A 57,215-nucleotide genomic window follows, 5' to 3' on the forward strand; every position below is an offset into this window, starting at 1 on the left:
TGGCACTCCGCCGAGCCGTTCAAGGCGCTCGGCAAACCGCGCGTGTTCTTCGGCGTCACCGGCGGCAACATGGACTCCATGGTCAACCGCTACACCGCCGACCGCCGCATCCGCAGCGACGACGCCTATACGCCCAATGGCGAAGGCGGCAGGCGGCCGGATCGCTGCACGCTGGTCTATGCGCAGCGCTGCCGCGAGGCGTTCAAGGACGTGCCCGTCGTGCTCGGCGGCATCGAGGCGTCGTTGCGCCGCATCGCGCATTACGACTACTGGTCCGACAAGGTGCGCCGCTCGGTGCTGGCCGACGCAAAGGCCGACATCCTGATCTACGGCAATGCCGAACGCGCCGTGATCGAGGTCGCGCATCGGATCGCCGGCGGCGAAGCGCCGAAGGACATCCAGTCGGTGCGCGGCACCGCGCTGTTCCGCAAAGTGCCCGAGGGTTTTGTCGAGCTGCATGCCGACGATCTCGACTCCGCCGACGAAGGCGCTGCGCGCGAGAAGGGCGACGTCGTGATCCGGCTGCCGTCCTGCGAGCAGGTCGAGGCCGACAAGGAAGCCTATGCCCGCGCCTCGCGCGTGCTGCACCGGGAGAGCAATCCGGGCAATGCGCGTCCCCTGGTGCAGCGTCATGGCGACCGCGACCTCTGGCTCAACCCGCCGCCGATCCCGCTGACCATGGCGGAGATGGATAGCGTCTACGATCTGCCCTACGCCCGCGCGCCACACCCGTCCTATGGCGATGCCAAGATCCCGGCCTGGGATATGATCAAGTTCTCGGTGACGATCATGCGCGGCTGCTTCGGCGGCTGCACCTTCTGCTCGATCACCGAGCACGAGGGCCGCATCATCCAGAGTCGCTCGGAAGGCTCGATCCTGCAGGAGATCGAACGTATCAGGGACAAGACGCCGGGCTTCACCGGCGTGATCTCCGACATCGGCGGCCCGACCGCCAACATGTACCGGATGGCCTGCAAGGACCCCAAGGTCGAAGCCGCCTGCCGCCGGCCGAGCTGCGTGTTTCCGGAGATCTGTCCGAACCTCAACACCTCGCATGACGATCTCATCCGGCTCTATCGCAAGGTGCGCGAGGTCAAGGGCATCAAGCGCGTGATGGTCGCCTCCGGCGTGCGCTACGATCTCGCGGTCGAGAGCCCGGCCTACATCAAGGAGCTGGTCACGCATCACGTCGGCGGCTATCTGAAGATCGCGCCGGAGCATACCGAGCGCGGCCCGCTCGACAAGATGATGAAGCCGGGCATCGGCAGCTATGACCGCTTCAAGCAGATGTTCGACGCCGCCGCCAAGGAGGCCGGCAAAAAGTACTACCTGATCCCGTATTTCATCGCCGCCCATCCCGGCACGTCAGACGAGGACATGATGAACCTCGCGCTGTGGTTGAAGAAGAACCGCTACCGCGCCGATCAGGTCCAGACCTTCCTGCCGTCGCCGATGGCGACCGCAACGGCGATGTACCACACCGGCGTCAACCCGCTGCGCGGCGTCCGCCATGGTGGCAGCGACAAGGTCGAAGCCATCAAGGGCTTGCGCCAGCGCCGCCTGCACAAGGCGTTTTTGCGCTATCACGACCCCGACAATTGGCCGGTGCTGCGCGATGCGCTCAGGGCGATGGGCCGTGCCGATCTGATCGGCTCGCGTCCCGAGCAATTGGTGCCGGCGCATCAGCCGCCGGGCACCGGCAAGGCCGCAACGACACGGCGGCCGGTGCGCCCGGAGCAGCGACCGCAGCGTTTCACGACGAAGGGTGTGCGGATCAGGAAGTAGTCCGCGCTGGGCGACCTCCGATCTCGGCGTCAAGGGCAAGCCCGCGCCCCACACTCCCCCGTCGTCCCGGACGAGCGCGCATCGCGCGCGAAGATCCGGGATCCATAGCCACAGGGAGACGTGTTGGGCACATCCTGAGCCACCAGCGTGCCTCACACATCGGCCGGTGGTTGATGGGTCCCGGCTCAAGGCCGGGACGACACTGAGTGTGTCGCATGGCCGTTCCACCTCACAGGCGTGATGAGCATCGCGAGCGCGACGTATCCGCGCCCACGCACCACATCCACTGCACGATTTCTCCAAACAGCCCACCGCAGCCCCGCGGCGCATCCGCGCCCAGGTCATGCCGCCGACATCGCCCTCGACAAACGAGAGGGCGCGGGGAAGACCGGACCTCGACTGAGGTCCGTGGCCCGCCTGCAGAAAAAAAATGCAGGCGGCAGGTACCACGGTTCAGCCGGACGACCCGGCCTTCCCCGCGCGCTGGTTTTAACGGCTGCTTCGCGATCTCCCTGGGGACCGGGCTTGTCTTGCCCCCATCACCGGCGAGACGCGTCTCCGCATCATCAACCGGCTTGACCTCAGCATCGGGAGGCTAGGACCACGCGACTTGACCGTACGTCCCAGGCCTGCTCGCCGGCCCCGCAAATGCAGAGCCCCAAGCCCGACACGTCCACCGCTTCCCGCTTGCTACGCTCCGTGACGATCGGCCGAAACGCCCCTCTTCATCGCGAGCGGGATGCCCAGAAGCATCGTTCTGATTTGCCCGACGGTGCAAGCCGGGAAGCGTGCGACAAACTGGCGCGACGGGCAGTTTGCGCATGCGGGGATGCGGGAAATGCCTGTCGGGCAGCGACGGCGCCAAGGCTTTAAGTCCAACAAGACAGTTTTCGCATACTGTCCCTGTAACAAAGGCATCTAAAAAGGGGCAGACTGTTTTAGTGGACCGGTCAACGCTACAACACTCTTGATCTCACTCGATGGAATATATGCGACTCTGTCATTTACATAGATAAGAAAGCCGCTCGATGACGAGCGCAATATCTTGGCATCTGCAAATACACGCTCTTTTGTCGCAACTTCGAAGACCTCAGAACTCTTCATTTGAAGAGTGCAAACCCACGCACCTATCAAAACAAAAAACAGCATCGCTGCCCAAGATGAAAAGAAGATGCCACTTGAGTTTACCGACCCAGCACTGACCAAATCATCATAGCTAAATGCGGCCATGTAGATCGAAATAGCTGCCACCCACACGATGGCCGACGGCAAGGTGACGCCGTAGATATGACCGGCCATCATGCCCAATGGCGCACTCAAGATTAAAAGAGCCGCAAAAACCTTAGCACCGATCCCTCTTTTCCTTAGTTGCGCCATCACGCTGGGGCCGGACTCCTGAATAACTCCAAATATCGTTGGCCCAAGAAGAAGAATCAGAACAATCACCAAACCGAAAGAGTAGGCAATGTTGGTGATGTCCACAATTCCGATGAAATGAATGCCAATTGGCATAAAATAGCCGATGTTGAATAGCGATACGATTGCGATCGCAATCGCGGTGAAGATTGGCCAATGTTTCGAGATGCGTTCAAGCACCATTTTCCCCATTCGCCGGATTTGCGCTACGTCGAACCATAACACGGCGCGATGCCGGTCCCATCGACAATCACACAAGATTCCGTAACAGGCGAACCTTGTATTGCAGGCCGTCATGCCACGGTCCTCAGACCCTCGACGACAACTGCTCAAGCTTACCTCAGCTATCATGTACACACGCCGGACCCACAGTTGCCGGATTACCGCTCGCCGCCGTTCAGGCCGCGACGGCTAGTCTCAAGGAACTGCGATGACATCGTATATGGCAAAACGCCTTGCCGGCTCATGACCCGCTGGGCAGGAGCCGGCCAAGGCACCACCGTCGCCAACAGGCCTATGTCGTCTCCCGAGCTAGACCGCTTGCGGCTTATTCACCGTCTCGATGCGATCGAGAACCCTGCCAAGCTTTCGCTTGGCGATCTAGACATCATAACCCGTCTGCAGATTGAGCCAGAACTCCGGCGTCGTAGCGAGCGCCTTGCGAGCCGGAGCGCGGTGTCGGCCGTGATGCCGGTCTGCTCGCTAGCGATCCGCTCGATGCGGGTTCGCGGCAGGCCGCAGACCTTGGCGACGGCACCGGCCGACATTTCGATCGGAATAAGGAATTCCTCGCGCAGAACCTCGCCAGGATGCGAGGCTTGAGCTTCTTGGTCATCGCCGCGGCCGATCTCGGCGACTTGAGATCGCTCCCGGCAGTCCCTGCTCCGGCGGAGGCGCCCACTGACCGGCCTTCGCTCGACTATGCATTGAATGCACCGATCGTCGTTCGGAAAAAGCGGCTTGCGCCGCCCGATCTCGGCGTGTAGACGGCGCCTGTCGCGAAAAGCGGTCGTTGCCTACGGCCGAGTACAAGCCGTCCATCTGCCTTTTGGCATGGACCGGCCCAGCGTCTCCCACACATCGATCGCCTGACAGATCGTCAGGCTCCAGCGAGCGGTCGCGCGTGTTTGCGCCATCGGCTCGCGTGGACCGGAGCGCGCCATGACCAGGGCTGTTGCCGTCATCTATCTCACCATCGTGCTCGATGCCGCCGGCATCGGGCTGATCTTTCCGATCCTGCCGTCACTGCTGCACGACGTGACGCACACCGACAACGTGGCGTCCTCTCTCGGCGTCATGACGGCGCTCTACGCCGCGATCCAGTTCATCTGCGCGCCGATGCTGGGCTCGCTGAGCGATCGGCTCGGCCGGCGCCCGCTGCTGCTGGTCTCGCTGGCCGGAGCCACAGTCAACTACCTGTTCCTGGCCTTTGCACCCGATCTCTGGATGCTCCTGCTCGGCCGTGCCATCGCCGGCGCCACCAGCGCAAATGTCTCGGTGGCCGCGGCCTACATCACCGACATCTCGCGCGACGAGGAACGGGCCCACCGCTTCGGCCTCCTCAATGCGATGTTCGGCATGGGATTCATCATCGGGCCCGTGCTCGGCGGCGCGCTCGGCGACCATTGGCTGCGGCTGCCGTTCGTCGTGGCGGCGGCATTGAACGGATGCAACGTTCTGCTGGCGTTGCTGATGCTGCCGGAATCGCGACCACCGGACCGTAGCAAGATCGAGATCGCGGTTCTGAACCCGCTGCGGCCACTGCGCTGGGTGTTCGCCGTCAAGAGCCTGTTGCCGGTCGTTCTCCTGTTCTTCCTGTTCAGCGCGACCGGCGAGGCCTATGGCGTCTGCTGGGCGCTGTGGGGCGGCGACACCTTCCACTGGAGCGGTCTTTGGATCGGGCTGTCGCTCGGCGCCTTCGGGGTGTGCCAGACGCTGGCCCAGGCCTTCCTGCCCGGCCCGGCCGTGAGATTGCTGGCCGAGCGCGGCGCCATCCTGACCGGGGTCGCCTGTGTCTGCACGGCCCTCACCGCCATGGCGTTCGTCAACCGGAGCTGGATGGTGTTTGGCGCCATGCCGCTGTTCGCGCTCGGCGGCATGGGCATGCCGGCCCTGCAGTCGATCGCCACCCGGCAGGTGGACGAGGATTTGCAGGGGCAACTCCAGGGCGTGCTCGCCTCCACGGTCAGCCTCGCCTCGATCGTTGCGCCGCTCGGCTTCTCGAGTCTGTACTTCGTCGTCAGGGACGATTGGCCCGGGGCGATCTGGCTGTCGGTCGTCGCCATCTACGCGATCGCCGTTCCCATCGTTCTCACGCTGCGCCCAGCCAAGCCGGCGGCTGTGCCCTGATGTATCGGAACGATCGCCGTCGCCGTCCGTTGGACCCGATGCCTCAGATCGAACTTGTAAAGCCGCTCTCTCGCGCGATGCAGATCTATCGCCGCGTGGCCGGACACGATCTCGACCAGGGAACGCGACGCGCCCTCGCGCGGCATATCCGCGGGTTGGCCGAACAAGGCGTGCATGATCCCGGCCGGCTGACCGTCTGCGGCCTCAGCTATCTGCGCAAGCTCGACCGCCAACGCGGCCGCGAACGATCCTGATAACGATCCTGATCAAGGCACGCCGCCCGCGCTAGCAGCTCGAGTCCCCACCGGCCCAGCGATAGATGCGGCTGCTCAGGGGGCCTGCTCCCATCGGGTTGCTGACCTTGATGGTCACGCGGGATCCAGAGCCGGATTTTTCGATGCGCGCCGCGACGAAGTAGTTCATCCGGATCCCATAGCTGCCCGCGACCAGGCGAAACTCCGCGAAGCCGCGGTCGCGGTGCAGTTCGCCTTCGGCTTCGATCTGTCCCTGGGCCGGGTTGCCTGGACTGAAGACCGGGACGGGCGGATTGCAGCGCTTGCCGGTCTCGATCAAGCGGCGGTAGATTTCCTCGTAGCTTTCGGAAAAGCTTCTGCTATCGGCAACGTCGCGCGAATTCAGGCCCTCCGGCGACGTCGCACATCCACCGAGCAGCGCCATGGCAGCCGCCGTCAGCGCCGCACGCAAAGCGAACTTCATTCCCATGAACCGTCCCCCAGCGCCCAACGATCGCCTCGCCCCGAGTGATCACCGTCGTCTTCACGCTACCTGAAGGATACGCGAGTTCCCGTGAACCATGCAATATGCGACGCGTCCAGACTTGGTGCTTTTGCCCCGGAGATGTCTTGACATGGCGGTCGGAGACTGAGGTTGAGGTCAACCCGCCAGCAGCGATCGTCGTCTATCGGTAGGAGCCGAACGCGGGGACCATCCGCATCGTTTGCGCGTGAGCGAAATCAGCGGCGCACCAGTTGGCTCCGATGATGGGCCGGCATTCGGAACGATCGCCGCCGGCTTCCGTTGACTTCGATGCCTCGGATCGAACTTGCCAAGCCGCTCTCGCGAGCGATGCAGATCTATCGCCGCATGGCCAGACACGATCTGGACCAGGCGACGCGGCGCGCGCCGGCGCGGCACATGCGCGGGATGGCCGATCAGGGCGTGGATGATCCCGGCCGGCTGACCGTCTGCGGTTTGAGCTATTTGCGCCAACTCAACCGACAACGCGACCGCGAGCGATCCTGACCTGTCGCGTCGGACACATGGCGATTGATCGTGAGCGGACCGCACCTCCGATCCGCCCGATCGCTTGGCTACATCACGCCTTTCAGTTCAGGCGAGTGCGACGGAGATGGCCGGGGCAAGCCCGGCCATGACGACGATGAAATGGCGGGCATAACTTAGATCGACTACGCGATGACCGTCTCGCGCCCAATCAATCCTCTGCTGGTAGCGACCGCCTCAGTTCGCACTGATCGCGTGCAGATGCATCGCGAGCATCATCGGATCGTGGTGCGGCTCGGCGGAATAGGACGCATAGGCCGTTGCGTGGTCATGGTTCGCGCCGGCATCGGTGCCATTCAGCGCAGCAGCGTCGGCCTGGGCATTCGCCAGCACCTGCGCGGCGCCGGCGGCATCGCCCAGCTTGGTGAGGCTGGCGGCCGTCTCGGCGGCCACGGCGGAGGCGATCACCGCGGCCTGCTGCGGCGTCTGCACGGGCGCGGCGACGCCGGCGGCGTGCGGGATCTGGGCGAGCAGCGCCTGCGTGTCTGGGGTCGAGATATTGTAGCCGAGCGTCTCCAGCACCACGAGATCGATCGGCGACAGCGTCTGCGACGTGGTCGGATTGTAGAACTCGTTCAAGGGATCGCGGGCGCCCTGGATGCCGGTGTTGAGGAAGTCGGCCGGGTCCGACACCTGGCCGTAATCGGCGATCTTGGTGAGCCCGCCGTCGAGCGAGAAATAGGCCGGCGGCGCCGAGCTGATGCTGTTGTTGATCAGATGCTGTCCCGGCTTGGTGAAGTCGAACAGGTCGAAGATGTCGAGATTGCCCGGCGACGGCACGCGTCCCAGCGCATGCGACAGCTCGTGCAGTGCGACGCCGACCAGCGACTGCGTCGGGATGTCGGTGTTGAAGACGGCGAAGCCGTCCTCCGTCGTCGTGCTGTTTGGATCGATGAGCCCGAGCACCTTGGCCTGGGCGTTGGCGACGAACACCTGGGAATGGCCCTGCACTGCCCGCCCCGTCGGCAGGTTGTCGAACACCGTGTCGCCAGCCGCCGCGTGGTCCTGCAGATCGGTTCGGAGCTGCGCGTAGCTGGCGAGGACGCCATTGGAGACATTGGCGCCGGCGCCGCCGCCGGTGCCGGCGAAATCGATCGCGAGGTTGACCGTGGCCTGATCGGTGATCGCCGAGGACAGAATCGCCGCGGCCTGCTCGACGCCGGCGCGGAAGCTTTCGGGCGCGGCAGCAGCGGCGGCATCGAAGGTGAGGTTGAAGGTGAGACCGCCGGTGTGAACCGAGACGGTCTCGGAGCCGTCGGCATGCACCACCGGATCCGACACCGCGCCGGGCGGCAGCACGACCGGCGGGGCGGCCGCAGCCGTATTGGTCGTCGTGTTCTTCGCCGCCGCGGCCGGATCGGGCATCATGAGGCCATCTGAGCTCAGCCCGAGCTGGTCATAGGTCAGCGTGTTCATCAGACGGACTCCTCACTCATGGCCTCGCGTCTCCAGCTGCGAGGCGTTCGCAGGCCGCGACCATCGTCGGCAAGTGAGTGAAAAGTCTGACGCTGCCGGAACCTCTTCGGGGCAGCCGCGCCACGGTTTGGATGCGGCCGGGCGGGCCCGCCATGCTCCTGCCGCGCTGGTCTCGCGCGACGAATGACGGCAATCTGCGGCAGGCGTCCGCGACGGATGCAGCCAACATCATTCAGATCGAGAGCCTCCCATGAAGATGCGCCCGCTCGGCCGTTCCGGCCTCAACGTTCCGCCCCTCTGCTTCGGCTGCAACGTGTTCGGCTGGACGGTGGACGAGGCGGCCTCGTTCCGCCTGCTCGACAAGGTGCTGGAGTCCGGGATCAACTTCCTCGACACGGCGGACGTCTATTCGCGCTGGGTGCCCGGCCACAGCGGCGGCGAGTCCGAGACCATCATCGGCAAGTGGATGAAGCTGCGCGGCAACCGCGATCGCATCATCCTCGCCACCAAGGTCGGCATGGACATGGGCGACGGCAAGGTCGGGCTGAAGGCCGACTACATCGCGCGCGCGGTGGAGGACAGCCTGCGCCGGCTGCAGACCGACGTGATCGATCTCTATCAGTCGCACAAGGACGACGAGACGACGCCGCAGGAGGAGACGCTGGCGGCCTATGACAGGCTGATCAGGGCCGGCAAGGTGCGCGTGATCGGCGCCTCGAACTTTTCGGCGGAGCGGCTGCAGGCCGCGCTCGAGCTGTCGGCGAAGAGCGGCTTGCCGCGCTATGAGAGCCTGCAGCCGGAATACAGCCTCGCCGAGCGCGCATCCTACGAAGGCGCGCTGCAACGCGTCTGCGAGAACTACGGCGTCGGCGTCATCACCTTCTTCTCGCTGGCCGCCGGCTTCCTCACCGGCAAGTATCGCTCGGAGGCCGATTTCGGCAAGAGCCCGCGCGGACAGCGCGGCATCCCGAAATACATGAACGAGCGCGGCATGCGCATCCTCGCCGCGCTGGACGCGGTTGCAAGGGAGACCGGAGCGCAGCAGGCCTCGATCGCGCTGGCGTGGCTGCTGGCGAAGCCGTCGGTGACGGCGCCGATCGCCAGCGCCACCAGGCCCGCGCACGTCGACATCCTGGTGGCGGCGACGGAGCTCGCGCTGACCGCGGATCAGGTCGCGCGGCTCGACGCGGCCAGCGCGTGAGCGCCGGCGCGCGGCGCCATCATTCAGCGCCGAGCATGCGACGTTTCGACACGCACGCAGTACGATCGTTCTCCACCGAACACGGCCTGTGATCGAGTATTCGGCGCGCTCAGCGCCGGTCCTCGATCGCGGCACTTGATCACGCTGCTCCTGCACCGCATTTTCAGCACAGCCGTGAAGCGGGCCGGGCGACTTTGCAGCATCTCGCGGATCGCCACCTCACGGCCAAACTTCGGCCGGGATCGAACTGCTAAGTCCACTGTCAATTTAGAATGTATCGAGGAAGCGTTCGGTGAATCGTGTCGCGCGCGTAGCTGTTGGCGCATTCGTATTTGCATATGTTCTGTCATCCCTCGTGGCGCTGGCTGGCAGCGCCCGAGCGCAGCAATTGCCGCAGCGCCCGCCGACCGGCGGCGCCGTCGGTACGCTGCCGGACCGCGAGGCGCTGAACTCCGGCACCGTCACCGTGATCACCGCGCCGATCGGCGGGCCGATGTCGGTCATGGGCTCCGACATGGCCGCGGTGCTCGACGAGGGCGAGAGCCTGCGTGTGCTGCCGATCCTCGGCAGGGGCTCGGCGCAGAACCTCATCGACATCATCATGTTGAAGAACATCGACATGGGCTTCGTCACCACCGACGCGCTGGAATTCGTGAAGACGGAATACAACATTCCAGACATTGCGCAGCGCGTGCGCTACATCGCGCAGCTCTTCCACAACGACGTCCACATCGTCGCGCGGCGCGAGATCCGCTCGCTGGAGGATCTCAATGGACGGCGGGTGTTCGCCGAGCGCTCGATCGGCCTGCCGGCGGCGCGCACGATCTTCCGCCGGCTCGGCATCCGCGCCGACATCGACTCCCAGACTGATCCGACCGGCGGGCTGCAGAAGCTGATCGACGGCCAGGGCGATGCCTGGATCGCCTCGGTGTCGAAGGACGCGCCGATCATCAAGGGCATCAAGAACGAGGGCGGCCGGCTGCATCTCCTGACGATCCCCTATGACCACGCGCTGCAGGACATCTATCTGCCGTCGTCGTTCTCGTCCGAGGAATATCCGAACCTGGTGCCGCCCGGCACCAAGGTCGAGACCGTCGCCGCCTCGACCGTGCTGATGGTCTACAATTGGCCGGAGAACAGCGAGCGCTATCGCCGCACGGCGCGGTTCGTCGACGCGCTGTTCGGCAAGATCCAGGTGCTGCAATCGCCGCCGCGGCATCCGAAATGGCGCGACACCGTGCTGTCGGCGCCGGTGCAGGGCCTGGTCCGCTTCAAGGCGGCGCAGGAATGGCTCGACGGCGCCCGCACGATGCAGTCGCCGGGTCAGGATGCCAACCCGGCCGAATTCCGCAAGTTTCTCGACGAGCGCAAGGCGCAGGCGCGGATGTCGCCGGACGAGGCCGCGAGACTCTACAGCGACTTCCTGAAGTGGCAGCGGAGCAGGGAGCCGCGCTGAGCGCGGGCCGCGCGAGGTCCGGGCGCGGAATCGTTACACGGAGCGCGGCGGCGGCGCGGCCTTCTCGGCTGTGCGGCGGACCGCCGGGATTGCCGCCTCGGCCGCCGCCGGTGCACCGCCCGGCTGAGGCGCGGCAGGCGCGAAGCTGAGCTCGACCGTGGTGCCGCCACCTGGCGTCTCACGCAACGCCACGCGGCCGTGATGCGTCGCCATGACCTGCGACACGATCGAGAGCCCGAGCCCCATGCCATCGCCATGGGCGCGGCCGCGCTCGAACGGCTGCAGCAGGCGCTCGGGCTGATCGGCCTGCAGGCCGGGCCCCGAATCGATCACGCTCAGGCGCGCCGACGCATCGACCTCGACGAGAATCGGACCGCCGGCGCCGGCATGCATGACGGCGTTCCTGATCAGGTTGGAGAGCGCGACCGCCAACGCGGGCTCCGAGCCGAGGATCGAGACCGGCGCATCGCATCCGGCGAAGCCGATCTCGAGGCCGGCCTTCAGCGCCATCGGCACATGCTCGGCCGTGACGCGCCGGGCCAGCGCCACCAGATCGATCTCGGTCAGCTCGACCGGCTCCATCGAAATGCGCGCCAGTTGCAGCAGCATGGTGACGATCGACGACAGCTTCTGGTTCTCGCCGACGAGACGTGCCCGCAAGCCAGCATCCGGGATTGCCTCGAGCATGGTCCGCGCATTGGTCAGCGGCGTCCGCAGCTCATGCGCCGCGTTGGACAGGAAGTTGCGCTGCGCCTCCGCGGCATGATCGATGCGCGACAGGGCGCGATTGAACGCGGTGACCAGCGGCAGCAATTCCGCCGGCGCGTCCCGCTCGGGCAGCCGTCGGCCGTCCGGCACGCCGTCGATCATCTCGGCCGCGCGCGCCACCGCACGAACCGGGCGCGCGATCAGCGTCGGCACGAACACCAGGGCCGCGAATACCGTCACGACCAGCACCAGGATGATTGGAAGCGCAACGACCGTCGCGTCGGTCAGCGTGCCCAGCATCAGCTGCGTCGACGTATAGGCGACGCCGCCGGTCTCGATCCAGACCTCACCGACCGGCGTATTCCGAACGGCCGTCATGCGTTTGAAATTCCGCGTCTCGCCATCGATCGCATAGGCCAGAAAGCTGGTGCCGTCCTGCGACGACGGAGGCTTGTGCGGACGCCATTTCGGAATCGGCCCGTAGCTGACCTCGCCGCTCTTGTCGGAGACGACGTACCAGAATGTCGGGAAATCCTGGATGATCTTGTCGAGACGCGACGTCTGCTTGATGAGCAGGTGGCCGCCGGCATCGCGGGATACGGCCTCCTTCAGCGCATCGGCGACGTCGGCGGCGCCCCATGTGCCGTCATCGTCGCCGCCGAACCGGATCAGCAGGGCGGCCGCGCAGATCAGCATGATGGTGGTGACCACCCCGATCAACGTCGCCGAGAGCAACGTGATCGAGCGGCGGATACGGCTGAGCTTCTGCCACCTCACCTGCGTCACTCGCCGCTGAGGAGATAGCCGAGGCCGCGCACCGGCCTGATGGCGGCCTTGCAATTGGCCTCGCGCAGCCGGCGGCGCAGCCGCGAGACGTGGGCCTCGATGGCATTCGACTGGATCTCGTCCTCAAAGCCGTAGGCCGCGGCTTCGAGCGTCTCGCGCAGGACCACCCGCCCGCTGCGGCGGACCAGCGCCTCAAGGATTGCCAGCTCGCGCCGCGGCACCACGATGGGCACGTCCTCGACGCAGACGGCGCGATTGACGATGTCGTAGCTCAGATTGGCGATGGAGACCGTCGCGCCGCGGTCGAGAAACAGCCGGCGCAGCACCGCCCTCGCCCGTGCCACCAGCTCGATCGGCTCGAACGGCTTGGCGACGTAGTCGTCGGCGCCTTCGTCGAGCGCACGCGCGATGTCGGCGGGGTCATCGAGCGCGGTCAGCACGACCGTCGCCGGGCTCGGCTTCTGCTGCCGCAGGTCCGGCAACAGCGCCAGCCCGTCGCCGTCCGGGAGGCCGCGGTCGATCACCACGAGCTCAAAATTGCGCACGGCGATCGCCGCACGCCCTTCGTCGAGTGTCGTGACGATGTCCGACGAGCCGAACGCCGTCGCGAGCGCATCCCGCAGCCAGACCCCCAGCTGGGGGTCATCCTCAACGACCAGAACGCGCACGCGATTCTCCCGCATCATCGACAATCGGCTGTTCCTATCATTACGGAGGGATTACAATAGGATTACGTCGGCGGTGTTCTGATACTTTTGTTTGATCGCGCAAGCGAAGTTGACTCGTTCTGCCAGCGCCGATCGCGCGCAGCTCATATACTCCACGCTGCTGGCGGGCACTGGCCCTATCGCGACATCTCCGATTGCAAGCTGAACCGCTTCTCGGCTGGCGCGATTGCGGTCGTATGACGTGTCCCGCCGCGATGATCCGTTTTTCCATCGGCCGGCAAGCCGGCGGCGTCAGCCTTTCGTAATCGTCTTGGCCGAGACTGGCACACTCAAACAAACGCCGAGGATTCGCTCGCATGGAGCCTGCCGCATGATCGACCGGACACACCGGACGGTCCGCCCCCAATTATCGGCCGCGGCCGCTCACCGAACGTCCCGTTCGACGCACCATTTTTGATGCACACCGGCATGTTCCACGAGTTTGCGTTCTCGACCGTCGCTGAACGGTCGGACAGCCATCCGGCGGCCTGGCGCATTCCATTCCTGCGCTGGCTGGACGGCATCGAGGCCGGCTGGGCGGTGCCGCTGCTGCTGACGTGCTTCGTGGCCGTGTGGACGGCCTATCTCTCGATCGCCTATGCCGGCGCCGGCCTGCATCCCGACGTTCTCGAGACCTGGACATTCGGACGGCAGTTCGCCTGGGGCTACGACAAGCATCCGCCGCTGATGGGCTGGATCGCCGGCGCCTGGACCGCCGTCTTCCCTCTCTCCGACTGGTCATTCCACCTGATGGCGATGACCAATGCGGCGCTGGCGCTGTGGTGCGTCGATCTCGTCTCGCGCCGTTTCGTCACTGGGGACAAGCGGGTGATCGTGCTGCTGCTGCTGATGCTGACGCCGGCCTATCAGTTTCACGCACAGCGCTTCAACGCCAACTCGGTGCAGCTCGCGACGTGGCCGCTCGCCACCTACTGCTTCCTGCGCGCGTTCGAAACGCGAACACTGCCCTGGGCGGCGGCCGCCGGCCTGACGGCCGCGCTCGCGCTGCTCGGCAAGTACTACTCGATCTTTCTGGTGATGAGCTTCGCATTCGCCGCCATGGCGCATCCGCAGCGACGCGCCTACTTCACGTCGGCATCGCCGTGGATCTCCGGCGTCGTGGGCCTCGCCGCGCTGTCGATGCATCTCGACTGGCTCGTCGCCAACGATGCGGCCCCCATTCAGTACGCGCTGCTGCACGCCAGGTCCAACCTGTCCACGTCGTTACGGGATTCCCTGTTCTTCCTGCTGGGGCTCGCGGCCGCGATGGCCGTGCCGGCCGCGACCTGGCTGATCGTCGCCGGCGCCAGGATCAGGTCTTTCTCCACGGAGATGGCCACGCTGAACGACGGCCTCCGGCTGTTGTCATATATCGCCATCGGCACGCTCGGCCTGCCCGTCATCAACGCGCTGGTCATGGGCACCGACCTGCCGTCGCTATGGGCGCTGCAGGGACTGTTCCTGTTCGTCGTGGTCGTCGTCTGCGCCACCAGCTATCCGATCGCGCGCTTTCATACCGTCAACATCGCGGTGCTGACGGCCGGGATCGCCGTCCTGGCTGCGATCGTTGCGGCGCCGCTCCACGCCTTCTATCGCAACAAGCACGGCTATGAGGAAGGTCGTACCTTCTACCAGCAGACCGCGCGGGAAGCGACGCGACAATGGCGGGAGTTGACGGGGAAGCCGCTCAAGCATGTCGGCGGCACCGAGAGCCTTGCGCTCGCAACCACCTTCTACAGTGCCGATCATCCCGCTTACGGTCTGCCCACCACAGCCCACCAGACCGGTGCGGACTCTGGCAGCGGAGGCTGGATTTCGCTGTGCTTCCGCGACCAGGCGGATTGCATCGCCGCCGCGGAAGCGGCGGCCGCCGGATCCGGCAACTACGTCAAGCGCGAGTTCGCGGTGCAGGCCCGGCTGCTCGGCTGGACGGGATGCACACGGACTGTGGTCGCATTCCTGGTGACACGGCCGAAGGAACCATAGGGTTGAGGCAACGCTGGACGCGGCAGCCTCGTCAGCGGATCCGAACATTCGGATCAAGGACAAGGTCCCGCGTCGGCGGGACCTTGTCCTTGGGCGGCGGTCTCAGTCGTTGTCCCAGGATCCGTCGGAATAGCCGTCCCGGTAGCCGGACACATAGCCGTCGCCATAGTTGCCGTATTCCGCGTCGTACTCATAGACGCGGTGACGACGATAGACGACCCGCGGCGGCGGATAATCCTCGTAGCTGTAGACATAGGTGGGCGCGGAACGGGCGGTTGCCGCAGACCCGATCAGGGCTCCGATCGCCAGACCTCCGACGACGCCGGCCGCCACCGCCGCTCCGCGGTTGCCACCGGCATTGGCCGGCGTCGCGATCGTGCCTGCCATGGTCGAGGCCACGATCATAAGCGCGCAAATTCGTTTCATTGGGTTCTCCTTGCGATCAGCTCAGCCGTCGCTGCGGGAGACTCGCGGCTGCGGCTTACGGTATCATTACAGACGCAAGACGATGCGACCAACATGTGAGCGCGAGTGTCACCACGAGGTCCATCATTGCAGGCCGTTCGGACGTGTGGGGCTGGGACACAAACCGAACGGCCCGCTCACTGGACTCCGACGACGTTCGAAGCCATGCGGCGCCAGATCATGATGGAAGGTGCCGCAGGTGGGACGGAGCTGACCTGATCAGGCCGGGCTTTCGGGTCTGCGGCGGCGCTCCAATGTCCTTCCGATCGAACACCACATCGAGAGACGGCGAGCCATGGCTCATCGTGACACGCTGTCGATGGCGAAACCGATGTGATGTCGGTCGTAAGGACGCATTGAAGCTAGCGTCACGGCCTTACCGCAGCATTACAGTGGACGCAGATGACGCGGGCATCTCACCCGTGGACGCCGGGAAGAATTCAACGCGATCGTGCTGATTGCCCTCCGTGCTGACACACTGCGCGCGATCGAGCAGCCGGTTTCGAATGGATCGAAGACAACGCTCTCGGCAGGCGCGCTCGATGCACTTCACAGACGAACCGCTCCGACAGCGCAACGGCGACGCAGTTGCCTGCGGGCGATTTCGAAGGCGCCAAGCGGCGGGGTTGCGGTGGTCATGGTAGCACCGGCTGGGGCGGTTGCAGCTGACAATCAGAAGCTCTCCGCCATGTCAGTACCGACGGCTTCCCTTATACTGCGCGACCCGGCATCATGCCGATCATGAACGACGCAGCACAGCGCGCCCGCCGCGGCATCGGCCATTCCACCAACCTCGTGGGGCGTCCTTCCGAGTGGCTGGCGAGCGCTGCCTTCAACGAGGCGGCGGTGCCGCTGCACATCTGGGGCGTCACCGAGATGAACCCCAGCCTGTTCACGATGCTCGATCAGGCCGAACATCTCGCCGAAGCCGGCGAAGCCTTCACCACCTACATGATGGCGATGTTCGGCCTCGATCCCGAGCAACGCGCCGCGACGTCCGGCGGCCAGCGGCGTTTCCGCTCGTCCTTCCTGCGGCTGATCCAGGGCTGGGGCTTCGACAGCAACGGCCCGGAAGGCGCCGTGCTCAAGGGCTGGGTCGAGAGCCGGTTCGGCCTCGGCCCATCGTTCCACAAGGAGGCTATCGAAGCCGTGGCAAGCCGGGCCTGGACGACCTATGTCGAGGAGAAGATGTCGAGCCGCTTCCACAACAATACGATCTGGGTGCAGCTCGATCTGCTGTTCGAATTCTGCCAATGGGCCATGCGCCGCTTCACCTTTCCCGACCAGACGCATCTGACGCTGCATCGCGGCGTCAATTCGTTCGACGAGCATTGGATCGTGGAGCGAACGACGCGGCGCGAGGCGGTGGTCCGGCTCAATAATCTCGTCTCGTTCTCCTCCGACCGCGACACCGCCGGCTGCTTCGGCGACATGATCCTCACCGCGCACGTCCCCGTCAGCAAGATCGTGTTCTTCAACGGCCTGCTGTCATCACATGCGCTGAAGGGCGAAGGCGAATACCTCGTGATCGGCGGCGACTACCGCGTGAGCGTCGACTATGTGTGAGCGGATCGCAGCATGACCGCACTCGATGTCGAGGAACGCGCGCTCGCGGCCTATCTCGGCTTTGCCATCGGCGACGCGCTCGGCGCCACCGTCGAGTTCATGACCCGAGACGAGATCGCCGCGCAATATGGCGTGCATCGCGACATCATCGGCGGCGGCTGGCTGAAGCTGAAGCCGGGCGAGGTCACCGACGACACCGAGATGTCGCTGGCGCTGGGACGCTCGCTGATCCGCAATGGCGGCTTCGACGCACGCGACGTCTGCGAGGAGTTCGCGGCATGGCTTCGGACCGGGCCGGCCGATGTCGGCAACACCTGCCGCCGCGGCATCCGCCGTTACGTCATGCGCGGCACGGTCGAAGGTGTCTACGCCGAAGGCGACGCCGGCAATGGCGCGGCGATGCGCGTACTGCCAGTGGCGCTCGCGACGCTCGAGGCACCGGACAACGCCGAGACGTGGACGCTGGCGCAGGCGCGCGCCACGCACCATCATCCGTTGTCGGACGACGCCTGCGTTGCGCTGGTGCGCATGACTCATGCCTTGCTGCAGGGTGAGGGCCAGGACGCCGTCCGCCGCGAAGCCGAAGCTCTGATCGGCAAGCACCGCGCCTTCAGCTTCGTCCCCTACCCCGGGCAGAGCTCGGCCTTCATCGTCGACACCATGCAGACCGTGCTGCACTACTATCTCGCCATCGACTCGTTCACAGAATGCCTGGTGCAGACCGTCAACCAGGGCGGCGACGCCGACACGACGGGCGCTCTCGCGGGCATGCTGGCCGGCGCCACCTATGGGCTGGCGGCGATTCCTGCGCGCTGGCGCGACAGGCTCGACCGCGACGTGGCTGCAGCCATTCACGCGCAGGTGCCGCGGCTGCTGGAAATCGCGCGCGTGCTTCGGGTCTGATGTCTGGGACCAATGGCATCCAGACTTCGCAGAGTGTGCCGGTCGTGGCGGATCGGCTCCGACCGATCGTCATCTCAGCCACAACTCTCAACCATTCTGCGCCAGCACCTCGCGCAGCGCGTCCGTCAGCCGCGCGAGCTCCGTCTCCGAGCCGATGGTGATACGCAGATAGTCCGCGATCCGCGGGGCGGTGAAATGGCGGACGAGCACGGCGCGCTGACGCAAGGCCGTGGCCAGCGCCTGGCCGGAATGATCAGGATGACGGACGAAGACGAAATTGGCGCTGGACGGCAGGACCTCGAAGCCGAGACGGGCCAGCGCGGCGGTGAGGTCGGCGCGGTTCTTCATGATGACCGAGCGCGCCTGCTGGAAATGGGCGTCGTCCTCGATCGAGGCGATCGCGCCGGCCTGGGCGGGCCGACCGAGCGGGTAGGAGTTGAAGCTGTCCTTGACCCGCGTCAGGCCTTCGATCAGGCCGGCGGCGCCGATCGCGTAGCCGACCCGCAGCCCGGCCAGCGCGCGCGATTTCGACATCGTCTGCACCACCAGCAGGTTGGGATGCTCGGAGATCAAAGGGATCGCAGTCTCGGCGCCGAAATCGACATAGGCCTCGTCGATGACGACGGCCACATCGCTATGGGCAGCAGCCAACCGTGCGATCTCGGCACGCGACAGCGCAATTCCGGTCGGCGCATTCGGATTGGCCACGATCACGGGGCCGGGGCGGTCGACATAATCGTCGATACGCACGCGCATCTCGGCATCGAGCGGAACGGTCGCGTAATCGATTCCGAGCAGCCGGCAGTAGACCGGATAGAAGCTGTAGGTCACGTCAGGGAACAGCAGCGGCGCAGGTTGCTTCAGGAGCGCCGCAAAGGTATGCGCGAGCACCTCGTCCGAGCCGTTGCCGACGAACACCTGCTCGGGTGAGACCTTGTGATAGGCCGCGAGCACCTCGCGCAGCCGCGTTGCCTGGGGATCTGGATAGAGCCGCAAGGTGTCGGCAGCGGCGGCCCGTATGGCCTCGATCGCCTTCGGCGACGGCCCGAACGGGCTCTCATTGGTGTTGAGCTTGACCAGGCCCGGGATCTGCGGCTGCTCGCCAGGCACATAGGGCGACAGCCCATGAACGAGCTCTGACCAGAAGCGACTCACGATTGTTCTCCTGCGCACCCGAGATCCGCCAATCGACGCATCGACCGGAAGCGATGGACGTGCGAATTGAACGTGCTGTGGTTCATCGGCGAATGGCGCGCCCGGAACGTTTCGAACGTCCGACCCTCAGATTCGTAGTTCAAAAACATTGCTTCGCCACGCTATCCGACTGTACGCCACAGCGCAACGATAGACGCAAAAGTCCTTAATTTCGAGCCTTTTATCGCACATCCTCCTACAAGGTCGGGGTCGAACCGTCGAACTCCCCGATTTGCCAAAACCGTTTGAAAAACCGTTTTAGTTTCGGAGCGCTCCGATGGCCGATGTCCACCTCCTGCTGACCGACAAAGAAATCGCTCGCCCGCCGCCCCCGAGGAAGGGCTGGTATCTGGCGCGCGACACCGAACTGAAGGGCTTCTTCGTCGTCGTCGGAAAGCGGAAACGAACCTTTACCGTCCAAGGCGACCTTCGCGAGGACGGCAAGCGAGCGACGTCGATCCGGGTCGCAATCGGCGACGTCAAAGAACTCTCGACAAGGACGGCCCGAGCGACTGCCAAGGAATATCTTGCTCAGATAAGCCGGGGTCAGCATCCCAAGGCCGGGTCGAAACCGAGTCGCGACGCGGCCAGCGGGGATAGCCCGACCGCGCATCAATCCGGCGGCATCACGCTCAGGCAAGCGTGGGAGCGATATCGCGACGCCCACATGATTAGGAAAGGCCGTAGCGAGCGCACAATCGAGAGCTATCGGGATCACGTGGAACGACTCTTCATCAAATGGCTCGATACGCCATTGGAAGATTTGGGCCGCCACCCTGTAAAGGTGGTCGAGAGACATGACGAAATCACCAAGGAGAACGGGCCATATATTGCGAATGGAAGCATGCGCACTCTCCGGGCCATCTATTCCCACGCCCGAAAAGCCAACAAGACCTTGCCGCCCGATAATCCCGTCGGGGCTATCGACTGGGATGGAGAGAAGCGACGCGACACCGGAATGGGGCCCGGTGATCTGAGGGCCTGGTTTTCCGAATTGCCGGCTTTGGACAATCCGATCCGCCGTGAATTCCATCTCTTCACGCTGCTTTCGGGATGTCGGCCCACCGCGTTGCAGGAAACCACTCCGGGCAATATCGATTTCAAGAGACGGATCCTGCACATTCCCAAGCCCAAGGGCTGCGCGAAGCGGGCCTTCGACATCCTCTATCTCGGGAAATGATCCGCTGCCTGATCCGAGTCATGCGTTTCGGACATCAGATGCATCCGTCGCATGCCCGCCAATGGATATTCCCGGCCGACAGCGTGTCGGGGCACATCGTCGAGCAGAAAGAAGATCGGGCCACGCTGTCGAAATGGGGTAACGATCTACGGCAGAGCTTTCGCACCATCGCCGCCGCAGCCGGCGTGTCGGAGTTCGATGCGAAGCTGCTGATGAACCACGCAATTCCCGGCGTGAACGCAGGCTACATCACTCGCCCCAAGCTGCTGGAGGATCACCTACGACGCCAACAACAAGCGATCAGCAGTACGGTATTTGCGGCATTGAATGCGAATAGCCCAAGTATCCGTCGGTGGCCAAAATCCACCAACTCGCAACTTCTCAACCCACATGCCCATGTTATCGCTGACGACATTCGCGGGCAACAAGGGCTGAAGTCAGCGATCGCGGAATAGCAAGAGCGCGCTCCGTGGGAGAGAGGTGCTTAGTGTCGGCTCCTAGACGCGCGAAACGCGTGTAGCGATCCGCTCTTCTGCATAGATGACGGCACAAGCTCCCCTGTGGCGGAGAGAGTATCAGTCAATCTCCATTGAAAGAGAACGCATTTTCGTTCTTCCCCGACCCAAACCCACCGATTGAGCTACGGCCGGAGAATAGGGTTTCGCCCCCGACAACGACCTGTTCCGCCAATAATCCATCATCGCCGAAAGTCCATCAAGCGAGTCGATCAATGGCCGGCCTGCAATACGCACCCTCCAATGCGTTGATGCCTGGGACAAAGTCCTCGGCAAATGAGGTCTCGAACATCAATATAGCTATACAAAACAACTTCATTGGTATAATTGATCGAACAGCTAGCACTTTTACGTGCAGTATTGATGCACAAAATATCAGTACTGGCATCTCGACGATGATCACCGCAGCACAGCTCCGCGCGGCCAGGGCGCTTCTTGACATCGACCAGCGCCAGCTTGCCGAACTGTCTGGCCTTTCGGTCCCCACGATCCAGCGTATGGAAGCGAGCGAAGGCGTCGTGCGCGGCAACGTCGATTCCTTGATGAAATTGATCGAGGCGCTGAACCAGAGCGGTATCGAACTGATCGGCGACGGAGCAGCCAGTCAGACCGGAGGCCGCGGAGTCAGGCTCAAGGAGCCCGCACTCTCCGACTCGCGCCACGTGAAGGGTATGGCGAAGAGGGCATAGGATCCAATTCAGATGAGTGTCGTTGCATTCCTCATGCTCTGCGCAGCGGCGATGTTGGGGGTTGCGCTGTTGGCGGTAGCCATCGCGCGCGCGTATGCGGCGACTCGCATCATCTACGGCACCATGCTGGCGCTGTGCAGCGCGGCGACGGTTTTTTCGCTTCTCGCGCTTGCCGGCCATGCCGGCGCCCCGACTGACCTCGTTCTGCCGCTCGGCCTGCCCTGGATCGGCGCACACTTCGCGATCGATGCGCTCGCGGCCTTTTTTCTCGTTGTCGTGAATATCGGCGGCGCCGTGGCAAGTCTCTACGCGCTCGGCTACGGCGCGCACGCGGAGGAGCCGCATCGCGTGCTGCCGTTCTTTCCGGCCTTCCTCGCCGGAATGAATCTGGTCCTGCTGGCGGCTGATGCCTTCAGCTATCTGTTATCCTGGGAGTTCATGTCACTGGCCTCCTGGGCGCTCGTAATCGCGCATCATCGCGATCCCGAGAACATGCGCGCCGGCTACGTGTATCTGATCATGGCGAGCCTCGGCACGCTCGCGCTCCTGCTCGCCCTCGGCCTGCTCGCCGGGCCGGGCGGCAGTTACGACTTCGAGACGATCAGACATGGCGTGCGAACGCCGCTGACGGCTGCGATGGTCCTCGTGCTGGTCCTGATCGGTGCAGGATCCAAGGCCGGGCTGGTGCCGCTGCATGCCTGGCTGCCGCTTGCGCATCCGGCGGCGCCAAGTCACGTTTCGGCTCTGATGAGCGGCGTGATGACGAAGGTCGCAATCTACGCCTTCATCCGCATCGTGTTCGACCTTGCCGGCGACCTGCCCTGGTGGTCGGGCGCGCTGCTGCTCGCGATCGGCAGCCTGAGCGCAGTCCTCGGCGTGTTGCAGGCCCTGATGCAGGACGACGCCAAGCGGCTGCTCGCCTATTCGACCATAGAAAATATCGGCATCGTCTTCATCGGGCTCGGCCTCGCGCTGTCGTTCCGAGCCGACGGCATGAATGCGGCGGCCGCGCTGGCCATAACGGCGGCCTTGTTGCACGTGCTCAACCATTCCCTCTTCAAGAGCCTGCTGTTCTTCGGCGCCGGCGCGGTGCTGACCGCAACCGGCGAGCGCGACATGGATCGTCTCGGCGGATTGATCCACCGCATGCCGGTGACGAGCTTCCTGTTCCTGGTCGGCTGCATGGCGATCTCGGCGCTGCCGCCACTGAACGGTTTCGTATCGGAATGGCTAACCTTCCAGGCCGTGCTTCAGAGTCCCGACCTGGCGCGATGGTTGCTGAAGGTCATGGTCCCGGCGGCAGGCGGCCTGCTCGCGCTCGCAGCAGCGCTGGCGGGCGCGACCTTCGTCAAGGCCTTCGGTATCACCTTCCTCGGCCGTCCACGCAGCACGGAAGCGGGACAAGCAGCGGAGGTGGACCGCTTCTCGCTCTCGGCCATGGCGACACTTGCCTTGCTCTGCCTGATCACCGGCATCGTTCCGGGCTTCATCATCGATGCCATCGCCCCGATCACGCACCAGCTTGCCGGCACGGCGCTGACGCCGCAGGGGAGCCGGCCCTGGCTCACGATCGTGCCGGAGGCCGAAACCGGCAGCTCCTATAACGGCTTGCTCGTCTTTCTCTTCATCACCACGTCCGCGCTGCTGGCGGTGTGGGCCATCCACCGCTTCGCCTCGCACGCGATCCGCCGCGGCCCGGCATGGGATTGCGGCTTTCCCGATCCCAGTCCGCTGACGCAATATTCCGGCTCGAGCTTTGCCCAGCCTATCCGCCGCGTGTTCCTAGCGCGGACTCCTGTCACGAGTGAAGAGGTCACCATGCCCGCGCCCGGCGACACACGTGCCGCCCGCTTCACGCTGACGATCGCCGATCCGGTGTGGGACTGGCTCTACGAGCCGTTTGCCGGCGCCGTCGAACGCGCCGCGCTCCAGCTCAACAAACTGCAATTCCTCACCATCCGCCGCTACCTCAGCCTTGTCTTCCTCTCCCTCGTGCTGCTCTTGCTGGTGCTGGCGATATGGAGCTGATCTCCGCCCTTCTCGTTCAGGTCTCGCAGATGATGCTGGTGCTGCTGGCGGCGCCGCTGCTGACCGGCTTCATCCGCAAGGTGAAGGCGCGCCTCCAGCGCCGCCGCGGCCCGCCGATCGTGCAGCCCTATCGCGATATCCTACGGCTCCTGAAGAAGGAGGTCGTGGTCGCGGACAATGCCTCGTGGATATTCCGCGTCGCGCCCTATCTGATCTTCGCGGCGACCTGGGTCGCCGCCGCGCTGGTGCCGACCTTCGCCAAGGGTTTGCTGTTCAGCTGGTCCGCGGACCTCATCGCCATCATCGCGCTGCTCGCCAGCGCGCGGTTTTTCCTCGCGCTCGCCGGCATGGATATCGGCACCGCCTTCGGCGGCATCGGGGCGAGCCGGGAAATGATGATCGCCTCGCTCGCCGAGCCGGCCATGCTGCTGGTCGTCTTCACCATGGCGCTGGTTGCGCACTCGACGCAGCTCTCGGCCGTGGCCGATCTGTTCGCCTCGGGCGTCGGCCTGCGTGTCTCGCTGGGCCTTGCGATGGTCGGGCTGATCATCGTCGCCATCGCCGAAAACGGCCGCGTTCCGGTCGACAACCCGGCGACCCATCTCGAACTCACCATGGTGCATGAAGCCATGGTGCTGGAATATTCAGGTCGCCACCTCGCCATGATCGAACTCGCGGCCGCGGTCAAGCTGCTGCTCTACATCTCGCTGATCGGCTGCATCTTCGTGCCGTGGACGCTGGCTGCGCCCAGCGCGAGCACCGCAAGCCATCTGACCGGATTCACCGGCTATCTCGCCAAGCTCACTGTGTTCGGCTTTCTGCTCGGCGTGTTCGAGACCGCCATTGCGAAGATGAGGGTGTTCCGCCTACCGGATTTCGTCGGCGCTGCCTTGATGCTCGGCCTGCTCGGCACGCTGCTGTTGTTCGTATCGAGGAGCCTCTAGCAATGGCGCACGGACTGACATTCGACGTCGCGCACCTGTTGGCGGGCAGCCTGTTGCTGGTCAGCTTCCTGATGATCACACAGCACCGGCTCTATGCCCTGCTCAACGCCTTTGCGCTCCAGGCCGTGCTGCTCGCGATGTCGGTCGCCTGGCAGGCCCACGTCCAGAGCGCGCCGCATCTCTATGTCACCGCCATGATCGCGCTGGTCTTCAAGGCCGTGGTCGTGCCGGTCGGGCTGCATCGCATCATCCAGCGGCTCGGCATCCATCGCGAGATCGAAACCGTGATCGGTTCCGGAACGACCATGCTGACCGGCATGGGACTGGTCGCGCTCTCGATGACGGTCATGCTGAAGGTCACCCCCGCCGCCGATCCGCTCGCGCGCGAGGACCTCGCCTTCGCGCTGTCGGTCGTACTGCTCGGTCTGTTGATGATGGTGAGCCGGCGTAACGCCGTGAGCCAGGTGGTCGGCTTCATGTCGCTTGAAAACGGGTTGGTGCTCGCAGGCACCGGCGCGCGCGGCATGCCGCTGGTGGTCGAGATCAGCGTCGCCTTCTCGATCCTGATCGCCTTCTTCGTGATCGGCGTCTTCCTGTTCCGGATCCGCGAGCGCTTCGATACCGTCGATGTCCAGGCGCTGGATCGCTTTCGCGGAGAGCGCCGATGATGTTGTCCACCAACGAGGGCGTCGTCCTCGTCACCGTCATTCCGGTCGTCTCGGCCGCTGTGCTGGCCCTGCTTCCCGGCTATCGGCTGTCCGCGCGCCTCAACGTGCTGGCGTCGGGGTTGACCTTCGCGGCCTCGCTCTCGATGTTCTTCGCCGATCACATCCAGCCCGGCTCTTACCTGTTCGTCGATGAACTCAACATCGCGTTCATCGTGCTCAATACCTTCGTCGGCTTCACCACCAGCGTGTTTTCGGCAAGCTATATCGGCCACGAGCTGGCGACCGGGCGGCTGACGCCTGCATACTTGCGTTTCTACCACGCCATGTTCCAGGTCATGATGGGCGGGATGAATCTCGCGCTGACCGCCAACAATATCGGCTTGATGTGGGTCGGCATCGAACTGGCGACGCTGACGACCGTGCTGATGGTCGGCATCTACCGCACCCATGAAGCGCTCGAAGCCGCCTGGAAATATTTCATTCTCGGCAGCGTCGGCATCGGGCTCGCGCTGTTCGGTACCATCCTGGTCTACATGGCTGCGCTCCCCGTGGTGGGCGAAGGCATCAACGGCATGGTCTGGACGGTGCTGGTCGCGCATGCCTCACAGTTCGATCCGGCGCTGATCAACGTCGCCTTCATATTCCTGCTGCTCGGCTACGGCACCAAGGTGGGGTTGGCGCCGCTGCACGCCTGGCTGCCGGATGCGCATGCGGAAGGGCCGACGCCGATCTCCGCGGTGTTGTCCGGCCTCCTGCTCAACGTCGCACTCTACGCAGTGCTTCGTTTCAAGATCGTGCTGGCAGCCAATCCGAGCGCGGTGGCTCCTGGACCCCTGATGGTGACACTCGGTCTGGTGTCGCTGGTGTTCGCCGCCTTCATGCTCTACCGGCGGCGCGACATCAAACGCCTGTTCGCCTATTCCTCGATCGAGCACATGGGGATCATCACCTTTGCCTTCGGGATGGGCGGGCCGGTCGCCAATTTTGCCGGGCTGCTGCACATGGTGATGCACAGCCTTACCAAGTCGGGAATCTTCTTTGCCGTTGGCCATGTCGCGCAGATCAAGGACACGCAGAAGATCGCCGATATCCGCGGCCTGACCGCGACCCATCCGGCGCTCGGCTGGAGCCTCGTGATCGGTGTCGTGGCCATCGCCGGATTGCCGCCGTTCGGCGTCTTCATGAGCGAATTCCTGGTCGTGACCTCGACCTTCGCGCGCGAGCCGCTGCTTGCCATCCCGCTCGTGTTCGGCATCCTGCTCGCGCTCGGCGCGCTGTTCTATCATCTCAACGGTATCGCCTTTGGCGTTCCGACCGGGAGCACTGCACCATCGGATGCCTCCTACATGCCGATGATCGTGCATTTCGGTCTCGTGCTGATCGCCGGAATCTTCCTCCCGCCCACGCTGGTCACGTGGTTCCGGCACGTCGCCGATATTCTGGGGTGATCGCAATGGGCCTCGACGAACTCCTGCGCCAAGGCGAGCTTGCATCGAACCCCTGTCCCTGGCCGCGCGCCGTCGTCGGCGTTGCGACCTGGAACGAGGCGATCGCGGGACTTGCCGGCGCCGACTGGGAACTGCTCGGCCTTTGGGGCGAGGCGGATCGCGTTCACATGGCGCTGCTCGATGCGCCGAAGACTGTGGTCGGCATCATCACGCTCGATTGCCCGACCCGCCGCTATCCGTCGGTCGGTCTGCACCACCCACCGGCACTTCGCCTGGAGCGGACCATCAGCGATCTCCGCGGCCTGGAGCCGCAGGGCCTGCCGGACCCGCGCGCCTGGCTCGACCACGGCAATTGGGGCCTGCGGCATCCGCTCGCTGCGAAGCCCGAGCCGACGCCGATCGACAAGACCTATGCGTTCCTTCCCGTCGAAGGCGACGGCCTGCATCAGATTCCGGTCGGCCCGGTCCATGCCGGCATCATCGAGCCCGGCCACTTCCGCTTCACAGCCAACGGCGAGACCGTTGTGCGGTTAGAGCCTCGGCTCGGCTATGTGCACAAGGGTATCGAAGGCCTGATTGCGGGCGCGAACCTTGCGAAGGCGGGCAAGCTCGCAGCGCGCGCCTCCGGTGACAGCACGGTCGCCTACGGACTGGCCTTCGCGCGCGCGGTGGAGGCCGCGTTGGGGGTGGAAGTTCCGCTGCGTGCGCACCATCTGCGCGCGCTGATGGCGGAGCTGGAACGTCTCGCCAATCATCTCGGCGATTTCGGCGCAATCTGCAACGACGCTTCCTTCGCCCTGATGCTGGCCCATTGCGGCGTGTTGCGCGAGAAGGTGCTGCGCGGCGCGGGCAATGTTTTCGGGCACCGCCTGATGCGCGACTTGATCCTGCCCGGCGGCGTTGCGACCGATATCAACCAGGATGGCATCCAGGCGATCCGATCGCTGGTGAGCGATATCCAGGCACGCTTCCCAGCCCTGGTGGAACTCTACGACAACACGGCCTCGCTCCAGGATCGCACCGTCACCACGGGCACGGTGAAGGCCGATCTCGCCCGTCAATACGCGCCCGGCGGCTTCATCGGCCGCGCATCGGGCCGCACCTTCGACGCGCGCAAGCATCTTGCCTACGCGCCCTATGACAAGCTCGCCTTCGAGATTCCTGTGCTTGAGGCCGGCGACGTCAACGCGCGGGTGTGGATTCGCGTTCGCGAGATCGAGCAGAGTCTAGGGCTCGTCACCCAATTGCTGGAGCGGATGCCGCAGGGCGAGTTGCGGATCGATCTGCCCACGGCCGGCGAGGTTCGCGAGGGCATGGCGCTGGTGGAGGGTTTTCGCGGCGACATCCTGGTCTGGCTCAGGCTCAATGCCGACAACAGCATTGCGCACTGCCATCTGCGTGACCCTTCCTGGTTCCAATGGCCGCTGCTGGAGGCCGCGATCCAAGACAACATCGTTGCCGATTTCCCGCTCTGCAACAAATCGTTCAACTGCTCCTACTCGGGCCACGACCTCTAGGGACGTCCATCCAGATGAGAAAGCTGCTGTTCCAGAGTCTCGTGCAGATGCCGTTGACGGAGCCGGCGCCGTCGGCCGACGACCGGGCACTTGCAGAAGTGGGCGCTGCGCTGGAGCGGGCGGCCCGCCGGCGCCTTGGCCGGTCGCTGTCGATCCGCGAGGTCGACGCCGGCTCCTGCAACGGCTGCGAGCTGGAAATTCATGCGCTCAACAACGCCTATTACGATCTCGAACGCTTCGGCCTCCGCTTCGTCGCCTCACCGCGCCACGCGGACGTGCTGCTGGTGACTGGGCCGGTGACGAAGAACATGCGCATGGCGCTGGAGCGGACCTACAACGCAACACCAAATCCGAAGTGGGTCGTGGCCGTGGGCGACTGCGCCCGCGACGGCGGGTGCTTCGCCAGCAGCTATGCCGTGGTGGGGGGCGTGGGAGAGGTCGTGCCGGTCGATCTGCATGTCCCGGGGTGCCCGCCCGCTCCGCTCGAAATTCTCCGCGGGCTATTGGCTCTTCTCGAACGCGTGGCTTCGGCCACGCCATAGCCATCTCGACGGCTTCGATGATTTATAGGACCTCAGAGGCACTGGCGGAGAGAGTGGAATTCGAACTCCCGTTAATTCTCCGATCAGGATGCAATCCTTTGCCAGGAGCGGCACCGTCCACAAGCATGCATGTCGCACACCAAAACCATTTGAAAAACCGTTTCAGTTTTCAAATCTCAAACGGTGATTTTAGCTAAGTCATTGATCTAAATGGCGCGCCCGGAACGATTCGAACGTCCGACCCTCAGATTCGTAGTCTGATGCTCTATCCAGCTGAGCTACGGGCGCGTTTTTCGCGTTTGGCAGGCTCCGGGCCAGGGGCCGGATCCCGGAAGGCCGGGGCGGCAAATGCCGGCAGGCCTCGCGAAGGGCCTTTGACTAACGGCTCGGAGACCGCTTGGCAAGGCTGGAGCGGGACATTTTGCGACCATTTTTCCGCAGACGCGCTGGCGCGGTTCGGTAGGGCCGGAGCGGACGGGCTTCGTTCCGGCACGCCCGGAGTTCCAGGCTCGACGCCTGCGGCATCGCCCCGGAATGGCAGGTGAGGCCGGTCCGGTTCAGGCGCTGGCGCGCTCGGTCCAGAAGGTCTGCAGCTCGACAGGGCGGTCGGGAATCGTGATTCGGAAGGTGGCCCCCAGGGTCCCTTCGACCAGCTGGATGTCGCCATCGTGGGCCCGGACCAGCTCGGCCGCGATCGCAAGGCCCAGCCCCGAGCCGCCCGGACGACCGGCACCACGGAAGGCCTCGAACAGGTGCTCTCGCACCTTCGCCGGGACGCCGGGACCCGTGTCCGAGACCTCCAGGATCGCCACCCCGCCCTCGCGGCGGCCGGTGATGCGGATCTGGCGCACGCCGGCATCCGCCGCGAGGCTGTCCAAGGCCTGGGCGGCATTGCGCACCAGGTTGAGCAGCACGCGGAACAGCTGGTCCGGATCAGCATCGATCTTCAGCCCGCGCTCGATCGCCGCGATCCACGTGATCGAGGCATCCGGCGACAGGCCAGCGGTCTCCCGCACCTCCGCCACCACCTGCTCGACCGCCACCATGCGGCGGTCCGGCGCCGGCTCCTGCACCTTGCCGTAGGACAGCGTCGACTGGCAGAACGCGATGGCGCGCTCCAGCGAGCGCATCAGCTTCGGCGCGAAGCGCTGCACCCGCGGATCGGGAACGCTGGCGAGCTGGTCCGACAGCAGTTGCGACGAGGCCAGCAGGTTGCGAAGGTCATGGTTGATCTTGGACACGGCGAGGCCGAGGGCGGCGAGCCGGCTCTTCTGATGCAGCATCGAGACGAGGTCGCGCTGCATGTCGGCGAGCTCGCGCTCGGCGACGCCGATCTCGTCGGAACGCTGGCTCGGCACGATGATTCGCGCCACGCTCTCCGGATTTTCGTGGAAGCCGACGAGGCTCGCGGTGAGGCGCCGCATTGGCCGCACGAACAGGAAATGCAGAGCAAGATAGACCAGCGCCGCGGTCAGCACCGCCAGCAGCAGCGACACGCCGAGCAGATTGCGCGAGAAGCGATACATCGCCTTGCGCAACGGCTTCTCGTCGGTCACGACCTCGATGAACTGGGCGCGGCCCGGCGACGGCCCGATCACGCGCATGGTGTGATCGCCGGTCTCCGTCATCATCGTCAGCGAGTTCACGATCGACGACCACACCGTCATGTCGCGCATGTCGAAGTCGTGGTCGATCGAGGCGGGCAGGTCGGCGCTGGCGAGCAGGCGGCGCTGCTGGCCCATCTTGATGGCGACGCCGCGCGCGTTGATGGAGGTGAGGATCTGCCGCGCCAGCGAATCCGGCACCATGCCCGACGGCGCGGCATCGAGCACCAGCGCAGCGGTATTGGCGGCCGCCAGGCGATCGTTGAGCCGGTTGGTCCAGAAATTGGCGATCGCCGGCACGTAGATCAGCACCTCCGCGATCATCACCAGCGGAATGGTCAACAGCAGCAGCTTTCCAGACAAGCCGAGCCGGCGCGACCTTTTCGGTCGCAGGCGCTCCAGGATTGGCTGGTTGTCGCTCTCGGTCACGTATCGCCCTTGTAAGAGACACCCCCACCCTTACGGGACCGCAAGATGGGACTGCACCGGAGTCCGGTCAAATTACGGATCGCTCATGTTCCGGTTTCCAAATCGTTCATAATGGAACCCAAAACTGCACGACCTCTGACGTCTTCAACCCCGCCGTGTCGAGGCTATTCTTGCGTCTTGCGCCCAGGGTCTTGCGTTCTCGTCCTGCTTCGTCTCATTCGCCACGCCGACCCACGGCCGGTGACGAAGGCCTTTACGAGATCTCGGCGCCGTCGATCGCCTGCACGGCCTAGTAGGCCTTGCCGCGATTGACGAAGGCGGGACGCTCCCTTATAAGCCGCGCCAACCGTCCGCGATGACCCGGCCCGCCCGGGAGCGGCTCGATTTCAGGGCCGGCAGCGGTCCATTTCGGGCCCGGAAGCATCACCGGACATCAATCGACATTTCAAGCAGGCAAGTTGTCAACTGGCAAATTGCCCGGCAGCGGAGAACGACCCGTGAAGCGGACTTATCAACCCAGCAAACTGGTGCGCAAGCGCCGTCACGGCTTCCGCGCCCGTCTCGCCACCACCGGCGGCCGCAAGGTCCTTGCCGCGCGTCGCGCCCGGGGCCGCAAGCGTCTCAGCGCCTGAAGCCAGGGCGTCTGTCCCGGAGATTTCCATCATGGATCGGCTGCGGCAGCGGGCGGACTTCCTCGCCGTTGCCGATGGCGTGCGGGCGAACAGCCCTGCCTTCGGGGTCCAGCGCCGGGAACGGCCGGACCAGGGCCCGATCCGGATCGGCTTTACCGTCACCAAGAAGAATGGCACCGCCACGGAGCGTAATCGCATCCGTCGGCGGTTGCGCGAGCTTGTGAAACGGCTCGATCCCCTGTCGATGCGGCCGCACAGTGATTACGTGCTGGTCGGCCGGCGGGATGCCCTGTCACGCGACTTCTCGACCATGCTCGCCGACCTCCAGGCGACGCTCCGCCGCCTCGACCGGCCGCAGGCCAAGCCGCAGCCGCGCAAGCCGTCGGATGCGGACAAGCCAAACGCTCCCGCACCGGACGCGCATTCCCGCAAACCGGATTGAACGACGAGACGATAAGAAAACGATGACCGACAATCGCAACACCATCCTCGCCGTCATTCTGTCCGGCCTCGTGCTGATCCTGTGGCAGGTCTTCTACAACGGACCGCAGATGGAGAAGCAGCGCGCGCAGGCCCAACTGCAGGCCGAGCTCGCCAAGAAGCAGGCGCCGGCAACGCAGCCCGACAGCACCGCTCCGTCTGCCACCCCGCAGCCGGGCGCTTCCGCAACCGGCAGCCCGAGCGCACCGGGCGGGGCCGTGATCAGCACAGGCGTGATGCCGCGCGACACCGCCATCGCCGCCACCCCGCGCGTCAAGATCGACACGCCGCGGCTGACCGGCAGCATCTCGCTGAAGGGCGCGCGCATCGACGATCTGGCTTTCGTGAAGTACCGCGAGACGGTCGATCCGAAATCGCCGGCGATCGTGCTGTTCTCGCCGTCCAACACCGCCGAGCCCTATTACGCCGAGTTCGGCTGGGTCAACGCCGCCGGCGCCAAGGTGCAGGTGCCGGACCAGAGCACGATGTGGCAGCAGGACGGCTCCAACGCGCTGACGCCCTCGACCCCGGTGAAGCTGACCTTCACCAACGGCGACGGCCTGACCTTCCAGCGCACCATTTCCGTGGACGACCACTATCTCTTCACCATCAAGGACGACGTCACCAACGCCGGCAATGCGCCGGTGACGCTGTATCCCTACGGCCTGATCTCGCGTCATGGCACGCCGCAAGTCTCGGGCTATTACATCCTGCATGAAGGCCTGATCGGCTATCTCGGCGAAAAGGGCCTGCAGGAATTCACCTACAAGAAGATGGACGACGAGAAGGCGGCGAAGTTCGACGTCACCAATGGCTGGCTCGGCATCACCGACAAATATTGGGCGGCCGCGCTGCTGCCGATGACGGATGCCCGCCTGCAGGCGAACTATTCGTCGAAGCTGGTCGACAACCAGCATCGCTACCAGACGGACTATGTCGAGACCCCGCAGACGGTACCGGCCGGCGGCTCGGCCAGCGTCTCCACGCGGCTGTTCGCCGGCGCCAAGGAGGCCGGCGTCGTCGGCATCAACTTCCCGATCGGCGGCCTCGGCGGCTACAACCAGCAGCTCGGGCTGAACCATTTCGATCTCCTGATCGACTGGGGCTGGTTCTACTTCCTGACCAAGCCGATGTTCCTGGCGCTGGATTTCTTCTTCCGCTTCTTCGGCAATTTCGGCATCTCGATCCTGCTGGTGACGGTGCTGGTGAAGCTCCTGTTCTTCCCGCTCGCCAACAAGTCCTACGCCTCGATGGCGAAGATGAAGGCGATCCAGCCGCAGCTCCAGGCGCTCAAGGAGCGCTATCCGGACGACCGGATGAAGCAGCAGCAGGAGATGATGGAGATCTACAAGAAGGAGAAGATCAACCCGGTCGCCGGCTGTCTTCCGGTCGTGCTGCAGATCCCGGTGTTCTTCTCGCTCTACAAGGTGCTGTTCGTCACCATCGAGATGCGGCATGCGCCGTTCTATGGCTGGATCAAGGACCTGTCGGCGCCGGATCCGACCAATCTGTTCACGCTGTTCGGCTTGATCCCGTTCGACCCGACCCAGCTGCCGCTGTTCGGCCACTACCTGGCGCTCGGCATCTGGCCGATCATCATGGGCATCACGATGTGGTTCCAGATGAAGCTGAACCCGACGCCGCCGGACCCGACGCAGGCGATGATCTTCAACTGGATGCCGCTGATCTTCACCTTCATGCTCGCGGGCTTCCCGGCCGGCCTCGTGATCTACTGGGCCTGGAACAACACGCTGTCGGTGCTGCAGCAGGGCTTCATCATGCGCCGCAACGGCGTGAAGGTGGAGTTGTTCGACAACATCCGCGGCACGTTTAAAAAAAAAGTAGCGTGACGAGTAAGGCGGCGTGAGCCGGACGGCGGCTTCGGCCGCCGTTTCGTCATTGCGAGGAGCGCAGCGACGAAGCAATCCAGACTTCTTTTCGAGCCCTGGATTGCTTCGCTTCGCTCGCAATGACGAGGCGATGGCATTCATGACGACCAGCGACACCGACGAGCGCCTGATCGAAAAAGGCCGCAAGCTATTCGCCCAATCGTGGCGCTTCACCCATGCGTCGCCGTCCATCGAAAGTCTGCCGCCGATGGGGGCGATCGAGGTCGCCTTCGCCGGCCGCTCCAATGTCGGCAAGTCCAGCCTTATCAACGCACTGACCGGCCAGAACGCGCTGGCGCGCACCTCGCATACGCCGGGCCGCACCCAGGAGCTGATCTTCTTCGAGGGGCCCGAGCATGCGCCGCTGCGGCTGGTCGACATGCCCGGCTACGGCTATGCCGCCGCGGCGAAGACCAAGGTCGCGTCCTGGACCGAGCTGATCCACAAATTCCTGCTCGGCCGCGCCTCGCTCGCCCGCGTCTATGTGCTGATCGACGCCCGCCACGGGCTGAAGGAGGTCGATCAGGAGATTCTCAAAACGCTCGACAGGTCCGCCGTCAGCTATCAGCTCGTCCTGACCAAGGCCGACCAGATCAAGCCGGCTGAGCTCGCAAGCCGGATCGCCGAGACCGAGGCCGCGCTCGCCAAGCATCCGGCGGCGTTTCCTCAGGTGCTGGCGACGTCGTCACGATCCGGCACCGGCATGCCGGAGCTGCGTGCCGCCATGGTGCGGCTGCTGGAAGAGCGGAGCACATGATGACGCCGTGGCGAATCCTGGTCGCAATGGCCGGGCTGATGGGCGCCACGGGCGTCGCGCTGGCGGCCAAGGCCGCGCACGAGCCCGATGCATCGCGGCTCGCGACCGCCTCCACCATGCTGCTGTTCCACGCCTGCGCCCTGCTCGGCACCATCGCGCTGGCAGAGCGCGGCGTGGTTCATCGGCGCATCGGCCTGATCACGGCGATCGGCTTCGTGCTCGGCCCGGCCCTGTTCGCCGGCGACCTCTTGATGCGGCAGTTCACCGGCGACCGGCTGTTTCCGTTCGCGGCGCCGATCGGCGGTAGCTTGCAGATCGCGAGCTGGCTCGCACTCGCGGTCTGCGCGCTGTGGCCGCGGCGGGTGTGATCCGGCGCTTTGCGCCGCGGGCGGCAATCGGCTAGAACGCGGCGCGACGCCCCCGACAGCCGAGACCTCCCAGACATGACCGACGCGACCACCATCAGCCCGCTCGATCAGGCCCGCATCCTGTCCGAAGCGCTCCCGCACATGCAGGAGTATGACGACGAAACCATCGTCATCAAATATGGCGGTCACGCCATGGGTGACGAGGACACCGCGAAAGCGTTCGCGCGCGACATCGTGCTGCTCGAGCAGACCGCCATCAATCCGGTGGTGGTGCACGGCGGCGGACCGCAGATCGCGACCATGCTCAAGCGCCTCGGCATCGTCTCCGAATTCGCCGCCGGCCTGCGCATCACCGATGCCGCGACCATCGAGATCGTCGAGATGGTGCTGGCCGGCTCCATCAACAAGCAGCTGGTCGGCTACATCAACGAGGCCGGCGGCAAGGCCGTCGGGCTGTGCGGCAAGGACGGCAACATGGTGCGCGCGGTCAAGGCGACCCGCACCATGGTCGATCCCGACAGTCACATCGAGAAGGTGGTCGATCTCGGCTTCGTCGGCGAGCCGGACAAGGTCGATCTGACGCTGCTCAATCAGCTGATCGGCTACGAGCTGATCCCGATCCTCGCGCCGCTGGCAACCTCGAAGGAAGGCCAGACCTTCAACGTGAATGCCGATACGTTCGCCGGGGCTGTGGCCGGTGCGCTGAAGGCCAAGCGCCTCTTGCTGCTCACCGACGTGCCCGGCGTGCTCGACAAGTCGAAGAAGCTGATCCCGGAATTGTCGGTGAAGGACGCGCGCAAGCTGATCGCCGATGGCACCATCTCCGGCGGCATGATCCCGAAGGTCGAGACCTGCATCTACGCACTCGAGCAGGGCGTGCAGGGCGTCGTCATCCTGGACGGCAAGGTGCAGCACGCCGTGCTGCTCGAGCTGTTCACCAACCAGGGCACGGGCACGCTGATCCACAAGTGAGCAGGCGCGACCATCTCTCTCCGTCATGGCCGGGCGAAAGCGCGGAGCGCGTCTTCGCAATGCAGACAGCCCGGCCATCCACGTCGTTCGGCGAAGTCGGAGAGAGAGACGTGGATGCCCGGGCCTCCGCCGCGCCGAAGCGGCTTCGGCCGCGCAGGCGGGTCAAGCCCGGGCATGACGATGTGGGGATATGCGGGCCTGCAATGCCCCTCACGACTCGCCTCTTCCTCGCCCTGTCTACGATCCTCCTTACCCTTCTCGTCGCGGCCACCCCCGCTCGCGCCGACCTCAAGCTCTGCAACCGCATGAGCTACGTCGTCGAGGCCGCGATCGGCATCGACGAGAAGGCCGCGACAGCGACGCGCGGCTGGTTCCGGCTCGATCCGTCGACCTGCCGCGTGGTGCTGCAGGGGACGATGACCGCCGATCGCATCCTGCTGCATGCGCGCGCGCTCAGCCTGTACGGCGCGTCGCCGATCGCCGCGAACGGCAATGACCAGCTGTGCGTCGCGACCGACAATTTCGTCATCGCAGCCGCCCGGCAGTGCCGCACCGGGCAGACGCCGGCGCCGTTCACGCAGGTGACGCCGACCAAGGCCGACGACGGCACCCTGATCGCCTACCTCGCCGAGAGCGCCGAATATGACGACGAGCAGGCGCGGCTCGCCGGCATCCAGCGGCTGCTCGGCATCGCCGGCTACGACGCCTCGCCGATCGACGGCGTTGACGGGCCGAAGACCCAGGCCGCGCTCGCCGCGTTCCTGAAGAGCCGCGGGCTGTCATCCGACGTTGTGTCGCAGCCGAATTTCTTCGCGACCATGGTGGAGGCGGTGCAGACGCCGGCGCCGACCGGGCTGACCTGGTGCAACGACACGCCGCACAAGGTGATGGCGGCGGTGGCGACGGACGACGGCCGCACCGTGGTCAGCCGCGGCTGGTACCGGATCGATGCCGGCAAATGCCTGCATCCGGACATCACCGGACAGCCGAAGAAAGTCTACAGCTTCGCCGAAGCGGTCGACGATGAGAACCGCACCATCAAAGTGAAGAACAAGCCGCTGAACTGGGGCGGGCTGGTGCAGCTCTGCACCCGCGAGAACAAGTTCGAGACATCCGAGCAGGGCGACTGTCCGAGCCGCGGCTTCACCGCCACCGGCTTCACCGCCGTCGACATCACCCGCGGCGGCAAGACGCTGCGATTTGCACTGCCGTGATAGGCATATCGATGTTGCCCACGTTGCCACCACACCCACAGCTGTCATCCCGGCGAACGCCGGGATCCATAACCACCGGCCGAGGTTTGGGCCATCGGCATCAGCCATCATGCCGCAAGATAGCTTCCGCGGTATGGGTCCCGGCGTTCGCCGGGACGACAGCGGAATATGCCGCCCTAGCCGGGCATGATGACCGAAGGCAGGATGGACCGACGCCCACATGACAGAATCCCCCCGCAACTTCGACCACGTCGATACCTGGGTGTTCGATCTCGACAACACGCTGTATCCGCATCACGTCAATCTGTGGCAGCAGGTCGATGCTCGCATCGGCGAGTTCGTCTCCAACTGGCTCGAGGTCGACGCCCAGGAGGCGCGGCGCATCCAGAAGGACTACTACCGCCGCTATGGCACGACGATGCGCGGGATGATGACCGAGCACGGCGTGCACGCCGACGACTTCCTCGCCTACGTGCACAAGATCGACCACTCGCCGCTGGAGCCGAATCCGGCGATGGGCGCGGCGATCGAGAAGCTGCCCGGACGCAAGCTGATCCTGACCAACGGCTCGGTCGACCATGTCGATGCCGTGCTGGCGCGGCTCGACATTGCCGGCCATTTCCATGGCGTGTTCGACATCATCGCGGCCGAGCTGACGCCGAAGCCGGCGCGCGAGACCTACGACAAATTCCTCAAGCTGCATGCCGTCGATCCGACACGGGCGGCGATGTTCGAGGACCTTTCCCGCAACCTCGTGGTGCCGCACGACCTCGGCATGACCACGGTGCTCGTGGTGCCGGACGGCACCAAGGAGGTGGTGCGCGAGGACTGGGAGCTGGCGGGTCGCGACGACCCGCATGTCGATCATGTCACGGACAATCTGACCGGATTCTTGCAGCGGCTGGTGGGGTGAGACCCGCCACGCATTGAGCTGTCATTCCGGGGCGATGCGAAGCATCGAACCCGGAATCTCGAGATTCCGGGTCCGGTCCTTCGGACCATCCGGAATGACGGAGCATGATAAGCCGCACCTCCCGCGCGGACGGCCCCCGCCACCGATGCGTCCTTGACTCTCCGGGTCCAAATCCCGAAAAAGCCGCCCTGCCCACCATGCTCGTACACGGCCGTCCCCGGCTTTCTGCCCAGGGACCAAGCGAGGATCGACCGATGTCACTGTCCGCCCTGGAATCCACCATCAACAGCGCCTTCGATGCCCGTGACGGCGTCTCGACCACGACCAAGGGCGAGGTCCGCGACGCCGTGGAGAGCGCGCTGGAGCTGCTCGACAAGGGTGAGGCGCGGGTCGCCGAGCGCGGCACTGACGGCAAGTGGAGCGTCAACCAGTGGCTGAAGAAGGCCGTGCTGCTGTCGTTCCGCCTCAACGACATGAGCGTGATCCCGGGCGGCCCCGGCCAGGCGTCGTGGTGGGACAAGGTGCCGTCGAAGTTCGAAGGCTGGGGCGAGAACCGTTTTCGCGATGCCGGCTTCCGCGCCGTGCCCGGCGCGATCGTGCGCCGCTCGGCCTACATCGCCAAGAACGTCGTGCTGATGCCGTCCTTCGTCAATCTCGGCGCCTATGTCGACGAAGCCACCATGGTCGACACCTGGTCGACGGTCGGCTCCTGCGCCCAGATCGGCAAGCGCGTGCACATCTCCGGCGGCGTCGGCATCGGCGGCGTGCTGGAGCCGCTGCAGGCCGGTCCTGTGATCATCGAGGATGACTGCTTCATCGGCGCGCGATCGGAGGTTGCCGAGGGCGTGGTCGTGCGCAAGGGTGCGGTGCTGTCGATGGGCGTGTTCCTGGGCGCGTCGACCAAGATCGTCGACCGCGAGACCGGCGAGGTGTTCGTCGGCGAGGTGCCGGAATACGCCGTCGTTGTGCCGGGCGCACTGCCGGGCAAGCCGATGAAGAACGGCCAGATCGGCCCCTCCACCGCCTGCGCCGTCATCGTCAAGCGCGTCGACGAGCGCACCCGCTCCAAGACCTCGATCAACGAGCTCTTGCGCGACTGATCGTCCGCGCTCGGGCGGCCGCACTAGCCGCCGCCCGAGCGCCCATGTTAAGCGGGGGCATGACCGATGCCCTAGCCATCACCCGCGACCTGATCCGCTGTCCCTCAGTGACCCCCGCCGATGCCGGGGCGCTCGGCGTGCTCGAGGCCCTGCTGAAGCAGGCCGGCTTCACGACCCATCGCGTGACCTTCTCGGAAGCAGGCACGGCCGACATCGACAATCTCTACGCCCGTATCGGCACCGAGGGGCCGCACATCACCTTCGCCGGTCATACCGACGTTGTGCCGCCCGGCGACGAGGCGGCGTGGAGCCTGCCTGCGTTCTCCGGCGAGGTGAAGGGCGGCTACATCTATGGCCGCGGCGCCGTCGACATGAAGGGCGGCATCGCCTGCAGCGTTGCGGCCGTGCTCGACTATCTACGCGATCACGGCGGACAGCCAAAAGGCTCGATCTCGTTCCTGATCACTGGCGACGAAGAGGACGTCTCGGTCAACGGCACCATCAAGCTGTTGCAGTGGGCGGCCGAGCGCGGCGAGCGGTTCGACCATTGCGTGCTCGGCGAGCCGTCCAATCAAGAGGTCATGGGCGACTGCATCAAGATCGGCCGCCGCGGCTCGCAGTCCGGCACCCTGATCGTCGAGGGCAAGCAGGGCCACGTCGCCTATCCGCACCGTGCCTCCAACCCGGTGCCGGACATCTCGCGCCTGATCGTCGCACTGTCGGACGAGCCGCTCGATCATGGCAGCGCGCAGTTCCAGCCGTCGAATCTCGAATTCACCACCGTCGATGTCGGCAACACCGCAACCAACGTCATCCCGGGCCTGGCGCGGGCGAAGTTCAACATCCGCTACAATGACTGCCATACGCAGGAGACGCTGCGCGCGCTGGTGGAAGAGCGGCTCGCCAAGGCCTGTGGCAACCGCATCCGCGCCCACATCGACTGGCTGCCGTCGAACTCCAACGTGTTCCTGACCAAGCCCGGACCGTTCACCGACCTCGCCGTCGCCGCGATCGAGAGCGTGACGGGGCGCAAGCCGGAGCTCTCCACCACCGGTGGCACCTCGGACGCGCGTTTCATTTCGAGCTACTGCCCGGTGATCGAGTTCGGCCTGGTCGGCCAGACCATGCACCAGATCGACGAGCGCGCCTCGGTCGCCGACATCGCGACCCTGACGAAGATCTATCGCGGCATTCTCGAAAGATATTTCGCCTGAGCGGCGCGCCTGATCCTGATCAGGCGGCCTTCACCTCCGCCAGGAACTGATCGACCTCGCGACGCAGGTCGGTGGCCTGGCCGGCAAGGCTCGCCGCGGAGTCGAGCAGCGAGCGCGCCGATCCGCGGGTGTCCGCGGCGGCCGCGCTGACCAGCGCGATCGACGACGAGACGTCGTTGGTGCCGCTCGCGGTCTGCTGCACACTGCGGGCGATCTCGCGGGTCGTGGCGCTCTGCTCGGCCACCGCGCTCGCCACCGCACCGGTGACGCCGCTGATGGTGTTGACGACGGCGGCGATCTTCTCGATCGCGGCCACCGTGCTGCCGGTCTCGTTCTGGATCGCGGCGATCTGGCTTTCGATCTCCTCGGTGGCCTTGCTGGTCTGGGATGCGAGACTCTTCACCTCTGACGCGACCACGGCAAACCCCTTGCCCGCCTCACCCGCACGCGCGGATTCGATCGTGGCGTTGAGCGCGAGCAGATTGGTCTGCGAGGCGATGGCGCGGATCAGTTGCACGACGTCGCCGATGCGGGTGGCGCTGCCGGCGAGCGTGCGCACCTTGTCGGTGGTGTCGAGCGCCTGGCTGGTCGCGTTGGAGGATTCCGACGCGGCTTCCGCGATCTGCCGGGTGATCTCCTTCATCGACGCGTCCAGCTCCTCGGAGGCAGCCGCCACCGTATTGACGCCAGAGGTCGCCTGCGCCGCCGCTTCGGCCACGGCGGTGGCACGGGACGCGGTGGTGCTGGCCGAGCCGTCGAGCGTCTCGGCCGATTGCTTCAGGCCGCTCGCGGCATCGCTCAGCCGACCGCACAGCGTGTCGATGACCTCGCCGAACCGCCGGGTGAGCGCCTCGATCTTCTGCCGGCGGGCGTCGCGCCGGGCCTCGGCATCGGCGCCCTGCAGCGACAGCCGGTCGGCCTCCGCCGATTTCTCCTGCAGAACACCGATGGCGTTGGCGAGTGTGCCGATTTCGTCGGTCCGATCGCCATATCCGATCTCGACGCTGCGCTCGCCACCGGCGATCCGACGGATCATCTCGGTCAGATTCGACAGCGGCTTGATCACGCGGGCATTGAACCAGACCGTCCCCAGTGCGGCGGCCGCGACGTTGACCAGCAACAGGACCAGTGCCAGGGCAAAACGGGTCTGCGACTCGGCAATCGCGACCTCGCTCTGGCTCAGCGCCTCGGCAAGGGCTGCATCCCGCAGCGGCAGGATCGTATCGAGGATCGGGAATACGGACCGCAGGAACTGGTCGGGATCGAGCTCGAGCACCTTGCCCCGGTTCGGCACCACCTGCGACGAATAGAACTCGCCACCGCGGGCCCAATAGCCATTCTCGACCTCGGTCAGGGCCGCGAAGATCGGCTTCTGGTTGATCTCGGCGGCAGCGAGCTTGGCGGTCGTCCAGATGCGCTCGATGCGTCCCTTGAACGTCGCGAGCGCCTCGGCCGGTTCACCCGCCATCGGCTGCTTGGTCGCGATCATGCGAACGAACGTCGTCGTGGCGCGACCGGCCCAGTCGCGCAAATCCCAGCCGATCACTGCGAGACGCGCCGCCTGGCCTACTGCGGGATTGGCCGCATTGATCCGGCGCACGATCACGTCGACATGGCTGCCGGTCGTTTCCTGGATCGTGAACATCTGCGGCACGTAATCACGGACGATTGCTTCGGATCGCGCCGCCTTGGCCTGCGCGACGGCATCGAGAGCGGCCCCGCGCGTCGCACGCAATTTCTGCTGGATCGAGTCCAGCGCGGCGCTGTCTTCACTCAGCAGCGCCAGGCTGCGCGCCTTGGCAAAGGCGTCGTCAGAGCCTTGAAGTATCTTCTGCAGCGAGGCCAGCTCATCGGCCGTCGCCGGATTCGGCGATGCCAGCCGCGGATTGACCATGGCGCGCTCGAGGTTCAGCTTTTCCGGCAGCCGCAGCATGGCGGCCAGCAGCTGCGTATCACGGCCTGCCGTCCTCGCGGCCTGCAGCGAGGTCAGCTGCTGCCAGGCGAACAACATGGTTGCGAGCAGGCCGATGACGGCCCCGAGCAGCAAAGAGAGCAGGAAGACTTGACGAATGCGCACGATCGACCTCGCTGGACAGCAGCCTGAGGTCCGGATAGCAGCGAGGGCTTCAATTTGGAGTTAATGAATCCTGTCCCTTACTCCCGAAACGACTACTCATTAGGATAATCATTGGCAGCTAATAGCGATTCGCGGGTTCCACTGCAGAACAATCTCAATAGTCGACTTTCACGAGATAGAGGCCTTCCGGCGGCGCGACGACGCCACAGGCGGCGCGATTGCGCGCGGCGAGCGCGGCAGCGAGATCATCGGCGCTCCAGCGGCCCTGCCCGACCCACACCAGCGAGCCAACCATCGAGCGCACCTGGCTGTGCAGATAGGAGCGTGCGGAGGTGAGAATGGTGACCGCATCGCCGTCCCTGACGACGTCGAGCTGATCGAGCGTCTTCTCCGGCGATTTTGCCTGACATTCCGTGTCGCGGAAAGTCGTGAAATCATGTTTGCCGATCAGCCGCTGGGCCGCCGCGTGCATCGCGTCCGAGTCGAGCCGCTGCGGCACGCGCCAGACGCGGCCGACCTCGAGCGCGAGATTGGAGCGGCGGTTGACGATGCGATAGCGATAGTGCCGCCTGCGGGCGGAGAAGCGTGCTTCGAAGGTGTCGGGAACGATCTCGGCGTCGAGCACCGCGATCGGGTTGGGCCGCAGATGCGCGTTGAGCGCATCGCGCAATTTGTCGGGCCGGAATTCTTTCTCAACGTCGCAATGCGCGACCTGACCGGTGGCGTGGACGCCGGCATCGGTGCGCCCCGAGCCATGCACCCGGGTCGGAACGCCACAGGTTGCCTGCACCGCCGCTTCGAGCGCGCCCTGCACCGACGGCAAGGTCGCCTGCAGTTGCCAGCCGCAGTACGGCGCGCCGTCATATTCGATGGTGAGCTTGTAGCGGGGCATCTGACCCGATCGAGTTTTGCCGTCATTGCCGGGCTCGACCCGGCAATCCATCCCTGGGCGAAGCTTGTTCTTGAGATGGATGCGCGGGTCAAGCCCGCGCATGACGAGATGAGGTGGTCAGCCGAAGCGCAGGCCCGGCGCGATACGGGTGCCACGCAGGAAATCCGCGGCCTTCATGGGACCCTTGCCGGCGCGCTGTAGCTCGGTGACGCGGATGGCGCCGTCGGCGCAGGCGATGGTGAGCTGCTCGTCAAGAACGGCGCCCGGCTCGCCCCTGCCGTCGGCAAGCGCGCAGCGCAGGATCTTCAAGCGGACCGCTTCGCCATCAAGCGTGAACTCACTCCAGGCGCCAGGAAATGGCGACAGGCCGTGGATGTGCCGCAGCACCGCGTGGGCCGGCTTCGTCCAGTCGATCCGCGCCTCGGCCTTCTCGATCTTGGCGGCGTAGGTGACGCCTTCCTCTGCCTGCTTCGTCAGCGTCAGCCCGCCGCGCTCTAGCGCCGCCATCGCGCGCACCATGAGATCGGCGCCGATCCGCGACAGGCGGTCGTGCAGATCGGACGCCGTCATCGCGTCGGTGATCGCAAGGCGCTCGGCCATCGCGACATCGCCGGTGTCGAGCCCGACATCCATCTTCATCACCATGACACCGGACTCGGCATCACCCGCCATGATCGCGCGGTTGATCGGCGCGGCACCGCGCCAGCGCGGCAGCAGGGAAGCGTGGAGATTGTAGCAGCCGAGCTTGGGCGCATCGAGAATGGCTTGGGGAAGGATCATGCCGTAGGCGACGACCACGGCCGCATCGGCCTGATGAGCCTGAAACTCGGCCAAGGCCGCCTCGGTCTTCAGCGTCTTCGGCGTGAACACGGCAATGCCGAGCCGACGCGCCTCGGTCTCGACCGGCGTCGGCTGCAGCGCGAGGCCGCGGCGGCCGCCGGGTTTCGGCGCGCGCGTATAGACCGCCGCGATCTCGTGGCCGTGGCCGGCGAGTTCGAGCAGGGTCGGCACGGCGAAATCCGGCGTGCCCATGAAGATCAGGCGAAGCGGCATCTGGTGGAAGATCCTGCATTGCCGAATCCTCCGCGTCATGCCCGGGTCAAGCCCGGGCATGACGGAGGAGAGAGTTGACCGTTAGTCGCTGGCGCGCTTGGCGGCCTTGGTGAACTTCTTCATCACGCGGTCGCGCTTCAGCTTCGACAGATAGTCGATGAACAGCACGCCGTTGAGATGATCGATCTCATGCTGGATGCAGGTGGCGTAGAGCCCCTCGGCATCCTCCTCGCGGACCACCCCGTCCAGATCGGTGAAGCGCACGCGAACGCGTGCCGGCCGCTCGACCTCCTCGTAATATTCGGGGATCGACAGACAGCCTTCCTCGTAGACCGACAGCTCGTCCGACTTGGCGATGATCTCGGGATTGATGAAGACGCGCGGCTCGCGCTTGCCCTCCCCGTTGGCATCGGGCTTGGCCAGATCCATGGTGATGACGCGCAGCGGCTGCGCGACCTGGATCGCCGCAAGCCCGATGCCGGGCGCGTCGTACATGGTCTGGAACATGTCGTCGACCAGCTGCCGGATCTCCAGCGTGACCTTCTCGACCGGCTTGGACACCAGCCGCAACTGCCGGTCCGGCAGGATGATGATTTCTCTTAGGGACATGGCGCGCGATTTAAGCCGCGGAACCGGCGGGGTCAATGTGATGGCTCGCGGTTAAGACTTCACTAACCATGAATTTCAACGTTTCGTTAACCATGATTCTTAACGTGCCCTTAACCATAATTGTTCTCTCTTCGTTCGCGAGCTTGCGCGAATCGGATAGACGGGGGTGATGACCGTCAGCCAATCCCTCAATCCTGTCGTCGTCATCATCGGCGACCTGCCCATCAGGGCGAGCGATGCGCTGATCGGATTCGGCGTACTGGTGCTGCTACTGCTCGTGATCATCGTGGCCGCCGTGGCCCGCTCCGGACGGCGCGGCGCGGAGCTCGCCGCCCAGCAGGCGATGCGGGCTGACGAGCTCGAACAACGGTTCGGCGAGATGATCCGCGTCCAGAGCGAGGCCTCCGGCCGGGTCGACGCGATGGCCCAGCTGCTCGCCGGCCGTCAGGTGGACCTGGCCCGCAGCGTGAACGAACGGCTCGATGCGGTCACCCACCGCGTCGGACAGTCGATGGAGCAGAGCACGCGCCACACAATGGATAGTCTGCGCGTGCTGCACGAGCGCCTCGGCATCATCGACAACGCCCATCGTGATCTCAGCGAGCTGACGACGCAAGTGACGACCTTGCGCGACGTCCTCGCCAACAAACAGTCGCGCGGAGCCTTCGGCCAGGCGCGCATGGAGGCGATCGTCCAGGACGGGCTTCCGAAGGGCAGCTACGCGTTTCAGCACACGCTCGCCAGCGGCAAGCGGCCCGACTGCGTCGTGTTCCTGCCCGATTCGCGACCGCTGTGCATCGACGCCAAGTTTCCGCTGGAAGCCGTGACCGCACTGCACGACGCCGTGACCGAGGAGGAGAAGCGCGCCGCGGCGCAGCGGCTGCGCACCGACGTGCTCCGCCACGTCAATGACATTGCCGAGAAGTACCTCGTGGTCGGCGAGACGCAGGACACGGCGCTGATGTTCGTGCCGTCGGAATCGGTCTATGCCGAGATCCATGACGGCTTCGACGACGTGATCCAGAAAGCCTATCGAGCGCGCGTCGTGCTGGTGTCGCCGTCGCTGCTGATGCTCGCGATCCAGGTCATGCAGCAGATCATGAAGGATGCGCGCATCCGCGACGCCGCCGACCAGATCCGCAACGAGGTGATCCATCTCGGCGACGATCTCGGCCGCCTGCGCGAGCGCGTGCTCAAACTGCAGAAGCATTTCGGCGATGTCGGCGAGGACATCCGCCAGATCCTCATTTCCGCCGACAAGATCGAGAAGCGCGCCGCCCGCATCGAGGAGCTCGATTTCAGCAAGCAGGATGCGCCGGTGGACTCACCACGCATCGCGCCGGCTGCGGGCACGACGCCGGACCTGTTTCCTCTAGCGGGGCGCATGCAGGCCGGAGAGTGATCGTTGGCTGCGTCTGTTGCATGAGAGGGCAATCCAGACAAGATTGTCATCGCCCGGTCAAACCGGGCGATGACGGCTGTGTTTGTGGTGCTGTCGAAATCTGTTACCACCCGGTCATGACTGCACCCGACACCGCTTCCGAGATCACCGCGACCGCCGCAGAGTCCGCCGCCAAACCCGCCCCCACCTGGCGCGAGAGCATGGCCGTCTACCTGCAGCCGCGCGTGCTCGTGGTGCTGTTCCTCGGCTTCTCGTCGGGACTGCCGCTGGCGTTGTCCGGCTCGACGCTTCAGATATGGATGCGTGAGCTCGGCGTCGATCTCGGCACCATCGGGCTGTTCGCCCTCGTCGGGACGCCGTACACGCTGAAATTCCTCTGGGCGCCGCTGGTGGACGCGCTGCACGTGCCGCTGCTCACGCGCGCGTTCGGACGGCGGCGCGGCTGGCTGGTATTCGCACAGCTGCTCTTGATCGGCGCCATCCTGCTGCTGGCGCTCACCGATCCGGCACATGCGCCGTTCATGGTGGCGCTGGCCGCGCTGCTGGTCGCCGCGATGTCGGCGACCCAGGACATCGTGGTCGATGCCTTCCGCGTCGAGAGCCTGCCGGAGAGCGAGCAGGCCGCGGGCATGGCGGCGTATGTCGCCGCCTATCGCATCGGCATGCTGGTCTCGACTGCCGGCGCGCTGGTGGTGGTCAGTGCGTTCGAAACCAGCGGACTGTCGCGGCCATCGTCCTGGATGTGGGGCTATGTCGCGATGGCCGGACTGGTGCTGATCGGCACGATCACGGCCCTCGCGGCGACTGAGCCGGCTCAGTCGCAGCAGGCGGAGGCCGCGATGGGCGCCGACACCGCGCTCACCCGCGTGATGCATGCGGCTGCCGGGGCCTTCGTCGAGTTCCTCGGCCGGCGGGATGCGCTCACGGCGCTCGCCTTCGTCGTGCTGTTCAAGTTCACCGATGCCTTCTCCGGCACGATGACCGCGCCGTTCGTGATCGATCTCGGCTTCAGCAAGGTCGACTACGCCGCGATCGTGAAAGGCGTGGGTCTCGCCGCGACGCTCGCCGGCGGCTTTGCCGGCGGCTTCGTCGCGCGACGCTATTCGCTCGCGACGAGTCTCTGGATCGGCGGCGTGGCGCAGGCGATGGCGAACCTCTCGTTCTCCTGGCTTGCGATCGTCGGAGTCAATCAATGGGCACTGGCGCTGGCGATCTCGGCGGAAAACTTCACCAGCGCGGTCGGCACCGTGATCTTCGTCGCCTATCTCTCCGCGCTGTGTCAGAACCCGCTGCACACCGCCACCCAATATGCACTGCTGACCGCGCTCGCCGCGGTCGGGCGCACCTATTTGTCGTCAGGCGCCGGCTACGTGGCGAAGGCGACCGGCTGGCCGCTGTTCTTCGTGATCTGCGTGCTGGTCGCGATCCCGAGCCTTGTGCTGCTCGCCTGGCTGCAGCGGCGCGGACATTTCGACCAGTTGGGGCCAGTGAAGGTGTAGCTGCGCCTCACATTCGACCGTCGTCACCCACCACCGGGTGTCGTCTTCGACGAGCCCGATGACAGGCTCCGACGGGTGACCCAGTATTCCAGAGACGTCAGCCATCGACCGAGCAGCCGCGGGGTACTGGATCGCCCGGTCGAGCCGGGCGCTGACAGCGGAAAGTCAGGACGCCGCGCTCGCGTGGACGGCCCAATCAGGTCTCACCGCTTCACTAAGCTCCACTTGGTCACGACCGCCTCGCTCATCTGTCCCGCATCCTGGGCGCAGGCGATCTCGTCGACCTTGACCGCGATCTGCTTGCCGAGCAGACCCTTGAGCTGCGACGCCTGCGCCGTGTTCGCGGTAACGAGCTGGAATGTCTCCGGGCCGGTCTCCAGATTGCACAGCCCGCTCGGCGGCGGCAGGCGGCGCGGCTCGCTCGTGATCTGATAGGCGGCGGACGGCTGGCCCGGCTTGGCGCCTTTGAGCTTCAGCGCGTTCAGCTCGCCCGACAGCACGTCACCGGCATTGAGCGGCTTGCCCGCCTTCTGCGCCGCCTCGCTTTGCTGCGCCAGCACTGACGGCGCCGAGAGCGCCGCCAGAATCGCGCCCAAAGCCAGCCGTTTGCCGAATCCGCGTTTCGTCATCATTCCACTTCCGTCTGTGCTTAGAACAAGGTCCGCTGCCGCATCGCGGCCGAGAGCGTGCCTTCGTCGAGATAGTCGAGCTCGCCGCCGACCGGCACGCCATGTGCCAGCCGCGTGACCTTGACGTTCGCCTCCTGCAGGAGGTCGGTGATGTAGTGCGCGGTGGTCTGGCCGTCGACCGTCGCATTCAAAGCGAGGATGATCTCGGACACCTCGGGCGCATGCGCGCGCTGCACCAGCGCATCGATGGTGAGATCCTGCGGGCCCACGCCGTCGAGCGGCGACAGCGTGCCGCCGAGCACGTGATAGCGGCCGTTGGAGGCCTTGGCGCGCTCCAGCGCCCAGAGGTCGGCGACGTCGGCGACGACGACGATCATCGCCGGATCGCGACGCGGATCGGTGCACACGGTGCACGGGCTTTGCGTATCGATGTTGCCGCAGGTCTTGCAGACCTGGATGCGATCGATCGCGACCTGCAGCGCCGAGGCAAGCGGCACCATCAGCGCCTCGCGCTTCTTGATCAGATGCAGGGCGGCGCGCCGCGCCGAGCGCGGACCGAGGCCGGGCAGGCGCGCAAGCAGTTGGATAAGGCGTTCGATCTCGGGACCGGCGACGGCCATCAGTTCACGAATGTCATCAGGTCAACTAACCGAAACCGAAGCCCGGCGGCAGGCCGAGCTTGCCGGTGATGGCCTGCATCTTCTCCTGCATCGCGGCTTCCGCCTTGCGCCGCGCATCGCCATGCGCCGTGACCAGCAGGTCCTCCAGGATCTCGGCCTCCTCCGGCTTGAGCAGCGACGGATCGATCTTGACGCTCTTCACGTCCATCTTGGCGGTCATGCGCACGGCAACCAGACCGCCGCCCGAGATGCCCTCGACCTCGACGTTGCCGAGTTCCTCCTGCATCTCCTGCATCTTCGTCTGCAGCTGCGCCGCCTGTTTCATCATGCCGAGAAAGTCAGCCATCGGAGCACCTCATCATCAGCCATCTTGTTGAGCATGATCTTTCGGAAAACCGGTTTCCACTTTTCCGGATCATGCTCTAGAAATCATCATCGTCGGACTCGTCAGGCGGCTCGACAGCACTGGCGTCCGATTCGGGCGGCTCGGGGGCGAGCCGGCGCACTTCGACCACCTTGGTGCCCGGGAACCGCGCCAGGATCTCCTGCACGCGCGGATCGGCCTCCGCCGCCGCCTCGCGCTCGCTCTTGGCGCGCAGATTCTGCTCGCGCAAGGTCGCCTGGCCCGGCTCGTTGGAAACGATCACCGTCCAGCGCCGGCCGGTCCAGTCCTCCAGCTTGCGCCCGAGGTCCGAGACAAGCGAGCGCTGCGCCGTCCGTTCCAGCGCGATCTCCAGCCGTCCCTCCTCGAAGCGGACCAGCCGCACGTCCATCTCGAGCGCGCTCTTGGTGATCAGGTCACGGTTCTTGCCGGCCAGCGCGACGAGTTCCTGAAAGCTCCCTATGCGCAGTGCGGGCTGGTCCTGTGATGCCGGCGACGGCTGCGATGACATCGCCTGCGGGCGCATCGAACCGCCGACCGCGGCGAGCGTCGGGCCTTGCGCGCGCGGCGCCTGCATCGGCGCCGACGTCATCACAGGCGGCGCCCCCGCGCTCATGCCGGATGCCGGCGCAGGACGCGCCGCGCCGCCGTTCGTGACGATCGGCGAGCCACCACTGTTCTGCTCGATCATACGAATGGCTTCGTCGGGCGTCGGCAGATCGGCCGCGTAGGCGATGCGCACCAGCACCATTTCCGCCGCTGCAGCCGGGCGCGTCGCGCCTTGCGTCTCCGCAATGCCCTTCAGCAGCATCTGCCACATCCGCGACAGCACCCGCATCGACAGCTTGGTGGCGAAGTCGCGCGCGCGCAGCCGCTCGGTCTCGCTGAAGGCGACGTTGTCGGCCGTCGCCGGCACGACCTTCACCCGGGTGACGAAGTTCACGAACTCGGCCAGATCCGACAGCACGACCACGGGGTCGGCGCCGACGTCATATTGCTCGCGGAATTCCTTGAAGGCGGCGGCGATGTCGCCGCTGGCGAGATGGTGGAACAGGTCGATCACGCGGGTGCGGTCGGCGAGGCCCAGCATCTGCCGGACATCATCGGCGCGCACCTCGGCGGCGCTGTGCGCGATCGCCTGATCGAGCAGCGACAACGAATCGCGCACCGAGCCTTCGGCGGCGCGCGCGATGATGCCGAGCGCCTCGGGCTCGATCGTCACGCCTTCCTTGGTCGCGATGCCCTGGAGATGCTTCATCAGCACCTCGGCCTCGACCCGGCGCAGATCGAAGCGCTGACAGCGCGACAGCACCGTCACCGGCACCTTGCGGATCTCGGTGGTGGCGAACACGAACTTGGCGTGCTCCGGCGGCTCCTCCAGCGTCTTCAGGAAGGCGTTGAACGCCGCCGTCGACAGCATGTGGACTTCGTCGATGATGTAGACCTTGTAGCGCGCGCTGGCCGGCGCATAGCGGACGCTGTCATTGATCTGGCGGACGTCGTCGACGCCGGTATGGGACGCCGCGTCCATCTCCAGGATGTCCATGTGCCGGCTTTCCATGATTGCCTGGCAATGGGTGCCGAGCACCGGCATATGGATGGTCGGCCCCTTCACCGAGCCGTCCGGCAGCTCGTAATTCAGGGCGCGGGCGAGAATGCGGGCGGTGGTCGTCTTGCCGACGCCGCGGACGCCGGTCAGAATCCAGGCCTGCGGAATCCGGCCGGTCTCGAACGCGTTCGAGACGGTGCGCACCACGGCGTCCTGGCCGATCAGATCCGCGAAGCTGGAGGGGCGGTATTTGCGCGCCAGCACCCGGTAGGGCTTGGCGGGAGCGTCGGCGCTGTCAGGCGGAACAGGTGGGGCGCCAGCGTCGGTCATCGAGCGATCCGCAAGTGAGTATTCCAGGCCGGCATCGATCGCGATCGTCGACGCAATCAGCCGGAGCGCGGTCGAGCGCCCGCCCTGCGCGGGGTCCCCGCCATCTTTGCGCGATTCGCTCGAGAAAACAGGTAGGAGACTGACGAGCGACCCGATCCGGACCTCGTTAGGGCTGCTTCCTTCCGGACCTGACCCGGTTGGCGAGTGGCTCGTCCACCGCCAATCTCCCGCTGCCTATTTGGGGCCAAACGGTCCGGAAAGCAAGCGCGAGCTTCGCCGGGGCGGCCCACCGCCCCGCGGGCTTGTGCCGCAGCTCGGAAAGGCTTTAGGTGCCGTCGAATTCCCCGCCAGACCGTCCGCCAGGAACCGCCGCATGCCCGAATCAGCCTGGTCGCTGCATCCGCAACTTGCGAAGGATACGATCGACATTGGCGACCTGCCGCTGTCCCGCGTGCTGGTGATCAAGGACGCGAACTATCCTTGGCTGCTGGTGGTGCCGCGCCGCGAGGGCGCGGTCGAGATCATCGATCTCGACGAGGTCGCGCAGGCGCAGCTGATGACCGAGATCACGCGGGTGTCGCGCGCGCTCAAGGAGATCACCAAATGCGACAAGCTCAACGTCGCCGCGCTCGGCAACATGGTGCCGCAGTTGCACGTCCACATCATCGCGCGACGCACAAGTGACGTGGCCTGGCCGCGACCGGTGTGGGGCGCCGCGCCGCCTGTGCCGCACGATGCGCAGGAGGTGCAGCAGTTCATCAGCGCTGTCAGGCGCAAGATCTGGTTAGGGTAAGAGATGTCGCCATTCGACTTGTTTCCGCTCGGCAAGCCGGCCTTCGTCAGCCATCCAATCGATCGCGCCGCCCATCTGCGCTTCCATGATGACAAGCTGATCGCCTTCGAGAGCAATCCCTCGACGCGCGCCTATGTCGTGCACCGCGATTCGCTGGTGCTGAAGCGCGACGGCGACCAGCTGCGCGCGCTGCTGTCGATCGACGAGGCGCTGAAGTTCGGTGCCAATCCGGGAACGATCTTCCTCGGGCTGCAGGACGGCGCGGCCGTGTTCGGCATGGGCATCTCGCCGGCCGCCGTCGAAAAGCTCGCCGGGCGCGACGATGTGTCGGTCGCCGAGCTGCGCGGGATGGCGATGCAGGGTGCGACCCCGGTCGACCAGCTGGCGACGATCGCGATGGCGAAATCCCTGGTGTCCTGGCATCAGCGTCACGGCTTCTGCGCCAATTGCGGCGCCAAGACCGCGATGCGCGAGGGCGGCTGGAAGCGCGAATGCCCGAGCTGCAAGACCGAGCATTTCCCGCGCACCGATCCGGTCGTGATCTCGCTGGTCGCTTCCGGCGACAAGTGCCTGCTCGGGCGGCAGAAGCAGTTTCCGGCCGGCATGTATTCCTGCCTCGCCGGCTTCGTCGAGGCGGCCGAGACGATCGAGGACGCCGTCCGGCGCGAGGTGTTCGAAGAATCCGGCATTCGCTGCACCGACGTGACTTATTACATGACCCAGCCCTGGCCCTACCCGTCGTCGCTGATGATCGGCTGCAGCGCCCGGGCGCTCAACGAAGACATCGTCATCGACCGTAACGAGCTCGAGGACGTGCGCTGGTTCAGCCGCGACGAGGCCCGGCAGATGCTGGTGCGGCAGCATCCAGATGGCTTGGCGGGACCGCATCCGTTCGCCATTGCTCATCATCTGGTCGGCCGCTGGCTGAAGGAGAACGACGAGCGGTAGCAGGAAACCAGCCTACCCCTCCGCGGAAGCGGCCAGACCCGGCCGCAAAGGGCTGAACGGCCGATCCTTGCTTTGGAACGATTTTCTCTATATGAGGGTTTTATAGCCTTCATATGGAACAAGTTTCTCCATGACCGATGTCGCCGCCCAAAGCTCCGAGGCCAATCGCCGGCTCGATGCCATCGACCGCAAGATTCTGATGGTCCTGCAGGAGGACGCTTCGCTGTCCGTCGCCGAGATCGGCGACCGGGTCGGACTGTCGTCGACACCGTGCTGGAAGCGCATCCAGCGGCTGGAGGCCGATGGCGTGATCCTGCGCCGGGTGGCCCTGGTCGATCAGAACAAGATCGGGCTCGGCATCTCCGTGTTCGTGTCGGTGGAGAGCGCCGACCATTCCGAGGCCTGGCTGCGCAAATTCGCCGAGGCGGTCAGCTCGATGCCGGAGGTGATGGAGTTCTACCGGATGGCCGGCGACGTCGACTACATGCTGCGCGTCGTCGTTGCGGACATGCAGAGCTACGATGTCTTCTACAAGAAGCTGATCAGCGCGGTGCCCCTCAAGAACGTCACCTCGCGCTTCGCCATGGAGAAGATCAAGTCGGTGACGGCGCTGCCGGTGCCGCCGGTCTGAGCCGAGCATTCCGGGCAGCTTCGACGTTGCAGCGCTAGCGTCCCGAACCTCGGTCGTCATCCCTAACGAACGTTTACCTGAAGTTATTCCCATCCCTCTATTCTTGGATGCGATGACGTCCGGTGCAACCATACCTCAGCCTTCGCGCGCCTGGCTCAATGCCACGGCGCTCCTGATCGCGAGCTTTGTCGCGGTTGCTGCGCTGTCACTCCAGGTGCGCATGGGGAGCGAAATCGTGGCCGTCGCTTTCCCACCTTGGTGGAGCGCGCAACAGGCGATGCTCGCTGCGGCCTCGGCTGACGCCGCTCTCGTGCGCACGACGACCGTTTCATCGCTGCTGGTCGTCCGTCCCGGCGAACACGACGGCTTGGCGCGGCTGCGCGAGGCTGGCGCCTGGCTCATCATCGATCCGCAGGCGGTCTCCGCCTGCTTTGCAAAATGATCTCTTTGGGGGAATAGGAAATGACCGTCGAGACCAGCGATCTGGCAACCCTCCGGCACACGACCAGCAAGCTTCTGCTGGCGGTGCTCTGGGTTCACGTTCCGCTCTCCCTTATCATCGGGCTGTCGCGCGGCGACTGGTTGATGCCGACCATGCTCATGGTCGTCATGGCAGTGGTGGCAACCCTTTCCTGGCGCAGCGCTGGCGACACTTTGTCGACCCAGCTCACCGTCGCAGTCGCCGTCATGGGCGGCGTATCCGTGCTCGTCTACCAGATGTCCGGACATGCCTGGCAGATCGACATGCACATGTATTTCTTCGCGGCGCTGGCCTGTCTGGTCGCATATTGCGACTACCGGCCGATCCTGGCCGGCACCGTCGCCGTCGCGCTTCACCATCTGGTCCTGAACTTCGTCTTTCCTGCAGCGATCTACCCGGGCGGCGCTGATTTCGGCCGCGTTGTGCTGCATGCGGTCATCCTGCTGATCGAGGCCGGCGTTCTCATCGCCCTCGCGCTCAAGCTGACGCAGTTGTTCGAAACCAGCGCGCGCAAGACCGCGGAAGCCGAATCGGCGATCGCTGCCGAGGCGCGCGCCAACGCCGAGCGGTTCGAGGCCGAGCAACGCGTCAAGCAGCAGACCGATCTTGCCCGGCGCGAGCTGGCAGAGGGCTTCGAGCGCAAGATCGGCGGCATCGTCGAGGCGGTGGCCGTCGCCGCCAACGAGATGCAGAGCCTGTCCTCGTCGATGAGCCGGAGCAGCGCCGAGTCCTCGCGCCAGACGTCGGCCGCGGCCGGCGCCTCGCAGCAGGCGTCGACCAATGTCGAGACGGTCGCTGCAGCAACGGAAGAGCTGACTGCGTCGATCAACAACATCTCACAGCAGGTGACACGCTCGGCGGAGATCGCCGCGAAAGCGGCGGACGAAGCTCGCCGCACCAACACGGTGGTCGAGAGCCTGGCTGCCGGCACCCAGAAGATCGGCGAGGTGGTGACGCTGATCCAGACGATCGCAAGCCAGACCAACCTGCTGGCGCTGAATGCCACCATCGAGGCGGCGCGCGCTGGCGAGCACGGCAAGGGCTTCGCCGTCGTGGCAAGCGAGGTCAAGGCGCTCGCCAACCAGACCGCGAAGGCCACCGAGGAAATTTCCAGCCAGGTGCAGAGCATCCAGAGCGCCACGGGGGACGCCGTCAGCGCCATCCAGGCGATCGGGGGAACGATTGCCGAGATCGACGAAATCTCCAAGGAGATCGCCACCGCGGTCGAGCAGCAGGGCCTCGCCACCGGAGAAATTTCCGGCAACGTGCAGCAGGCGGCCGAAGGCACGCGGCTTGTCAGCCAAAGCATGGGCAGCGTGACCCGTGCCTCCGACGAGACCGGCAGCGCCGCGTCCCGGCTGCTGGAGTCGGCGAACGGACTATCCTCGCAATCCACCCGGCTCAAATCCGAGGTCGATCAGTTCCTGAGCTCCCTGAGGGCTGCTTGATCCCATCGAATAGGATGGGATCAGCGCGAGCATCGGCCCCAGCGCGACATCATCAACGCGGCCTCAGATCGTCTGGTTGTAGGCGCCGACTTCGGGATGCGTCCGCAGCACCTCGTTGACCGCCTCGAACATGTCGTGCATGCGCCGCTCGGACACCGGGCTTTCGACTACCACCACGAGCTCGGGCTTATTGGATGACGCTCGCACCAGACCCCAGCTGCCGTCCTCGACCGTGACGCGCACGCCATTGACGGTGACGAGATCGCGGATCGGCTGGCCCGCGACCTTGCCGCCCTGCTGCTGCAGCGCCTGGAAATGCTTCACTACGGCGTCGGCGACGCCGTATTTGACCTCGTCGCCACAATGCGGCGACATCGTCGGCGACGACCAGGTCTTCGGCAGCGCGTCCTTCAGGTCGGCCATCGATTTTCCGGGCGCGCGATCGAGCATCTCGCAGATCGCGATCGCCGAGACCAGACCATCGTCATAGCCGCGACCGAATGGCTTGTTGAAGAAGAAGTGGCCGGATTTCTCGAAACCGGCGAGCGCGCCGAGCTCGTTGGTGCGGCGCTTCATGTAGGAATGGCCGGTCTTCCAATAGACGGTCTTCGCGCCCTGGGCCTGCAGCACCGGATCGGTCATGAACAGCCCGGTTGATTTCACGTCGACGACGAACTGCGCGTCCTTGTGGATCGCGGACATGTCGCGCGCCAGCATCACGCCGACCTTGTCGGCGAAAATCTCCTCGCCGGTGTTGTCGACCACGCCACAGCGGTCGCCGTCGCCGTCGAAGCCGAGGCCGACATCGGCCTCGTGCGCGAGCACGGCGTCGCGGATGGCGTGCAGCATCTCCATGTCTTCGGGATTGGGATTGTATTTCGGGAAGGTGTGATCGAGCTCGGTGTCGAGCGGGATCACCTCGCAGCCGATCGCCTCCAGCACCTGCGGCGCGAAGGCGCCCGCGGTGCCGTTGCCGCAGGCCGCGACCACCTTGAGCCTGCGCTTGAGCTTGGGTCGGCTGGTGAGGTCGGCGATGTAGCGCGCCGGATAATTCTCGTGAAATTGGTAGGAGCCGCCACCGCCGTTCTTGAACTCGGCGTTGAGCACGATCTCCTTCAGCCGGGTCATCTCCTCGGGCCCGAAGGTGAGCGGACGGTTGGCGCCCATCTTCACGCCGGTCCAGCCGTTGTCATTGTGCGAGGCGGTCACCATGGCGACGCAGGGCACGTCGAGATCGAACTGCGCGAAATAGGCCATCGGCGTCACCGCGAGGCCGACGTCATGCACCTTGCAGCCGGCGGCCATCAGGCCCGAAATCAGGGCATATTTGATCGAGGCGGAATAGCCGCGGAAATCGTGCCCGGTCACGATCTCCTGCTTCACGCCGCGTTCGGCGATCAGCGCGCCCAGCCCCATGCCGAGCGCCTGCACCCCCATCAGATTGATCTCCTTGTTGAACAGCCAGCGCGCGTCATATTCGCGGAAGCCCGTCGGCTTCACCATCGGCTCGGATTCGAAGGCGTAGGTAT

At 65.3% G+C, this 57,215-nt stretch carries 50 protein-coding genes, 1 tRNA gene, 1 other RNA gene and 2 pseudogenes (2 of these 54 only partly in view); 34 read left to right on the top strand and 20 right to left on the bottom strand.

Features of this window, described 5'->3' with window-relative positions; translation table 11 throughout:
• Positions 1–1,785 carry the 3' portion of a YgiQ family radical SAM protein gene (locus QX051_RS07015; protein ID WP_315775581.1) on the top strand. 240 nt of this gene lie to the left of the window's left edge, so 1,785 of the gene's 2,025 nt are visible here — the last part of the coding sequence; its start codon lies off the left edge, out of view; its stop codon occupies positions 1,783–1,785.
• Positions 1,786–2,703: 918 nt separating this feature from the next.
• Here the strand turns inward: QX051_RS07015 and QX051_RS07020 are convergent.
• Positions 2,704–3,384 (bottom strand): hypothetical protein, encoded by a 681-nt coding sequence (locus QX051_RS07020; RefSeq protein ID WP_315775582.1) that lies wholly within the window; start codon positions 3,382–3,384, stop codon positions 2,704–2,706.
• 348 nt (positions 3,385–3,732) lie between these two features.
• Positions 3,733–4,036 (bottom strand): annotated as a pseudogene (locus tag QX051_RS07025) (HigA family addiction module antitoxin).
• 326 nt (positions 4,037–4,362) lie between these two features.
• On the opposite strand from QX051_RS07025, the gene QX051_RS07030 reads away from it, so the two are divergent.
• Positions 4,363–5,550 (top strand): TCR/Tet family MFS transporter, encoded by a 1,188-nt coding sequence (locus tag QX051_RS07030; RefSeq protein ID WP_315775583.1) that lies wholly within the window; start codon positions 4,363–4,365, stop codon positions 5,548–5,550.
• Positions 5,550–5,804: a hypothetical protein gene (locus QX051_RS07035; protein WP_315775584.1), complete on the top strand. Its 255-nt coding sequence runs from the start codon at positions 5,550–5,552 to the stop codon at positions 5,802–5,804. Before QX051_RS07030 ends, QX051_RS07035 begins: the two co-directional genes overlap by 1 nt.
• A gap of 31 nt (positions 5,805–5,835) precedes the next feature.
• On the opposite strand, the gene QX051_RS07040 is transcribed toward QX051_RS07035, so the two are convergent.
• A complete protein-coding gene (locus QX051_RS07040; RefSeq protein ID WP_315734901.1) occupies positions 5,836–6,228 on the bottom strand; it encodes a hypothetical protein in 393 nt (130 codons plus the stop codon).
• Between the two features lie 369 nt (positions 6,229–6,597).
• Here QX051_RS07040 and QX051_RS07045 point away from each other — a divergent pair, with 369 nt between their 5' ends.
• Positions 6,598–6,813 carry a hypothetical protein gene (locus QX051_RS07045; protein ID WP_315773672.1) on the top strand — a complete coding sequence of 72 codons (216 nt, stop codon included), beginning with the start codon at positions 6,598–6,600 and terminating at the stop codon, positions 6,811–6,813.
• Between the two features lie 216 nt (positions 6,814–7,029).
• On the opposite strand, the gene QX051_RS07050 is transcribed toward QX051_RS07045, so the two are convergent.
• Positions 7,030–8,268 (bottom strand): NF038122 family metalloprotease, encoded by a 1,239-nt coding sequence (locus QX051_RS07050; protein ID WP_315775585.1) that lies wholly within the window; start codon positions 8,266–8,268, stop codon positions 7,030–7,032.
• Between the two features lie 250 nt (positions 8,269–8,518).
• Between QX051_RS07050 and QX051_RS07055 the strand changes: the two genes are divergently transcribed.
• Both QX051_RS07055 and QX051_RS07060 read left to right on the top strand, forming a co-directional pair.
• Positions 8,519–9,469 (top strand): aldo/keto reductase, encoded by a 951-nt coding sequence (locus tag QX051_RS07055; protein WP_315775586.1) that lies wholly within the window; start codon positions 8,519–8,521, stop codon positions 9,467–9,469.
• Between the two features lie 292 nt (positions 9,470–9,761).
• On the top strand, positions 9,762–10,925 hold the full coding sequence (locus QX051_RS07060) for a hypothetical protein (RefSeq protein ID WP_315775587.1): 1,164 nt from the start codon (positions 9,762–9,764) through the stop codon (positions 10,923–10,925).
• Positions 10,926–10,958: 33 nt separating this feature from the next.
• Here QX051_RS07060 and QX051_RS07065 read toward each other — a convergent pair whose 3' ends face one another.
• Both QX051_RS07065 and QX051_RS07070 read right to left on the bottom strand, forming a co-directional pair.
• Positions 10,959–12,419, bottom strand: coding sequence for a HAMP domain-containing sensor histidine kinase (locus QX051_RS07065; protein ID WP_315775588.1), 1,461 nt, complete (start codon positions 12,417–12,419; stop codon positions 10,959–10,961).
• Positions 12,416–13,087 carry a response regulator transcription factor gene (locus QX051_RS07070; protein WP_315775589.1) on the bottom strand — a complete coding sequence of 224 codons (672 nt, stop codon included), beginning with the start codon at positions 13,085–13,087 and terminating at the stop codon, positions 12,416–12,418. Before QX051_RS07070 ends, QX051_RS07065 begins: the two co-directional genes overlap by 4 nt.
• Before the next feature lie 468 nt (positions 13,088–13,555).
• Here QX051_RS07070 and QX051_RS07075 point away from each other — a divergent pair, with 468 nt between their 5' ends.
• The gene (locus QX051_RS07075) at positions 13,556–15,112 is read left to right on the top strand and encodes a glycosyltransferase family 39 protein (protein ID WP_315775590.1); all 1,557 of its coding nucleotides are present in this window, start codon (positions 13,556–13,558) and stop codon (positions 15,110–15,112) included.
• A gap of 102 nt (positions 15,113–15,214) precedes the next feature.
• Here the strand turns inward: QX051_RS07075 and QX051_RS07080 are convergent, their stop codons facing one another.
• Positions 15,215–15,538 (bottom strand): hypothetical protein, encoded by a 324-nt coding sequence (locus QX051_RS07080; protein ID WP_315773662.1) that lies wholly within the window; start codon positions 15,536–15,538, stop codon positions 15,215–15,217.
• 780 nt (positions 15,539–16,318) lie between these two features.
• On the opposite strand from QX051_RS07080, the gene QX051_RS07085 reads away from it, so the two are divergent.
• Together QX051_RS07085 and draG are read left to right on the top strand one after the other, a co-directional pair.
• Entirely contained in the window at positions 16,319–17,143 is an 825-nt protein-coding gene (locus QX051_RS07085; protein ID WP_315773660.1) for an NAD(+)--dinitrogen-reductase ADP-D-ribosyltransferase, read from the top strand.
• A 12-nt stretch (positions 17,144–17,155) separates the two neighbouring features.
• Positions 17,156–18,046: an ADP-ribosyl-[dinitrogen reductase] hydrolase gene (gene draG / locus QX051_RS07090; RefSeq protein ID WP_315775591.1), complete on the top strand. Its 891-nt coding sequence runs from the start codon at positions 17,156–17,158 to the stop codon at positions 18,044–18,046.
• A gap of 87 nt (positions 18,047–18,133) precedes the next feature.
• On the opposite strand, the gene hisC is transcribed toward draG, so the two are convergent.
• Positions 18,134–19,201 (bottom strand): histidinol-phosphate transaminase, encoded by a 1,068-nt coding sequence (hisC, locus tag QX051_RS07095; protein ID WP_315775592.1) that lies wholly within the window; start codon positions 19,199–19,201, stop codon positions 18,134–18,136.
• A gap of 316 nt (positions 19,202–19,517) precedes the next feature.
• Between hisC and QX051_RS07100 the strand changes: the two are divergent.
• From QX051_RS07100 to QX051_RS07135, 8 genes and pseudogenes are all read left to right on the top strand, one after another.
• Positions 19,518–20,875: pseudogene (locus QX051_RS07100) on the top strand (tyrosine-type recombinase/integrase).
• A gap of 275 nt (positions 20,876–21,150) precedes the next feature.
• Positions 21,151–21,624 (top strand): helix-turn-helix transcriptional regulator, encoded by a 474-nt coding sequence (locus QX051_RS07105; RefSeq protein ID WP_315734914.1) that lies wholly within the window; start codon positions 21,151–21,153, stop codon positions 21,622–21,624.
• 12 nt (positions 21,625–21,636) lie between these two features.
• Entirely contained in the window at positions 21,637–23,652 is a 2,016-nt protein-coding gene (hyfB, locus tag QX051_RS07110) for a hydrogenase 4 subunit B (RefSeq protein WP_315775593.1), read from the top strand.
• Positions 23,643–24,596: a respiratory chain complex I subunit 1 family protein gene (locus QX051_RS07115; RefSeq protein WP_315773651.1), complete on the top strand. Its 954-nt coding sequence runs from the start codon at positions 23,643–23,645 to the stop codon at positions 24,594–24,596. The genes hyfB and QX051_RS07115 overlap by 10 nt, the downstream gene beginning before the upstream one ends.
• 2 nt (positions 24,597–24,598) lie before the next feature.
• A complete protein-coding gene (locus QX051_RS07120; protein WP_315734917.1) occupies positions 24,599–25,264 on the top strand; it encodes a hydrogenase-4 component E in 666 nt (221 codons plus the stop codon).
• Positions 25,264–26,712: a hydrogenase 4 subunit F gene (locus QX051_RS07125; RefSeq protein ID WP_315735705.1), complete on the top strand. Its 1,449-nt coding sequence runs from the start codon at positions 25,264–25,266 to the stop codon at positions 26,710–26,712. Before QX051_RS07120 ends, QX051_RS07125 begins: the two co-directional genes overlap by 1 nt.
• 5 nt (positions 26,713–26,717) lie before the next feature.
• The gene (locus tag QX051_RS07130; protein WP_315775594.1) at positions 26,718–28,229 is read left to right on the top strand and encodes a hydrogenase expression protein HypE; all 1,512 of its coding nucleotides are present in this window, start codon (positions 26,718–26,720) and stop codon (positions 28,227–28,229) included.
• Between the two features lie 14 nt (positions 28,230–28,243).
• Positions 28,244–28,771, top strand: coding sequence for an NADH-quinone oxidoreductase subunit NuoB (locus QX051_RS07135; RefSeq protein ID WP_315775595.1), 528 nt, complete (start codon positions 28,244–28,246; stop codon positions 28,769–28,771).
• Between the two features lie 211 nt (positions 28,772–28,982).
• Here QX051_RS07135 and QX051_RS07140 read toward each other — a convergent pair.
• A tRNA-Arg gene (locus QX051_RS07140) sits at positions 28,983–29,059 on the bottom strand.
• A 269-nt stretch (positions 29,060–29,328) separates the two neighbouring features.
• Complete coding sequence (locus tag QX051_RS07145; RefSeq protein ID WP_315734920.1) at positions 29,329–30,804, bottom strand: HAMP domain-containing sensor histidine kinase; 1,476 nt, start codon at positions 30,802–30,804, stop codon at positions 29,329–29,331.
• A gap of 497 nt (positions 30,805–31,301) precedes the next feature.
• On the opposite strand from QX051_RS07145, the gene rpmH reads away from it, so the two are divergent.
• The 10 genes from rpmH to dapE all read left to right on the top strand — a co-directional run bounded on the left by rpmH (position 31,302) and on the right by dapE (position 40,343).
• Positions 31,302–31,436 carry a 50S ribosomal protein L34 gene (rpmH, locus tag QX051_RS07150; RefSeq protein ID WP_006609582.1) on the top strand — a complete coding sequence of 45 codons (135 nt, stop codon included), beginning with the start codon at positions 31,302–31,304 and terminating at the stop codon, positions 31,434–31,436.
• 31 nt (positions 31,437–31,467) lie between these two features.
• Complete coding sequence (rnpA, locus tag QX051_RS07155) at positions 31,468–31,878, top strand: ribonuclease P protein component (protein ID WP_315775596.1); 411 nt, start codon at positions 31,468–31,470, stop codon at positions 31,876–31,878.
• A gap of 22 nt (positions 31,879–31,900) precedes the next feature.
• A complete protein-coding gene (gene yidC, locus QX051_RS07160; protein ID WP_315775597.1) occupies positions 31,901–33,766 on the top strand; it encodes a membrane protein insertase YidC in 1,866 nt (621 codons plus the stop codon).
• Positions 33,767–33,905: 139 nt separating this feature from the next.
• Positions 33,906–34,562 carry a ribosome biogenesis GTP-binding protein YihA/YsxC gene (yihA, locus tag QX051_RS07165; RefSeq protein WP_315775598.1) on the top strand — a complete coding sequence of 219 codons (657 nt, stop codon included), beginning with the start codon at positions 33,906–33,908 and terminating at the stop codon, positions 34,560–34,562.
• Complete coding sequence (locus QX051_RS07170; RefSeq protein ID WP_315775599.1) at positions 34,559–34,930, top strand: DUF423 domain-containing protein; 372 nt, start codon at positions 34,559–34,561, stop codon at positions 34,928–34,930. Before yihA ends, QX051_RS07170 begins: the two co-directional genes overlap by 4 nt.
• A gap of 75 nt (positions 34,931–35,005) precedes the next feature.
• Positions 35,006–35,902: an acetylglutamate kinase gene (argB, locus tag QX051_RS07175; RefSeq protein WP_012047096.1), complete on the top strand. Its 897-nt coding sequence runs from the start codon at positions 35,006–35,008 to the stop codon at positions 35,900–35,902.
• A gap of 203 nt (positions 35,903–36,105) precedes the next feature.
• Positions 36,106–37,116 (top strand): DUF1036 domain-containing protein, encoded by a 1,011-nt coding sequence (locus QX051_RS07180; protein WP_315775600.1) that lies wholly within the window; start codon positions 36,106–36,108, stop codon positions 37,114–37,116.
• Positions 37,117–37,336: 220 nt separating this feature from the next.
• Complete coding sequence (locus tag QX051_RS07185) at positions 37,337–38,029, top strand: pyrimidine 5'-nucleotidase (protein ID WP_315775601.1); 693 nt, start codon at positions 37,337–37,339, stop codon at positions 38,027–38,029.
• A gap of 254 nt (positions 38,030–38,283) precedes the next feature.
• Positions 38,284–39,129, top strand: a complete 846-nt coding sequence (gene dapD, locus QX051_RS07190; protein WP_315775602.1) for a 2,3,4,5-tetrahydropyridine-2,6-dicarboxylate N-succinyltransferase — start codon at positions 38,284–38,286, stop codon at positions 39,127–39,129.
• Positions 39,130–39,188: 59 nt separating this feature from the next.
• Positions 39,189–40,343, top strand: coding sequence for a succinyl-diaminopimelate desuccinylase (gene dapE / locus QX051_RS07195; protein WP_315775603.1), 1,155 nt, complete (start codon positions 39,189–39,191; stop codon positions 40,341–40,343).
• Between the two features lie 19 nt (positions 40,344–40,362).
• Here the strand turns inward: dapE and QX051_RS07200 are convergent, their stop codons facing one another.
• The 4 genes from QX051_RS07200 to def all read right to left on the bottom strand — a co-directional run bounded on the left by QX051_RS07200 (position 40,363) and on the right by def (position 44,974).
• Positions 40,363–42,420 carry a HAMP domain-containing methyl-accepting chemotaxis protein gene (locus tag QX051_RS07200; RefSeq protein WP_315775604.1) on the bottom strand — a complete coding sequence of 686 codons (2,058 nt, stop codon included), beginning with the start codon at positions 42,418–42,420 and terminating at the stop codon, positions 40,363–40,365.
• Positions 42,421–42,574: 154 nt separating this feature from the next.
• Positions 42,575–43,312 carry a tRNA pseudouridine(38-40) synthase TruA gene (gene truA / locus QX051_RS07205; protein ID WP_315775605.1) on the bottom strand — a complete coding sequence of 246 codons (738 nt, stop codon included), beginning with the start codon at positions 43,310–43,312 and terminating at the stop codon, positions 42,575–42,577.
• A gap of 117 nt (positions 43,313–43,429) precedes the next feature.
• Positions 43,430–44,365: a methionyl-tRNA formyltransferase gene (fmt, locus tag QX051_RS07210; RefSeq protein WP_315775606.1), complete on the bottom strand. Its 936-nt coding sequence runs from the start codon at positions 44,363–44,365 to the stop codon at positions 43,430–43,432.
• Between the two features lie 81 nt (positions 44,366–44,446).
• Positions 44,447–44,974, bottom strand: coding sequence for a peptide deformylase (gene def / locus QX051_RS07215; protein ID WP_315775607.1), 528 nt, complete (start codon positions 44,972–44,974; stop codon positions 44,447–44,449).
• A gap of 169 nt (positions 44,975–45,143) precedes the next feature.
• Between def and QX051_RS07220 the strand changes: the two genes are divergently transcribed.
• A complete protein-coding gene (locus tag QX051_RS07220; protein ID WP_315775608.1) occupies positions 45,144–46,376 on the top strand; it encodes a DNA recombination protein RmuC in 1,233 nt (410 codons plus the stop codon).
• 116 nt (positions 46,377–46,492) lie between these two features.
• Positions 46,493–47,875: an AmpG family muropeptide MFS transporter gene (locus QX051_RS07225; protein ID WP_315775609.1), complete on the top strand. Its 1,383-nt coding sequence runs from the start codon at positions 46,493–46,495 to the stop codon at positions 47,873–47,875.
• Positions 47,876–48,078: 203 nt separating this feature from the next.
• Here the strand turns inward: QX051_RS07225 and QX051_RS07230 are convergent, their stop codons facing one another.
• The 5 genes from QX051_RS07230 to ffs all read right to left on the bottom strand — a co-directional run bounded on the left by QX051_RS07230 (position 48,079) and on the right by ffs (position 51,613).
• Positions 48,079–48,504, bottom strand: a complete 426-nt coding sequence (locus QX051_RS07230) for a hypothetical protein (RefSeq protein WP_315773633.1) — start codon at positions 48,502–48,504, stop codon at positions 48,079–48,081.
• Between the two features lie 20 nt (positions 48,505–48,524).
• Entirely contained in the window at positions 48,525–49,124 is a 600-nt protein-coding gene (recR, locus tag QX051_RS07235) for a recombination mediator RecR (RefSeq protein WP_008964175.1), read from the bottom strand.
• Between the two features lie 25 nt (positions 49,125–49,149).
• Entirely contained in the window at positions 49,150–49,470 is a 321-nt protein-coding gene (locus QX051_RS07240; RefSeq protein ID WP_315775610.1) for a YbaB/EbfC family nucleoid-associated protein, read from the bottom strand.
• A gap of 76 nt (positions 49,471–49,546) precedes the next feature.
• Positions 49,547–51,385 carry a DNA polymerase III subunit gamma/tau gene (locus QX051_RS07245; RefSeq protein ID WP_315775611.1) on the bottom strand — a complete coding sequence of 613 codons (1,839 nt, stop codon included), beginning with the start codon at positions 51,383–51,385 and terminating at the stop codon, positions 49,547–49,549.
• Positions 51,386–51,516: 131 nt separating this feature from the next.
• Positions 51,517–51,613, bottom strand: an RNA gene (gene ffs, locus QX051_RS07250) — signal recognition particle sRNA small type.
• Between the two features lie 145 nt (positions 51,614–51,758).
• On the opposite strand from ffs, the gene QX051_RS07255 reads away from it, so the two are divergent.
• The 5 genes from QX051_RS07255 (at position 51,759) to QX051_RS07275 (ending at position 55,686) form a co-directional block, all read left to right on the top strand.
• On the top strand, positions 51,759–52,178 hold the full coding sequence (locus tag QX051_RS07255; protein WP_315734951.1) for an HIT family protein: 420 nt from the start codon (positions 51,759–51,761) through the stop codon (positions 52,176–52,178).
• 3 nt (positions 52,179–52,181) lie between these two features.
• On the top strand, positions 52,182–53,126 hold the full coding sequence (gene nudC, locus QX051_RS07260) for an NAD(+) diphosphatase (RefSeq protein ID WP_315773626.1): 945 nt from the start codon (positions 52,182–52,184) through the stop codon (positions 53,124–53,126).
• Positions 53,127–53,256: 130 nt separating this feature from the next.
• Positions 53,257–53,757 carry an Lrp/AsnC family transcriptional regulator gene (locus QX051_RS07265; RefSeq protein ID WP_315773624.1) on the top strand — a complete coding sequence of 167 codons (501 nt, stop codon included), beginning with the start codon at positions 53,257–53,259 and terminating at the stop codon, positions 53,755–53,757.
• 112 nt (positions 53,758–53,869) lie between these two features.
• Positions 53,870–54,199, top strand: a complete 330-nt coding sequence (locus QX051_RS07270; RefSeq protein ID WP_315775612.1) for a hypothetical protein — start codon at positions 53,870–53,872, stop codon at positions 54,197–54,199.
• Positions 54,200–54,219: 20 nt separating this feature from the next.
• Complete coding sequence (locus tag QX051_RS07275) at positions 54,220–55,686, top strand: methyl-accepting chemotaxis protein (protein WP_315753813.1); 1,467 nt, start codon at positions 54,220–54,222, stop codon at positions 55,684–55,686.
• Positions 55,687–55,749: 63 nt separating this feature from the next.
• Here QX051_RS07275 and QX051_RS07280 read toward each other — a convergent pair whose 3' ends face one another.
• A protein-coding gene (locus tag QX051_RS07280) for a phosphomannomutase/phosphoglucomutase (RefSeq protein WP_315775613.1) crosses the window boundary here: on the bottom strand, positions 55,750–57,215 show its 3' portion. The gene runs 34 nt beyond the window's last position; the window shows 1,466 of its 1,500 coding nt (coding positions 35–1,500); its start codon lies off the right edge, out of view; its stop codon occupies positions 55,750–55,752.

The sequence above is a fragment of the Bradyrhizobium sp. SZCCHNR1053 genome (genome assembly GCF_032381235.1).
GTDB lineage: Bacteria > Pseudomonadota > Alphaproteobacteria > Rhizobiales > Xanthobacteraceae > Bradyrhizobium.

What these genes read in the sequence shown, in the direction of transcription:
- QX051_RS07020 (WP_315775582.1), bottom strand. Translation starts at nt 3,384, where the DNA reads ATGGTGCTTGAACGCATCTCGAAACATTGGCCAATCTTCACCGCGATT.
- QX051_RS07030 (WP_315775583.1), top strand. Translation starts at nt 4,363, where the DNA reads ATGACCAGGGCTGTTGCCGTCATCTATCTCACCATCGTGCTCGATGCC.
- QX051_RS07035 (WP_315775584.1), top strand. Translation starts at nt 5,550, where the DNA reads ATGTATCGGAACGATCGCCGTCGCCGTCCGTTGGACCCGATGCCTCAG.
- QX051_RS07040 (WP_315734901.1), bottom strand. Translation starts at nt 6,228, where the DNA reads ATGGCGCTGCTCGGTGGATGTGCGACGTCGCCGGAGGGCCTGAATTCG.
- QX051_RS07045 (WP_315773672.1), top strand. Translation starts at nt 6,598, where the DNA reads ATGCCTCGGATCGAACTTGCCAAGCCGCTCTCGCGAGCGATGCAGATC.
- QX051_RS07050 (WP_315775585.1), bottom strand. Translation starts at nt 8,268, where the DNA reads ATGAACACGCTGACCTATGACCAGCTCGGGCTGAGCTCAGATGGCCTC.
- QX051_RS07055 (WP_315775586.1), top strand. Translation starts at nt 8,519, where the DNA reads ATGAAGATGCGCCCGCTCGGCCGTTCCGGCCTCAACGTTCCGCCCCTC.
- QX051_RS07075 (WP_315775590.1), top strand. Translation starts at nt 13,556, where the DNA reads ATGTTCCACGAGTTTGCGTTCTCGACCGTCGCTGAACGGTCGGACAGC.
- QX051_RS07080 (WP_315773662.1), bottom strand. Translation starts at nt 15,538, where the DNA reads ATGAAACGAATTTGCGCGCTTATGATCGTGGCCTCGACCATGGCAGGC.
- QX051_RS07085 (WP_315773660.1), top strand. Translation starts at nt 16,319, where the DNA reads ATGAACGACGCAGCACAGCGCGCCCGCCGCGGCATCGGCCATTCCACC.
- draG (WP_315775591.1), top strand. Translation starts at nt 17,156, where the DNA reads ATGACCGCACTCGATGTCGAGGAACGCGCGCTCGCGGCCTATCTCGGC.
- QX051_RS07105 (WP_315734914.1), top strand. Translation starts at nt 21,151, where the DNA reads ATGGCCGGCCTGCAATACGCACCCTCCAATGCGTTGATGCCTGGGACA.
- hyfB (WP_315775593.1), top strand. Translation starts at nt 21,637, where the DNA reads ATGAGTGTCGTTGCATTCCTCATGCTCTGCGCAGCGGCGATGTTGGGG.
- QX051_RS07115 (WP_315773651.1), top strand. Translation starts at nt 23,643, where the DNA reads ATGGAGCTGATCTCCGCCCTTCTCGTTCAGGTCTCGCAGATGATGCTG.
- QX051_RS07120 (WP_315734917.1), top strand. Translation starts at nt 24,599, where the DNA reads ATGGCGCACGGACTGACATTCGACGTCGCGCACCTGTTGGCGGGCAGC.
- QX051_RS07125 (WP_315735705.1), top strand. Translation starts at nt 25,264, where the DNA reads ATGTTGTCCACCAACGAGGGCGTCGTCCTCGTCACCGTCATTCCGGTC.
- QX051_RS07130 (WP_315775594.1), top strand. Translation starts at nt 26,718, where the DNA reads ATGGGCCTCGACGAACTCCTGCGCCAAGGCGAGCTTGCATCGAACCCC.
- QX051_RS07135 (WP_315775595.1), top strand. Translation starts at nt 28,244, where the DNA reads ATGAGAAAGCTGCTGTTCCAGAGTCTCGTGCAGATGCCGTTGACGGAG.
- rnpA (WP_315775596.1), top strand. Translation starts at nt 31,468, where the DNA reads ATGGATCGGCTGCGGCAGCGGGCGGACTTCCTCGCCGTTGCCGATGGC.
- yidC (WP_315775597.1), top strand. Translation starts at nt 31,901, where the DNA reads ATGACCGACAATCGCAACACCATCCTCGCCGTCATTCTGTCCGGCCTC.
- yihA (WP_315775598.1), top strand. Translation starts at nt 33,906, where the DNA reads ATGACGACCAGCGACACCGACGAGCGCCTGATCGAAAAAGGCCGCAAG.
- QX051_RS07170 (WP_315775599.1), top strand. Translation starts at nt 34,559, where the DNA reads ATGATGACGCCGTGGCGAATCCTGGTCGCAATGGCCGGGCTGATGGGC.
- argB (WP_012047096.1), top strand. Translation starts at nt 35,006, where the DNA reads ATGACCGACGCGACCACCATCAGCCCGCTCGATCAGGCCCGCATCCTG.
- QX051_RS07180 (WP_315775600.1), top strand. Translation starts at nt 36,106, where the DNA reads ATGCCCCTCACGACTCGCCTCTTCCTCGCCCTGTCTACGATCCTCCTT.
- QX051_RS07185 (WP_315775601.1), top strand. Translation starts at nt 37,337, where the DNA reads ATGACAGAATCCCCCCGCAACTTCGACCACGTCGATACCTGGGTGTTC.
- dapD (WP_315775602.1), top strand. Translation starts at nt 38,284, where the DNA reads ATGTCACTGTCCGCCCTGGAATCCACCATCAACAGCGCCTTCGATGCC.
- dapE (WP_315775603.1), top strand. Translation starts at nt 39,189, where the DNA reads ATGACCGATGCCCTAGCCATCACCCGCGACCTGATCCGCTGTCCCTCA.
- truA (WP_315775605.1), bottom strand. Translation starts at nt 43,312, where the DNA reads ATGCCCCGCTACAAGCTCACCATCGAATATGACGGCGCGCCGTACTGC.
- fmt (WP_315775606.1), bottom strand. Translation starts at nt 44,365, where the DNA reads ATGCCGCTTCGCCTGATCTTCATGGGCACGCCGGATTTCGCCGTGCCG.
- def (WP_315775607.1), bottom strand. Translation starts at nt 44,974, where the DNA reads ATGTCCCTAAGAGAAATCATCATCCTGCCGGACCGGCAGTTGCGGCTG.
- QX051_RS07220 (WP_315775608.1), top strand. Translation starts at nt 45,144, where the DNA reads ATGACCGTCAGCCAATCCCTCAATCCTGTCGTCGTCATCATCGGCGAC.
- QX051_RS07225 (WP_315775609.1), top strand. Translation starts at nt 46,493, where the DNA reads ATGACTGCACCCGACACCGCTTCCGAGATCACCGCGACCGCCGCAGAG.
- QX051_RS07230 (WP_315773633.1), bottom strand. Translation starts at nt 48,504, where the DNA reads ATGACGAAACGCGGATTCGGCAAACGGCTGGCTTTGGGCGCGATTCTG.
- recR (WP_008964175.1), bottom strand. Translation starts at nt 49,124, where the DNA reads ATGGCCGTCGCCGGTCCCGAGATCGAACGCCTTATCCAACTGCTTGCG.
- QX051_RS07240 (WP_315775610.1), bottom strand. Translation starts at nt 49,470, where the DNA reads ATGGCTGACTTTCTCGGCATGATGAAACAGGCGGCGCAGCTGCAGACG.
- QX051_RS07245 (WP_315775611.1), bottom strand. Translation starts at nt 51,385, where the DNA reads ATGACCGACGCTGGCGCCCCACCTGTTCCGCCTGACAGCGCCGACGCT.
- QX051_RS07255 (WP_315734951.1), top strand. Translation starts at nt 51,759, where the DNA reads ATGCCCGAATCAGCCTGGTCGCTGCATCCGCAACTTGCGAAGGATACG.
- nudC (WP_315773626.1), top strand. Translation starts at nt 52,182, where the DNA reads ATGTCGCCATTCGACTTGTTTCCGCTCGGCAAGCCGGCCTTCGTCAGC.
- QX051_RS07265 (WP_315773624.1), top strand. Translation starts at nt 53,257, where the DNA reads ATGACCGATGTCGCCGCCCAAAGCTCCGAGGCCAATCGCCGGCTCGAT.
- QX051_RS07270 (WP_315775612.1), top strand. Translation starts at nt 53,870, where the DNA reads ATGACGTCCGGTGCAACCATACCTCAGCCTTCGCGCGCCTGGCTCAAT.
- QX051_RS07275 (WP_315753813.1), top strand. Translation starts at nt 54,220, where the DNA reads ATGACCGTCGAGACCAGCGATCTGGCAACCCTCCGGCACACGACCAGC.